Origin of the sequence: Bradyrhizobium sp. 139 (assembly GCF_023074175.1) — a bacterium.
Lineage (GTDB): Bacteria > Pseudomonadota > Alphaproteobacteria > Rhizobiales > Xanthobacteraceae > Bradyrhizobium.
In genome coordinates this window covers 56,135-110,601 of sequence record NZ_JADPKS010000078.1, presented here as the reverse complement: position 1 = coordinate 110,601, position 54,467 = coordinate 56,135, and the positions used below count along the sequence as shown (strand labels likewise).

60 protein-coding genes and 1 pseudogene (2 of these 61 running past the window's edge) are annotated in these 54,467 nt (G+C 63.5%); 31 read left to right on the top strand and 30 right to left on the bottom strand.

Annotated elements, in window-relative coordinates:
• From IVA80_RS19305 to IVA80_RS19290, 4 genes are all read left to right on the top strand, one after another.
• On the top strand, positions 1 to 1,501 hold the 3' portion of the coding sequence (locus IVA80_RS19305; protein WP_247433750.1) for an ABC transporter ATP-binding protein. The gene continues 71 nt to the left of window position 1, outside the view; the window shows 1,501 of its 1,572 coding nt (coding positions 72-1,572); its start codon lies off the left edge, out of view; it ends in the stop codon at positions 1,499 to 1,501.
• Complete coding sequence (locus IVA80_RS19300; RefSeq protein WP_247433657.1) at positions 1,485 to 2,576, top strand: ABC transporter permease; 1,092 nt, start codon at positions 1,485 to 1,487, stop codon at positions 2,574 to 2,576. Before IVA80_RS19305 ends, IVA80_RS19300 begins: the two co-directional genes overlap by 17 nt.
• Positions 2,563 to 3,480: an ABC transporter permease gene (locus IVA80_RS19295; RefSeq protein ID WP_247433654.1), complete on the top strand. Its 918-nt coding sequence runs from the start codon at positions 2,563 to 2,565 to the stop codon at positions 3,478 to 3,480. The genes IVA80_RS19300 and IVA80_RS19295 overlap by 14 nt, the downstream gene beginning before the upstream one ends.
• A gap of 77 nt (positions 3,481 to 3,557) precedes the next feature.
• Positions 3,558 to 4,634, top strand: coding sequence for a BMP family ABC transporter substrate-binding protein (locus IVA80_RS19290; protein WP_247433652.1), 1,077 nt, complete (start codon positions 3,558 to 3,560; stop codon positions 4,632 to 4,634).
• 129 nt (positions 4,635 to 4,763) lie between these two features.
• Here IVA80_RS19290 and IVA80_RS19285 read toward each other — a convergent pair whose 3' ends face one another.
• Complete coding sequence (locus IVA80_RS19285) at positions 4,764 to 6,113, bottom strand: 8-oxoguanine deaminase (protein ID WP_247433649.1); 1,350 nt, start codon at positions 6,111 to 6,113, stop codon at positions 4,764 to 4,766.
• Positions 6,114 to 6,262: 149 nt separating this feature from the next.
• Here IVA80_RS19285 and IVA80_RS19280 point away from each other — a divergent pair, with 149 nt between their 5' ends.
• Together IVA80_RS19280 and IVA80_RS19275 are read left to right on the top strand one after the other, a co-directional pair.
• Positions 6,263 to 7,090 carry an FAD binding domain-containing protein gene (locus IVA80_RS19280; protein ID WP_247433645.1) on the top strand — a complete coding sequence of 276 codons (828 nt, stop codon included), beginning with the start codon at positions 6,263 to 6,265 and terminating at the stop codon, positions 7,088 to 7,090.
• On the top strand, positions 7,087 to 9,813 hold the full coding sequence (locus IVA80_RS19275; protein ID WP_247433642.1) for a molybdopterin-dependent oxidoreductase: 2,727 nt from the start codon (positions 7,087 to 7,089) through the stop codon (positions 9,811 to 9,813). Before IVA80_RS19280 ends, IVA80_RS19275 begins: the two co-directional genes overlap by 4 nt.
• Here the strand turns inward: IVA80_RS19275 and uraD are convergent.
• The 4 genes from uraD to IVA80_RS19255 form a co-directional block, all read right to left on the bottom strand.
• Entirely contained in the window at positions 9,810 to 10,697 is an 888-nt protein-coding gene (uraD, locus tag IVA80_RS19270) for a 2-oxo-4-hydroxy-4-carboxy-5-ureidoimidazoline decarboxylase (RefSeq protein ID WP_247433638.1), read from the bottom strand. The two genes, IVA80_RS19275 and uraD, sit on opposite strands and share 4 nt — an antisense overlap.
• Positions 10,698 to 10,702: 5 nt before the next feature.
• Complete coding sequence (gene puuE, locus IVA80_RS19265; RefSeq protein WP_247433635.1) at positions 10,703 to 11,638, bottom strand: allantoinase PuuE; 936 nt, start codon at positions 11,636 to 11,638, stop codon at positions 10,703 to 10,705.
• The gene (locus tag IVA80_RS19260) at positions 11,639 to 12,052 is read right to left on the bottom strand and encodes a DUF3830 family protein (protein WP_014493672.1); all 414 of its coding nucleotides are present in this window, start codon (positions 12,050 to 12,052) and stop codon (positions 11,639 to 11,641) included.
• Positions 12,053 to 12,142: 90 nt separating this feature from the next.
• Entirely contained in the window at positions 12,143 to 12,430 is a 288-nt protein-coding gene (locus IVA80_RS19255) for a hypothetical protein (protein ID WP_247433633.1), read from the bottom strand.
• Positions 12,431 to 12,673: 243 nt separating this feature from the next.
• Here IVA80_RS19255 and IVA80_RS19250 point away from each other — a divergent pair, with 243 nt between their 5' ends.
• Together IVA80_RS19250 and dapD are read left to right on the top strand one after the other, a co-directional pair.
• Positions 12,674 to 12,889 carry a hypothetical protein gene (locus IVA80_RS19250; protein WP_247433630.1) on the top strand — a complete coding sequence of 72 codons (216 nt, stop codon included), beginning with the start codon at positions 12,674 to 12,676 and terminating at the stop codon, positions 12,887 to 12,889.
• A gap of 1,016 nt (positions 12,890 to 13,905) precedes the next feature.
• The gene (dapD, locus tag IVA80_RS19245) at positions 13,906 to 14,877 is read left to right on the top strand and encodes a 2,3,4,5-tetrahydropyridine-2,6-dicarboxylate N-succinyltransferase (RefSeq protein WP_247433627.1); all 972 of its coding nucleotides are present in this window, start codon (positions 13,906 to 13,908) and stop codon (positions 14,875 to 14,877) included.
• A 152-nt stretch (positions 14,878 to 15,029) separates the two neighbouring features.
• On the opposite strand, the gene IVA80_RS19240 is transcribed toward dapD, so the two are convergent.
• The gene (locus tag IVA80_RS19240) at positions 15,030 to 15,434 is read right to left on the bottom strand and encodes a hypothetical protein (RefSeq protein WP_247433623.1); all 405 of its coding nucleotides are present in this window, start codon (positions 15,432 to 15,434) and stop codon (positions 15,030 to 15,032) included.
• A complete protein-coding gene (locus IVA80_RS19235) occupies positions 15,431 to 15,676 on the bottom strand; it encodes a hypothetical protein (RefSeq protein WP_247433620.1) in 246 nt (81 codons plus the stop codon). Before IVA80_RS19235 ends, IVA80_RS19240 begins: the two co-directional genes overlap by 4 nt.
• 48 nt (positions 15,677 to 15,724) lie before the next feature.
• Between IVA80_RS19235 and IVA80_RS19230 the strand changes: the two genes are divergently transcribed.
• Entirely contained in the window at positions 15,725 to 15,982 is a 258-nt protein-coding gene (locus IVA80_RS19230) for a DUF2798 domain-containing protein (RefSeq protein ID WP_247433617.1), read from the top strand.
• A 7-nt stretch (positions 15,983 to 15,989) separates the two neighbouring features.
• Here the strand turns inward: IVA80_RS19230 and IVA80_RS19225 are convergent, their stop codons facing one another.
• From IVA80_RS19225 to IVA80_RS19215, 3 genes and pseudogenes are all read right to left on the bottom strand, one after another.
• Complete coding sequence (locus IVA80_RS19225; protein ID WP_247433613.1) at positions 15,990 to 17,777, bottom strand: chloride channel protein; 1,788 nt, start codon at positions 17,775 to 17,777, stop codon at positions 15,990 to 15,992.
• Positions 17,778 to 17,785: 8 nt separating this feature from the next.
• Complete coding sequence (locus tag IVA80_RS19220; protein ID WP_247433609.1) at positions 17,786 to 18,433, bottom strand: class II aldolase/adducin family protein; 648 nt, start codon at positions 18,431 to 18,433, stop codon at positions 17,786 to 17,788.
• Positions 18,434 to 18,599: 166 nt separating this feature from the next.
• Positions 18,600 to 18,746 (bottom strand): annotated as a pseudogene (locus IVA80_RS19215) (MarC family protein); the annotation flags it as partial.
• 213 nt (positions 18,747 to 18,959) lie between these two features.
• On the opposite strand from IVA80_RS19215, the gene IVA80_RS19210 reads away from it, so the two are divergent.
• The 5 genes from IVA80_RS19210 to IVA80_RS19190 all read left to right on the top strand — a co-directional run bounded on the left by IVA80_RS19210 (position 18,960) and on the right by IVA80_RS19190 (position 22,951).
• Entirely contained in the window at positions 18,960 to 19,166 is a 207-nt protein-coding gene (locus IVA80_RS19210; protein ID WP_247433606.1) for a hypothetical protein, read from the top strand.
• A 103-nt stretch (positions 19,167 to 19,269) separates the two neighbouring features.
• Entirely contained in the window at positions 19,270 to 19,851 is a 582-nt protein-coding gene (locus IVA80_RS19205; RefSeq protein ID WP_247433603.1) for a ferritin-like domain-containing protein, read from the top strand.
• 153 nt (positions 19,852 to 20,004) lie between these two features.
• Complete coding sequence (locus tag IVA80_RS19200) at positions 20,005 to 20,388, top strand: Hsp20/alpha crystallin family protein (RefSeq protein ID WP_247433599.1); 384 nt, start codon at positions 20,005 to 20,007, stop codon at positions 20,386 to 20,388.
• A gap of 8 nt (positions 20,389 to 20,396) precedes the next feature.
• On the top strand, positions 20,397 to 22,790 hold the full coding sequence (gene lon / locus IVA80_RS19195) for an endopeptidase La (protein ID WP_247433595.1): 2,394 nt from the start codon (positions 20,397 to 20,399) through the stop codon (positions 22,788 to 22,790).
• Positions 22,791 to 22,795: 5 nt separating this feature from the next.
• Positions 22,796 to 22,951: a hypothetical protein gene (locus tag IVA80_RS19190; protein ID WP_247433593.1), complete on the top strand. Its 156-nt coding sequence runs from the start codon at positions 22,796 to 22,798 to the stop codon at positions 22,949 to 22,951.
• A gap of 69 nt (positions 22,952 to 23,020) precedes the next feature.
• Here IVA80_RS19190 and IVA80_RS19185 read toward each other — a convergent pair whose 3' ends face one another.
• From IVA80_RS19185 to IVA80_RS19155, 7 genes are all read right to left on the bottom strand, one after another.
• Positions 23,021 to 23,323, bottom strand: a complete 303-nt coding sequence (locus tag IVA80_RS19185) for an HU family DNA-binding protein (RefSeq protein ID WP_014493658.1) — start codon at positions 23,321 to 23,323, stop codon at positions 23,021 to 23,023.
• Positions 23,324 to 23,603: 280 nt separating this feature from the next.
• Positions 23,604 to 24,836, bottom strand: coding sequence for an acetyl-CoA C-acetyltransferase (locus IVA80_RS19180; protein ID WP_247433590.1), 1,233 nt, complete (start codon positions 24,834 to 24,836; stop codon positions 23,604 to 23,606).
• A 225-nt stretch (positions 24,837 to 25,061) separates the two neighbouring features.
• The gene (locus IVA80_RS19175) at positions 25,062 to 25,367 is read right to left on the bottom strand and encodes a DUF6295 family protein (RefSeq protein ID WP_247433587.1); all 306 of its coding nucleotides are present in this window, start codon (positions 25,365 to 25,367) and stop codon (positions 25,062 to 25,064) included.
• A 2-nt stretch (positions 25,368 to 25,369) separates the two neighbouring features.
• Positions 25,370 to 25,837 carry a dienelactone hydrolase family protein gene (locus tag IVA80_RS38225; protein ID WP_346348004.1) on the bottom strand — a complete coding sequence of 156 codons (468 nt, stop codon included), beginning with the start codon at positions 25,835 to 25,837 and terminating at the stop codon, positions 25,370 to 25,372.
• A 320-nt stretch (positions 25,838 to 26,157) separates the two neighbouring features.
• On the bottom strand, positions 26,158 to 27,015 hold the full coding sequence (locus IVA80_RS19165) for a fumarylacetoacetate hydrolase family protein (protein ID WP_247433584.1): 858 nt from the start codon (positions 27,013 to 27,015) through the stop codon (positions 26,158 to 26,160).
• A gap of 65 nt (positions 27,016 to 27,080) precedes the next feature.
• Positions 27,081 to 28,364, bottom strand: coding sequence for an MFS transporter (locus tag IVA80_RS19160; protein WP_247433582.1), 1,284 nt, complete (start codon positions 28,362 to 28,364; stop codon positions 27,081 to 27,083).
• A 115-nt stretch (positions 28,365 to 28,479) separates the two neighbouring features.
• Entirely contained in the window at positions 28,480 to 28,944 is a 465-nt protein-coding gene (locus IVA80_RS19155) for a cupin domain-containing protein (RefSeq protein WP_247433579.1), read from the bottom strand.
• Between the two features lie 198 nt (positions 28,945 to 29,142).
• On the opposite strand from IVA80_RS19155, the gene IVA80_RS19150 reads away from it, so the two are divergent.
• Positions 29,143 to 29,844 carry an FCD domain-containing protein gene (locus tag IVA80_RS19150; RefSeq protein WP_247433576.1) on the top strand — a complete coding sequence of 234 codons (702 nt, stop codon included), beginning with the start codon at positions 29,143 to 29,145 and terminating at the stop codon, positions 29,842 to 29,844.
• Between the two features lie 284 nt (positions 29,845 to 30,128).
• Here the strand turns inward: IVA80_RS19150 and IVA80_RS19145 are convergent, their stop codons facing one another.
• From IVA80_RS19145 to IVA80_RS19135, 3 genes are all read right to left on the bottom strand, one after another.
• The gene (locus tag IVA80_RS19145; protein ID WP_247433573.1) at positions 30,129 to 31,592 is read right to left on the bottom strand and encodes a GH1 family beta-glucosidase; all 1,464 of its coding nucleotides are present in this window, start codon (positions 31,590 to 31,592) and stop codon (positions 30,129 to 30,131) included.
• Positions 31,593 to 31,675: 83 nt separating this feature from the next.
• Positions 31,676 to 32,080 carry a VOC family protein gene (locus tag IVA80_RS19140; RefSeq protein WP_247433570.1) on the bottom strand — a complete coding sequence of 135 codons (405 nt, stop codon included), beginning with the start codon at positions 32,078 to 32,080 and terminating at the stop codon, positions 31,676 to 31,678.
• A 120-nt stretch (positions 32,081 to 32,200) separates the two neighbouring features.
• Positions 32,201 to 32,377, bottom strand: coding sequence for a hypothetical protein (locus tag IVA80_RS19135; protein WP_247433567.1), 177 nt, complete (start codon positions 32,375 to 32,377; stop codon positions 32,201 to 32,203).
• A gap of 1,634 nt (positions 32,378 to 34,011) precedes the next feature.
• Between IVA80_RS19135 and IVA80_RS19130 the strand changes: the two genes are divergently transcribed.
• From IVA80_RS19130 to IVA80_RS19115, 4 genes are all read left to right on the top strand, one after another.
• Positions 34,012 to 34,089 carry a hypothetical protein gene (locus IVA80_RS19130; protein WP_247433746.1) on the top strand — a complete coding sequence of 26 codons (78 nt, stop codon included), beginning with the start codon at positions 34,012 to 34,014 and terminating at the stop codon, positions 34,087 to 34,089.
• Positions 34,090 to 34,253: 164 nt separating this feature from the next.
• On the top strand, positions 34,254 to 34,565 hold the full coding sequence (locus IVA80_RS19125; RefSeq protein WP_247433564.1) for a hypothetical protein: 312 nt from the start codon (positions 34,254 to 34,256) through the stop codon (positions 34,563 to 34,565).
• Between the two features lie 152 nt (positions 34,566 to 34,717).
• Entirely contained in the window at positions 34,718 to 34,894 is a 177-nt protein-coding gene (locus IVA80_RS19120; RefSeq protein ID WP_247433561.1) for a hypothetical protein, read from the top strand.
• A gap of 38 nt (positions 34,895 to 34,932) precedes the next feature.
• Positions 34,933 to 35,262, top strand: coding sequence for a GcrA family cell cycle regulator (locus IVA80_RS19115; protein WP_247433558.1), 330 nt, complete (start codon positions 34,933 to 34,935; stop codon positions 35,260 to 35,262).
• Positions 35,263 to 35,614: 352 nt separating this feature from the next.
• On the opposite strand, the gene IVA80_RS19110 is transcribed toward IVA80_RS19115, so the two are convergent.
• Together IVA80_RS19110 and IVA80_RS19105 are read right to left on the bottom strand one after the other, a co-directional pair.
• On the bottom strand, positions 35,615 to 36,022 hold the full coding sequence (locus IVA80_RS19110; protein WP_247433555.1) for a hypothetical protein: 408 nt from the start codon (positions 36,020 to 36,022) through the stop codon (positions 35,615 to 35,617).
• Between the two features lie 61 nt (positions 36,023 to 36,083).
• Positions 36,084 to 36,251, bottom strand: coding sequence for a hypothetical protein (locus IVA80_RS19105; protein ID WP_247433552.1), 168 nt, complete (start codon positions 36,249 to 36,251; stop codon positions 36,084 to 36,086).
• 236 nt (positions 36,252 to 36,487) lie between these two features.
• Here IVA80_RS19105 and IVA80_RS19100 point away from each other — a divergent pair, with 236 nt between their 5' ends.
• Entirely contained in the window at positions 36,488 to 37,111 is a 624-nt protein-coding gene (locus IVA80_RS19100; RefSeq protein ID WP_247433742.1) for a class I SAM-dependent methyltransferase, read from the top strand.
• Between the two features lie 10 nt (positions 37,112 to 37,121).
• On the opposite strand, the gene IVA80_RS19095 is transcribed toward IVA80_RS19100, so the two are convergent.
• The 4 genes from IVA80_RS19095 to IVA80_RS19080 all read right to left on the bottom strand — a co-directional run bounded on the left by IVA80_RS19095 (position 37,122) and on the right by IVA80_RS19080 (position 41,886).
• Positions 37,122 to 37,355 carry a hypothetical protein gene (locus tag IVA80_RS19095; protein ID WP_247433549.1) on the bottom strand — a complete coding sequence of 78 codons (234 nt, stop codon included), beginning with the start codon at positions 37,353 to 37,355 and terminating at the stop codon, positions 37,122 to 37,124.
• Complete coding sequence (locus IVA80_RS19090) at positions 37,352 to 37,651, bottom strand: hypothetical protein (RefSeq protein WP_247433545.1); 300 nt, start codon at positions 37,649 to 37,651, stop codon at positions 37,352 to 37,354. Before IVA80_RS19090 ends, IVA80_RS19095 begins: the two co-directional genes overlap by 4 nt.
• A 260-nt stretch (positions 37,652 to 37,911) precedes the next feature.
• Complete coding sequence (locus IVA80_RS19085) at positions 37,912 to 40,377, bottom strand: TonB-dependent receptor (RefSeq protein ID WP_247433543.1); 2,466 nt, start codon at positions 40,375 to 40,377, stop codon at positions 37,912 to 37,914.
• A 150-nt stretch (positions 40,378 to 40,527) separates the two neighbouring features.
• Positions 40,528 to 41,886: a histidine kinase gene (locus tag IVA80_RS19080; RefSeq protein WP_247433540.1), complete on the bottom strand. Its 1,359-nt coding sequence runs from the start codon at positions 41,884 to 41,886 to the stop codon at positions 40,528 to 40,530.
• Between the two features lie 191 nt (positions 41,887 to 42,077).
• Here IVA80_RS19080 and IVA80_RS19075 point away from each other — a divergent pair, with 191 nt between their 5' ends.
• Both IVA80_RS19075 and fghA read left to right on the top strand, forming a co-directional pair.
• A complete protein-coding gene (locus IVA80_RS19075) occupies positions 42,078 to 42,698 on the top strand; it encodes a response regulator transcription factor (protein WP_247433537.1) in 621 nt (206 codons plus the stop codon).
• Positions 42,699 to 42,770: 72 nt separating this feature from the next.
• Positions 42,771 to 43,616, top strand: coding sequence for an S-formylglutathione hydrolase (fghA, locus tag IVA80_RS19070; protein ID WP_247433534.1), 846 nt, complete (start codon positions 42,771 to 42,773; stop codon positions 43,614 to 43,616).
• Positions 43,617 to 43,972: 356 nt separating this feature from the next.
• On the opposite strand, the gene IVA80_RS19065 is transcribed toward fghA, so the two are convergent.
• Positions 43,973 to 44,545: a DUF3280 domain-containing protein gene (locus IVA80_RS19065; RefSeq protein ID WP_247433531.1), complete on the bottom strand. Its 573-nt coding sequence runs from the start codon at positions 44,543 to 44,545 to the stop codon at positions 43,973 to 43,975.
• Positions 44,546 to 44,604: 59 nt separating this feature from the next.
• Between IVA80_RS19065 and IVA80_RS19060 the strand changes: the two genes are divergently transcribed.
• From IVA80_RS19060 to IVA80_RS19035, 6 genes are all read left to right on the top strand, one after another.
• Entirely contained in the window at positions 44,605 to 45,786 is a 1,182-nt protein-coding gene (locus IVA80_RS19060) for an ABC transporter substrate-binding protein (RefSeq protein WP_247433527.1), read from the top strand.
• 22 nt (positions 45,787 to 45,808) lie between these two features.
• Positions 45,809 to 46,777 carry a YVTN family beta-propeller repeat protein gene (locus IVA80_RS19055; RefSeq protein WP_247433524.1) on the top strand — a complete coding sequence of 323 codons (969 nt, stop codon included), beginning with the start codon at positions 45,809 to 45,811 and terminating at the stop codon, positions 46,775 to 46,777.
• Positions 46,774 to 47,580 (top strand): ABC transporter ATP-binding protein, encoded by an 807-nt coding sequence (locus tag IVA80_RS19050; protein ID WP_247433521.1) that lies wholly within the window; start codon positions 46,774 to 46,776, stop codon positions 47,578 to 47,580. Before IVA80_RS19055 ends, IVA80_RS19050 begins: the two co-directional genes overlap by 4 nt.
• Positions 47,577 to 48,422: an ABC transporter permease gene (locus IVA80_RS19045; RefSeq protein WP_247433518.1), complete on the top strand. Its 846-nt coding sequence runs from the start codon at positions 47,577 to 47,579 to the stop codon at positions 48,420 to 48,422. Before IVA80_RS19050 ends, IVA80_RS19045 begins: the two co-directional genes overlap by 4 nt.
• Positions 48,422 to 49,036, top strand: a complete 615-nt coding sequence (locus tag IVA80_RS19040) for a hypothetical protein (RefSeq protein ID WP_247433515.1) — start codon at positions 48,422 to 48,424, stop codon at positions 49,034 to 49,036. The genes IVA80_RS19045 and IVA80_RS19040 overlap by 1 nt, the downstream gene beginning before the upstream one ends.
• A 135-nt stretch (positions 49,037 to 49,171) precedes the next feature.
• Positions 49,172 to 49,471: a copper-binding protein gene (locus IVA80_RS19035; RefSeq protein ID WP_247433512.1), complete on the top strand. Its 300-nt coding sequence runs from the start codon at positions 49,172 to 49,174 to the stop codon at positions 49,469 to 49,471.
• Positions 49,472 to 49,646: 175 nt separating this feature from the next.
• Here the strand turns inward: IVA80_RS19035 and IVA80_RS19030 are convergent, their stop codons facing one another.
• Entirely contained in the window at positions 49,647 to 50,207 is a 561-nt protein-coding gene (locus IVA80_RS19030) for a PQQ-dependent catabolism-associated CXXCW motif protein (RefSeq protein WP_247433508.1), read from the bottom strand.
• Positions 50,204 to 51,085, bottom strand: a complete 882-nt coding sequence (locus IVA80_RS19025; protein WP_247433505.1) for a substrate-binding domain-containing protein — start codon at positions 51,083 to 51,085, stop codon at positions 50,204 to 50,206. Before IVA80_RS19025 ends, IVA80_RS19030 begins: the two co-directional genes overlap by 4 nt.
• Before the next feature lie 129 nt (positions 51,086 to 51,214).
• On the opposite strand from IVA80_RS19025, the gene IVA80_RS19020 reads away from it, so the two are divergent.
• Both IVA80_RS19020 and IVA80_RS19015 read left to right on the top strand, forming a co-directional pair.
• A complete protein-coding gene (locus IVA80_RS19020) occupies positions 51,215 to 52,141 on the top strand; it encodes a quinoprotein relay system zinc metallohydrolase 2 (RefSeq protein WP_247433502.1) in 927 nt (308 codons plus the stop codon).
• A 62-nt stretch (positions 52,142 to 52,203) separates the two neighbouring features.
• Positions 52,204 to 53,022, top strand: coding sequence for a quinoprotein dehydrogenase-associated SoxYZ-like carrier (locus IVA80_RS19015; protein WP_247433499.1), 819 nt, complete (start codon positions 52,204 to 52,206; stop codon positions 53,020 to 53,022).
• Between the two features lie 131 nt (positions 53,023 to 53,153).
• Here IVA80_RS19015 and IVA80_RS19010 read toward each other — a convergent pair whose 3' ends face one another.
• Complete coding sequence (locus IVA80_RS19010) at positions 53,154 to 53,513, bottom strand: hypothetical protein (RefSeq protein WP_247433495.1); 360 nt, start codon at positions 53,511 to 53,513, stop codon at positions 53,154 to 53,156.
• 87 nt (positions 53,514 to 53,600) lie between these two features.
• Between IVA80_RS19010 and IVA80_RS19005 the strand changes: the two genes are divergently transcribed.
• Positions 53,601 to 54,467, top strand: partial view of an ABC transporter substrate-binding protein gene (locus IVA80_RS19005; RefSeq protein ID WP_247433739.1) — the 5' portion only. Its footprint extends 114 nt past the window's final position; the window shows 867 of its 981 coding nt (coding positions 1-867); its start codon is at positions 53,601 to 53,603; its stop codon lies off the right edge, out of view.

The window sequence follows — 54,467 nt, the reverse complement described above, 5'->3', positions numbered from 1 at the left end:
ATGTTATGGGGATTTTCTCGCCAACGATTCTATCGACATCGATATCTGGCCGAAGGAAATCCACGCGCTGCTGGGCGAGAACGGCGCCGGCAAGTCGACGCTGGTCAAGGCGATCTACGGGCTGATCCAGCCCAGCGCCGGCGAGATCCGCTGGCAGGGGAAGCCCATCGTGCTGTCGGGTCCGTCGGAAGCGCGCAGCCGCGGCATCGGCATGGTGTTTCAGCATTTCTCGCTGTTCGACAATCTCACCGTCGCCGAGAACGTCGCGCTCGGCCTCGACGGACGAGAATCCTTCAAGGACATGTCGGCGCGGCTCGAACAGGTTTCGAAGACCTATGGGCTCCCGCTCGATCCTAAACGCGAGGTCTGGCAACTGTCCGTCGGCGAACGGCAGCGCATCGAGATCGTCCGCGCACTGATGCAGGATCCGAAATTCCTGATCCTGGACGAACCCACCGCTGTGTTGACGCCGCAGGAAGCCGACCAACTCTTCACCGTGCTGGAGCGGCTCAAGGCCGAAGGCCGCGCCATCCTCTACATCAGCCACAAGTTAGAGGAGGTGAAGCGCCTCTGCGACACGGCCACGATCCTGCGCGGCGGCAAGCAGGTCGAGACCTGCAATCCCAGGCTCGAGACCGCCGCCTCGCTCGCGCGCATGATGGTCGGCAGCGAGATCAAGCAAGTGAAAGCACCCGCCGGCCGGAAGACCACGGTGCCGCGGCTTGTCGTCAACGACCTTTCACTCGCCCGCGGCGAAGCGCATCGCGTGCGGCTCGAGCACATCTCGTTCGAGCTGAAGGGCGGCGAAATCCTCGGCATCGCCGGCGTCGCCGGCAATGGCCAGGACGAGTTGTTCGCCGCGCTCTCCGGCGAACGCCTGTCGAAGGATCCCGGCACGGTGGTGATCGAAGGCATCGCCGCAGGACACCTCTCGATCACCCGGCGCCGCAAGCTGGGCGCGGCCTTTGTCCCGGAAGAACGGCTCGGCCACGGCACCGCGCCGCGCATGAAGCTGTCGGAGAACGCGCTGCTGACCGGGCATGCCGCCAGCGGCATGGTCCATCACGGCTTCATCGACACCGCGGCAACACTCAAGACCGTGGATCGCGCGACCGAAACGTTCGACGTGCGCAAGGCAAAGCGCGATCCGGAAGCCGCGAGCCTCTCTGGCGGTAATCTGCAGAAATTCATCGTCGGCCGCGAAATCCTGCGCAATCCGGCGGTGCTGGTCGTAAGCCAGCCGACCTGGGGCGTCGATGCCGGCGCCGCTGCCGTCATTCGCCAGGCGCTGCTCGATCTCGCCACGGCCGGCGCCGCGGTGCTGGTGACCAGCCAGGATCTCGATGAACTCGCGGAGATCGCCGACCGCATCGCGGTGATGTTCCACGGCCGGCTGTCGGCACCGCTCGCCACCAGCGAAGCGACGCGCGAGAAGCTCGGCCTTCTGATGGGCGGCAGCAGCCTGGAACCGAAGGAGGCCGCGCATGCAGTTGGTGCTTGAGAAGCGCGCCGAGCGCTCCAACACGATCGCGCTGGTCTCACCGCTGATCGCGATCGGCTTGACCATCGTGACCATGGCCATCCTGTTCGCGATCCTCGGCAAAAATCCGCTGCTCGCGCTGCACGCCTACTTCATCGCACCGCTCACGGACGGCTATTCGCTCCAGGAGATCGCGGTGAAGGCGACGCCGCTGGTGATGATCGCGATCGGCCTGTCGCTCTGCTATCTCGCCAATGCCTGGAACATCGGCGCCGAAGGGCAATTCCTGATCGGTGCGGTCGCCGGAAGCTGGATCGCGGTGAAGACGCAGGGTACCGACGCCGGCGTCTGGGTGCTGCCGGCGATGTTCGTGCTGGCCGCAGCCGCTGGCGCGCTCTATGCGCTGATCCCGGCTATCTGCAAGGTGAAGTTCGGTGCCAGCGAAATCCTGACCAGCCTGATGCTGGTCTATGTCGCCGACCTCTTCCTCGACTATCTCGTGCGCGGCCCCTGGCGCGATCCGCAAGGCTTCAACTTCCCGACCACCGCCGAGTTCGATCCGGTGGCAACGGTACCACTGCTGATCGAAGGCGGGCGACTGCATCTCGGCTCGATCATCGTCCTGCTTGTCGTTGCAGCCGCCGCGATCCTGCTAGGGCGAACTATCAAGGGTTTTGAGATCCGCGTGGTTGGTGCCGCGCCCCGTGCGGCGCGGTTCGGCGGCTTCAATTCCGACCAGTTGATCATCCTCACGTTCGCGGTCTCGGGCGCGCTCGCGGGCCTCGCCGGCATCATCGAGGTCGCGGGCCCGGTCGGGCATCTCCAGCCCGGCATCTCGCCCGGCTACGGTTTTACCGCGATCATCGTCGCCTTCCTCGGCCGGCTGAACCCGCTTGGAATATTGATTGCAGGCCTTTTTCTCGCATTGACCTTTATCGGCGGCGAGCAGGCGCAGATCGCGATGAAGATCCCGTTGGACGTCACCAAGGTTTTCCAGGGCATCCTGCTGTTCTACGTGCTCGCCTGCGATTCCCTCATCCTCTACCGCTTCAAGCTGGTCGTCCCGAACCGACAGGTGGCCCGTGGAACTGGCTGAAGCCATCATCCTGGCGGTGCTCGCCGCCTCCACGCCGCTCCTGATCGCCGCAACCGGCGAGCTCGTGACCGAGCGCTCCGGCGTGCTCAATCTCGGCGTCGAGGGCATGATGATCGTCGGTGCGGCCTGCGGCTTTGCCGGCGCGTGGCTCACTGGCTCGATCTTCATCGGCGCACTGTTCGGCATCGCCGCGGGCACGCTGATGTCGTTGATCTTCGCGTTGATGGCGCTCGGGCTCGCCGTCAACCAGGTTGCAACGGGTCTCGCGCTGACCATCCTCGGCGTCGGCCTGTCCGGCCTGATCGGCGCCGGCTTCGTCGGCGAGCGCATCACGCCGGCCGTGCATCTCACCATTCCCGGCCTCACCGACATCCCCCTGATCGGCCGCGTGCTGTTCGGCGAAGATGCCTTCGTCTATTTCTCCATCGCGCTCATCATCGGCGTCTGGTGGTTCCTGTATCGTTCGCGGGCGGGCTTGATCCTCCGCGCCTGCGGCGACAATCATGTCTCCGCGCATGCGCTCGGCTATCCCGTGCTGCGCATCCGCACCTTCGCCGTGATGTTTGGGGGCGCCTGCGCCGGGCTTGCCGGCGCTTATCTGCCGCTCGCCTATACGCCATTCTTCATTCCCGGCATGACGGCAGGCCGCGGCTGGATCGCGCTGGCGCTGGTCGTGTTCTCATCCTGGCGGCCGGGTCGGCTCGTGGTCGGCGCCTATCTCTTCGGCGCGGTGACGATCCTGCAACTGCACGCGCAGGGTTGGGGCGTCGGCATTCCCTCGCAGTTCATGTCTGCGTTGCCTTATCTCGCGACCGTCACCGTTCTGGTCCTGCTCTCCCGCACGCGCACCGGAGGTTCGACCGCACCGGCCGCGCTCGGCACTGTGTTCGTGCCTGACCGCTGAGTTTGATTTCCGTGGCGTGCGCGATGGGGCGCGCACGCTGCGGATTGTGGCTTTCCCCGACTGTTTGGAGATTGATGATGAGGAAAACACTTCTTGCGCTGGCTGCCGGGCTTTTGCTTTCCGGGAGCGTCAGTGCAGCCTCCGCCGCCGACAAGCTGAAGGTCGGGTTCATCTATCTGGGTCCGATCGGAGACCTGGGGTGGACATATCAGCATGATCTCGCGCGGCAGGCGCTGGTGAAGGAATTGGGCGACAAGATCGAGACCACTTATCTCGAGAACGTGCCTGAAGGCCCCGACGCCGAGCGCGCCATCGAGCAGCTCGTCCGCGCCGGCAACAAGCTGATCTTCACGACTTCGTTCGGCTACATGGATCCGACGCTGAAGGTCGCGAAGAAATATCCGAACGTGCATTTCGAGCACTCCACCGGCTACAAGCGCGACAAGAACATGTCGACCTATTCGGCCAAATGGTATCAGGGCCGCTACATCCAGGGCCTGATCGCGGCCAAGATGTCGAAGTCCGGCGTGCTCGGCTATATCGGCTCGTTCCCGATTCCCGAGGTCGTCTCCGGCATCAACGCGACGATCCTGGCGGCGCAGACCATCAACCCGAACATCAAGGTCAAGATCATCTGGGCCAACACCTGGTTCGACCCGGGCAAGGAAGCCGACGCCGCCAAGGCGCTGATCGACCAGGGCGCCGACGTCATCATGCAGCACACGGATTCACCGGCGGCGATGCAGATCGCCAGCGAACGCGGCAAGCTCGCCTTCGGACAGGATTCCGAGATGATCAAGTTCGGGCCGAAGACCCAGCTGACCTCGATCCTCGACACCTGGGGTCCTTACTACATCGCGCGCGTCAAGGCCGAACTCGACGGAGCCTGGAAATCGGAGGACACTTGGGGCGGCCTCGACAGCCACATGTTCGCGATGGCGCCGTACACCAACATGCCGGACGACGTGAAGAAGATGGCCGAGGATGCCCAGGCTGCGATCACGGCCGGCAAGCTGCATCCGTTCAAGTGCCCGGTCCTTGGGCAGGACGGCAAGGAGGTCGAGTGCAAGGGCGGCGCCAATCTTGCTGACGGCCAGATCCTCGGCATGAATTTCTACGTGAAGGGCATCGACGACAAGCTGCCAGGCAAGTAGCACGCTTCTTGCATTGCCTACATCACCTGCTCCTCCCGGAGGAGGTTCGGAGGGGGTGGCCAGAAGCACCCGGCACTTGTGGTCGCCCCCTCCTTCTACTTTGCCTTGACCTATCTATCCTGGCCTTGACTATCCTGCCTGCATGGCCCGCGCCGCGGAACTGTGACGGCGGATAAGGTCAGGGACGTCCAGTCCCGGGATCGCGCCGTCGATTACCGTCCAGTTGCCCGCCACCATCACCCGGTCGGCCCGATGCGCCCCGCACAGCACCAGCGCGGCCAGCGCATCGCCGTGGCCGGAGAAGCGCAGCTCGTCGAGTTTGAACAGGGCGAGATCGGCGACCTTGCCGACGGCAATCTCGCCGAGTTCCGGCCGGCCGACGCAGGCCGCCGAGCCCTTCGTGGCCCAACGGAGCGCGTCCTTGTGACTCACTTTTGCTACCCCGTAGCGGGCCCGTTGCAGCAGGAATGCGGCCCGTACTTCCTGCATCAAATTCGAACCGTCGTTCGAAGCTGAGCCGTCGACGCCGATGCCGATGCCGACACCGGCCTCCTCCATCTCGCAGACGGGGCAGCAGCCCGAGGCCAGGACCTGGTTGCTGCAGGCGCAATGGCTGATGGTCGTCTTCGCCTTGCCGAGCCGCTTCATCTCGTCCGCGTTGAAGAAGATACCGTGGGCGAGCCAGGTCCGCGCATCGAGCCAGCCGCACTGATCGAGATAGTCGAGCGGACGGCAACCATACATCGCTTGGCAGAACCTGTTCTCGTCCTCGGTCTCCGCAAGATGAGTGTGCAAACGGACGTCGAGCTTGCCGGCGAGATCGGCGGTGGCGCGCATCAAGGACGTCGTCACCGAGAAGGGTGAGCATGGCGCGAGCGCAATCTGCACCATCGCGTCCGCGCCGCGCTGATGATGCTTTGCGACCACGCGCGCGCTGTCGGCGAGGATCGTGTCCTCGTCCTGTACGACGCTGTCAGGCGGCAAGCCGCCGTCGCGCTGCGACAGGTTCATCGAGCCGCGCGTGAGCAGCACCCGGACCCCGAGCCGTCTTGCGACTCCGACCTCGATATCGACGGACTCCTCGAGCCCCGCCGGGAACACGTAGTGGTGATCCGTTGTGGTGGTGCAGCCCGAAAGCAGGAGCTCGGACATCGCCACGGTGACGCCGAGCTCGAGCGATTCCGGGGTCAGCTTCGCCCAGACCGGATAGAGCGCCTGGAGCCAGGGAAACAGCTCGCGGTCCATCGCCGCCGGCAGCGCCCGCGTCAGCGTCTGGTAGAAATGATGATGCGTATTGATCAGGCCCGGCAGCACGACATGCTCGCGGGCGTCGAACACCGCGACGTCCGCCGTCGCGGGCCTGCCGCCGGCCGGCACGAGCTCGACGATCCGACCATCCCTCACTACGATCCCGCGCTCCGCACCGTCGGCGAGGATGGCCAGGGGATCCCTGACCCAGATCGGCTTTGCGTCGCTCATGACCCTGCTTCTCCTCAGATCGCTGATGACAGGCGCCCAATGCCGACGCCGGCCCGAACGCCTTTCTGCTGCGACTTGTTGTTGCGACTTGGCTCCGGTCTTGCAAGACTCTCTTGTACGATTCACCGGGGGGAAGCGTCGGCGCAGCCATGGATTTGAATACCATCACGACAGTGGCCCATCCGCAAACGCGCGCGCAACTGCCCGCTTGGACGGCAGGTGATGCTTGGCTCGCGGGCGGCACCTGGCTGTTCTCGGAGCCGCAGGTCCACCTGAGGCGACTGATCGATCTCACCGACCTGAAATGGCCGGCGCTGACGATTACGGACGGTCATCTCGCCATCGCGGCCACCTGCACCGTTGCGCAGCTCGATGGTTTCGCCTGCCCGCCCGACTGGCTCGCAGCACCGTTGATCGGCCAGTGCTGCCGGGCCTTCCTCGCCTCATTCAAGATCTGGAAGACGGCGACGATCGGCGGCAATCTCTGCATGTCGCTGCCGGCGGGACCGATGATCTCGCTCACATCCGCCCTCGACGGCGTCTGCACCATCTGGAAGGCCGGCGGCGGTGAGCAGAAGATATCCGTCGTCGACTTCGTTACCGGGAATCAGCGCAATCGTCTGACGCCGGGGGATCTGCTCCGGCAGATTGATATCCCGATTGCCGCGCTGACGCGCCGCACGGCGTTTCGCCAGATCTCGCTGGCGCCGATCGGCCGCTCGGCGGCGCTCCTGATCGGCAGCCTGGATAGCGAAGGCACGCTGGCGCTGTCGGTGACTGCATCGACGGTGCGACCGATCCAGCTATTCCTTCCCAAGCCGCCGGACGCGAGCGCGCTTCGCGACGCGATCGCACAGCAAATCCCGGATGAGCTGTACCACGCCGACATTCACGGCAAGCCGCTCTGGCGCAAGCATATGACGCTGCGGCTCGCCGAAGAGATTCGCGGCGAGCTCCTGGGGACGACGCGGTCATGAGCTTCGAAGTCAACGGCAAGACGTTTCCGCAAGAGCCGCGCGCCGGCCAGTGCCTGCGCACGTTCTTGCGCGAGCTCGGTCATTTCGGCGTGAAGAAAGGCTGCGATGCTGGCGATTGCGGTGCCTGCACTGTGCTGCTCGACGGTGAACCCGTGCATAGCTGCCTGATCCCGGCCTTCCGCGCCGAAGGTCGCGCCGTCACCACGATCGAAGGACTTGGCGGTGAAAGCGGCGCGCATCCGATGCAGCAGGCTTTCCTCGACGCGCAAGGCTTTCAATGCGGCTTCTGCACCGCCGGCATGATCCTGACCTGCGCCTCGCTGAACCAGGCGCAGCGCACCGATCTCGGGTCGTCATTGAAGGGCAATATCTGCCGCTGCACCGGCTATCGTTCCATCGAGGACGCGCTGCTCGGCAAGACCAACATCGAGGAGAGCGTCGAGGCCGGCGCCGCCTTCGGCCGCAGCCTGCCGGCACCGGCAGGTCCCGATGTCGTGCGCGGGAAGGCGCGCTACACGTTCGACACGCAAATCGACGGTCTGCTGCATATCAAGCTCCTTCGCTCGCCTCATGCTCATGCAAGGATCACGGCGATCGACAAGTCGGAAGCGCTAGGCGTTCCCGGCGTGCACGTGGTCCTGACACATGAGGATGCACCTTCGATCCTGATCTCGACCGCGCGGCATGAGAAGGACTGGATGGATCCCGAGGACACCCGCATCCTCGACGAGGTCGTCCGCTTCATGGGCCAAAAGGTTGCCGCCGTCGTCGCCGAAAGCGAGGCCGCCGCCGAGGAAGCGTGCCGCCGACTGAAGGTCAGCTACGAGATTCTGCCTGCGCTGATTGATCCTGAGCAGGCGATGGCGCCGGGTGCACCCGTCATTCATCCAGGCCGCACAACCGAAAACCGCGTCGCCGACGCCCAGCGCAACCTGGTTGCGGAAACGCATGGCGAATTCGGCGACGTGGCGGCTGCGCTCGCCGCGTCCGCCGTCACCTTCGAGGGCACCTTCCACAGCCACCGCGTGCAGCATGCGGCGCTGGAGACCCATGGCGGCCTCGCCTGGCTCGATCAGGCCGGCGTGCTCAACGTTCGCACCTCGACGCAGGTGCCATTCCTGACCCGCCGCGCGCTCTCGGATATCTTTGGGTTACCCATGGACAAGGTCCGCGTGCTCTGCGAACGCGTCGGCGGCGGCTTTGGCGGCAAGCAGGAGATGTTCGTCGAGGACATTCTGGCGCTCGCTACGCTCAAGACCGGACGACCGGTCAAGCTGGAGCTGACCCGCGAAGAGCAGTTCATCGCGACCTCGACGCGGCACCCGATGCGGGTCCACATCAAGGCCGGCGCCGATGCCGACGGCAAGCTCACCGCGCTCCAGCTCGAGGTGCTCTCCAACACCGGCGCTTATGGCAATCATGCCGGTCCGGTGATGTTCCACTCGCTGGCCGAGTCCATCAGCGTCTACAACTGTCCGAACAAAAAGGTGGACGGCTTCGCGGTCTACACCAACACGGTGCCGGCAGGCGCATTTCGCGGCTATGGCCTGCCCCAGACACAGATTGCGATCGAAGCTGCGATCGACGAGCTGGCAAGGCAGCTTGGCATCAGCCCCTACGACATGCGCCGGCGCAACGTCGTCAAGCCCGGTGACCCCATGCAATCGCCACCGCCGTCGGAATTTCACGACGTGCTCTACGGCTCCTACGGGCTGGACCAGTGCCTCGACCTCGTCGAGCGTGCGATGCAGGCTGATGGTCCGCAGCCGGATCTGTCGCCGGAGTGGCTGATCGGCGACGGCGTCGCGCTGACCATGATCGATACGGTACCGCCGGCCGGCCATATCGCGGATGCGATGATCGCGCTCAACGACGACGGCGGCTTCGATCTCACCGTCGGCACCGCCGAGTTCGGCAACGGCACCAGCACCGTGCACCGGCAGATCGCGGCGACGACGCTCGCAACCACCGTCGACAGGATCCGCCTGCGCCAGTCCGACACCGCCCACGGCGGCCATGACACCGGCGCCTATGGCAGTGCGGGCACCTTCGTCGCCGGCAAGGCGGCGCATGCCGCAGCGATGCAGCTTGCGATGGAGCTGAAGGCGGCGGCCGCCAGCGCCTGGCTATGCGACGCCGCGAGCTGCACGCTCGAAGGCGAGGCGGTCGTCAGCGGCGTGCGGCGGATGACATTTACGGAACTCGCGAAGTTTGCGCGTGAACGCGGCCGGCCGTTCGCGGCGAGCGGCAATTCCGGCGGCACGCCGCGCTCGGTCGGCTTCAACGTCCAGGGCTTTCGCGTCGCCGTGAACAAGGGCACCGGCGAGCTCAGGATTCTCAGGAGCGTGCAGGCGGCGGATGCCGGCGTCGTCGCCAATCCCATGCAGTGCCGCGGCCAGGTCGAAGGTGGCGTCGCGCAGGCGCTCGGTGCTGCGCTCTACGAGGAGATGGTGATCGACGCGGACGGCCGCGTCACCAACCCGAAATTCCGCGATTATCACCTGCCCTCCTTCGCAGACGTTCCGCGCACGGACGTCTTCTTCGCCGAGACGTTCGACACGATCGGGCCGCTTGGCGCCAAGTCGATGAGCGAGAGCCCCTATAATCCGGTCGCCGCCGCGCTCGGCAACGCGATCGCGGACGCCACCGGCATCCGCTTCACCGCGCCGCCCTTCAAGCCGGACCGGCTGTTTCCGGCGCTGCACGACAAGTTCGGCGACTAACTTCCGCGATAGGTCGAATAGCTCCATGGCGTCACCAGCAGCGGCACGTGGTAGTGGTTTTCCGGCTCGCTGATCGCAAAGCGCAGCGGGATCTCGTCAAGGAACGGCGGGTCTGACAGCGGCACATTGCGTTCCGCGTAATATTTGGCAAGGCTGAATTTGAGCTCGTAGCGGCCGATCGGCAGCGGACGGCCGTCGATCAGCGGCTGGTCGGTGCGGCCGTCGGCATTGGTCACGGCGCGCGCGATCACGCGGCTCTCGCCGAGATTCGCGAGCTCCATGAGCTCGACTGCAATGCCGGGCGCGGGCTTGCCGGCGAGATTGTCCAGCACATGCGTCGACAGCCGGCCGTGCACCTTCAACTTGTCATCGGCAGCGACGAGCTGATCGAGCCGCAGCGCGGAGATGCGGCCGATCTCCTCGATCGCGCGCCGCGTCTCGGACTTGGCAATATTGCGCAACCGCGTCTCGAAATCGCGCAGTACGGAATCCTTGGTGTGACGGCGCACGCAGACGATATAGGGGAAGCCGAACTTGTCGCGATAGGCGCTGTTGACGCGCTCGAACGCGGCGTATTCGGCGTCCGACAGCCGGTCGAGGCCGGCGCTGTTCTGCTCGTCGGTCGACTCCACCGTGAGGCCCGCCGCGCGCTGGGTCTTGTTGGCGAGATCGGGATGCGCCCTGATCAGCGCCAGCTGCACGTCAGGATCGGCACCCTGGATCGCCGCCATCAGCGCGGTGTGCAACTGGTTGATGCCGGTGAATGGCCGCTGCCCGGCAAGTTTCTCCGCAATCCACGGCGAATATTCGACGACATTGGCAAGCGCCGCGACGAAATCGGTCTGCTTTGCGGCATTGAGATCGGCGAGCGAAATCTGCGACATCGTCCTCACCCGATCTCGAACGCATCGGCGGCAAGATGCGCATGCTTTGCGTGCCAGTGCTGCGCGATCTGGAGCCGCGTCGGCACCCAGACGCGCTCGTGCTTGCCGATGTAATCCAGGAAGCGGATCAGCCCCGCCGCGCGGCCTGGTCGGCCGGCGAGTCGACAGTGCAGGCCGACCGACATCATCTTCGGCGCGCTCTCGCCTTCGACATAGAGTACATCGAAGGCATCCTTCAGATAGGTGAAGAACTGCTCGCCTTCCGCAAACCCTTGCGGGTTGATGAAACGCATGTCGTTGGCATCCAACGTATAGGGAATGATGAGCTGCTTGCCGCTCACGCCCTTGACCCAATAGGGCAGATCATCGGCATAGGAGTCGCAGAGATAGAGAAAGCCGCCCTCCTCCATCAACAGACGGTTGGTGTTGATCGAGGAGCGCCCGGTATACCAGCCGAGCGGCCGCGATCCGGTCGCCTCGGTGTGGACGTGGATCGCTTCCGCGATCTCCGCGCGCTCCTGCGCCTCGGTCATGTCCTTGTGCTCGATCCATTTCAGGCTGTGACTCGCGACATCCCAGCCCGCTTCCTTCATCGCCGCAACGATCTCGGGATTCCGCTTCAGCGCAGTGGCAATGCCGAATACGGTGGTCGGCCACTTCCGCTCGTTGAACATCCGCCACAGCCGCCAGAAGCCGGCGCGCGAGCCATACTCGAACATCGACTCGATATTGGCGTGGCGCTGGCCCGGCCAGGGCTGCGCACCGAGCACGTCGGACAGGAATGCTTCCGAGGCGCGGTCGCCGTGCAAAATGTTGTTCTCGCCGCCTTCCTCGAAGTTGACGACGAACTGCACCGCGACCCGCGCGTTGCCGGGCCATTGCGGATGCGGCGGGTTGCGGCCGTAACCGCGGAGATCGCGCGGGTAGCGGGCGTCCGTCACTCAGACTTCCTCGAAGCGGATCGGCAGGGCGCCCTTCCACAGCACGCTCTTGCCGAGCGTCGCCAGATTCTCCAGGCCCGAGGTCAGCGTGATGAAGTGGTTGCCGGCGAGCTGGCCCATCTTGCTCGCGAAGTGCACGCCGCCATAGGCGAGCAGGATCTCGGTCTCGCTGATGCCGCCGGGATAGAGGATGATCTGGCCGGGCGCGGGATAGCTCGTGTGGTTCTCGTAACCGACGCCGAAATCGAGATCGCCGAGGGGCATCCACACGCCCTCGCCGCTCCAGCGCACATGGATGATGTGGCTTTCGAACGGCAGCGCCTTGCGGAACGCAGCGACGGTCTTGGGCGCGAGCTGCTCCTCGAAGCGGGCATCGAAGGTGAAATCACCGGCGCGGATAACGAGTTTGCTCATCTCATCTCTCTGGATCGGGGGCTAAGGCCCCACGGGGAATTTTCAAGCAAAGAGCATTCCATCTGGCTTCGTGCAAGTGGCGAGGCCGCATCACCTGCGGTCGTAGGACCAACCGAAAATGCCGCTGCGCCGCGTCTCCGGCTCAGGCTCGGCGGCCGGCGCTGCCGAAGGAGGCGCCTCCTTCAGTTCCGCGTGCGGCGGTGGCGGAGGCGGCGCCGGCAGGTTCTCGCATTTCATCGAGTAGACCAGCTTGCCGTCCGCGGTGCGCCCGATCGGGGCGCAGGGGTCCGGATGCGCTGCCGAGGTCTTTGGAGCGAGCTTGACCTGCGCGGCCGCCGGCGAGGCGATCAGGAGGAGGACCAGCAGATATTTCGACATCGTTGTCGCCTGAAAACCCAATTTGGCCCATTGAACCGGATTGGAGGAGGCAAGTCCACCGCGGCCACGAGCGCGATTGCCGAATATTTAGCCGAGGCTAGAAAATTTGCTCGCCCCAACGTGATGGTTGCACTGGCGATCGTGAAGCCGACATCGCTGATATTCGGCAGGACGCATCGCCATGTCAGCCGCGACGGAGAACACATGTCTCACAACCGGGACGCCGTCACGGGAGAAACAACCATGCGAAAGACATTTGCCGTTCTCGGCGCCACCCTGATTGCTGCCGCCACCATCCAGACCGCCGCCGCGAGCGATCGCCGCCACAGAAGCAAGGCACGCCCCGCCCCCATCACCCAGTCGGTCCGCGACTCCAACGCGCTCTGGCCGTCGCAGCCAACCACCCCCGACTGGTCGCGCTACGCCAACGGCGCGATGTCGGCACCGGCGGGACGGTGATGCTGGAAGCGTAGAGCGCAATTGCTTCAACACTGGTATTGCGAGTGGCGCTCGTAGGATGGGTAGAGCGAAGCGAAACCCATCATGCTCGCGTCTGCACCGAAGCTCGATGGGTTTCGCAAGGGCTCTACCCATCCTACGGCCTCGCAGACACGCCTTCCCGTTCTCGCGGCGGGTTTCGCCCGAGCTTTGCTTGGTCGATCCGCCCTCTTGTCCAAGAGGGGCGCAGGGAAGGCCGGGTGCCGGCTGGCACCCGCGGTCCGCTGCGCGAAAAACACACGCAGAAAAACCGCACAGCAGCATACAGGTGTAGCCAATCACTCGGCCTTCCCTGCGCGATGGTTGGACGGCTTATGCCGTGCTCTCCCGGGAGCCGAGTTCCTTCTGGCCTCCCTCGCCCCAGCGAAAGTCGCCGACACCGCGCCGGTTGACGCAAATGCCGCATCCGCAAGAGCTTGACCGTAGCAACGACGGCCAGGACCACACGGTTTTGCCGTACGCACGGTTCGCTTGCTCGCCGCAGTTTTCCCGGCCCTGTCGACGGAGCCGGAAACTTACAGACGAGACGAAACCTAGCAGCGCCGCTCGTCGGCACGAAGCCCCGGGTTCACGGAGAGCAATCCGCCCTGCCCACGCCTCTCGCACCCGAACGCTGCCGCGTCCACCGCAAGCCCGGCTCGCGAACGTGACGACCACAAGATCGCCCCTCAAGGATGAGCCGGGATGGGCGACACATACGCCATTTCCGAATTTCGGTAAAGCGGAATATTTTTCTCGAGAAGGGTTGACCCGCGGGCGACACAAGTCAGCAATGAGACGCGTTGCAGGGGAAGCAACAAGGGGCGGTGCAAGACACCGCCCCCTTGACGAGCAGAAGCGGACATCAACCTGCCGACAGTCCCTGATGAATCCGTCGAAAATGACCCAAAGCGGACGTGTCTGAGAGTCCAGAAGTTGCCATGTCCGCGAGAACTCGCGTATGCACTATGTGCAGGACCGTAGTGTGAGAGATTCAAATGACGATAGAACTGAGGGGCGCGAGAGGCGAGGGATTTGCGACGATTGCCGCTGATGGTCGCGTGCTGGATTGCTGGTTTCTCCGGCTACGCCTAATTGTGGAGGGCGGCAAGGCGGCAACGGTACGGTTGACGAGCGACGAGATCAGCAGATCGTTGGGCGAGTCGGCAGACGGATATGCGCGACACGACGACATCCGCAATGTCGACATCGTTTCCATTCAGACAGAAATTGACTCTCTTGCATCTGCGCCAAGCGATGTGCACGACGCATATCTTCGACTCCATCTGCTGAGCCACCGGCTCGTTCAGCCTAATTGCCTGAATCTTGAGGGAATTTTCAGGCTGTTACCTAACGTTGCCTGGACGACACTCGGTCCCTGTGAATGCTCTCGTGTACCGGAAGCGCAAATGGTGGCGCGAAAGCGTGCCCTCGCGTTTGAGGTGACAGGCGTGGATAAGTTTCCGCGCATGACTGATTATGTGACGCCTGCGGACATTAGAATTGCAGATGCGGATCGCGTAAGGCTCGGAGCCTACCTGGCTCCGGTCACAACCGTGATGCATGAAGGCTTCTGCAATTTTAATGCGGGTACGCTCGGTCCCTGCATGGTCGAAGGCCGGATAAGCGCCGGTGTGGTTGTGGGAAGCGGCAGCGACATTGGTGGCGGAGCGTCGATCATGGGCACTCTGTCCGGAGGCGGGAAAGAGAGGATTACAGTTGGCGAGCGCTGCCTGATCGGAGCCAACGCCGGTATCGGCATTTCACTGGGTGACGACTGTGTCGTCGAAGCAGGCTGTTATGTCACGGCAGGCGCGCGCATCCTGCTGGAAGATGGCCGCGTCCTGAAAGCTAAAGAACTCTCGGGCCAGAAGGGCCTTCTTTTTCGTCGCAATTCCCAGAGCGGCGCTCTTGAGGCAACTAGACGTACACCAAATTGGAGCGGCCTCAACTCGCAACTTCACAGCTAGGCTGGTTCACTCGAAGAAGTCGTCGGCGACAATTGTGGCGCGTCAGCGATGTCGCCTTCCGGCCCATCGCGACATCTGCTGCGGTTGCACCAGGGCGGTCGGTGTCGGGTCGAGCCGGACATCGACGAAGATGAAGATTATGAGTACGCGCCCTAGTACGGCTGATAATAACCACGCGGCCCGTAGTAGGGACCGCCGCCGTAATACCCCGGGCCACCGTAGTAAGGACCCGGGCCGTAATAATAGCGGTTCTCGTAATACTCCTGGCGCCGGCTCTCGGCGATCGCGCCTCCGATCAGACCTGCCGCCACGCCCATGAAGGCCAGACCCGCGGCATTCGGACCTCGCCGATAATAGCGGTGGCGGCGAGCGGCGCTGAAATCTGTGACGGCGGAGGAAGCCTGACCTGCCGTGACGGCCTTTGCGGACACCGCCTTGTCCGGCACCGAAGAGGCCGCAGCCGAGGGCGATGCAGAGGCCGCAACCATGGCGAGGCTTGCGAAGGCGGCGAGGACGATGTTGCGGCCGGCTGCGGAAATCATCGGTCCATCACTCATCTCGACCTTCCTCTGTTCTCGCCCAAAGCGACATAAGCAAACCATTCATAACGCGAAAACCACTGAAATGGTTTCATGATCGCGGCAATCTGCCACGCTTTGAACGATTGTAAACCGAACGACCAGATGCAGCTTGAACCGTCGAACCTGAGCGGATAATGAACAACCGCGCCGTTTTTCGGTCGCCGTAAGCGTTTTACGTGAACCAACGCATCAACCGACGCCGTCGGAATCGATGCCATTTCAGGGTTCAACGTGACTGACGCGTCCTTTTCCTCGAGAGAAATCAGATGATTGCGGTTCGCAAACTGCCGGCGCGCTATGCGCCGATCGTGATGCCATTCGTGCTGTCCATCCTCATGACGGCCGTGGTGTCGGTCATTTCGACGCTGCGGAGCCTTGGCGCGACGCCGGCGTTCCTCGCGACCTGGCCCGGCGCCTGGGGGCTATCATGGCTCGTCGCCTTTCCAACACTGCTGATGGTGCTGCCACTGGTCCGCCGGATCGTGGGCTGCGTCGTCGCGGCTCCGCCTCAACCAGGCCGATAGCTCACGGCTAAGACAGCGCGCCAAGCACGCCGCGCGTCGCCTTGTCGATCTCCTCGACATAGCGGCGGCGGGCGAAGGTCTCGGTGAGAAAGCCGACCACCTTGCGGCTGTCGGTGGAATCGACCACCGCCAGCATCTCGGCCTCCGCCTCGTCGAACACCGCCATCGCCGACTTCACGTTCATTTCCGGGATCAGCACGATCTCGGTCAGGCGCGCGAGCTCGATCACCTGGATCTCGTCCGCAATGGTGTCGAGGTCGCTGGAGAACAGGTCCGGCAGCAGGACGAGCCCGACATATTCGTCCGCATTGTTGACGATGACGATTCCGGGCCGCGATCCCAGCGCGAACTCGCCACGGACCGCAGCGATCGTCGTGGTCGACGGCACCTTGCCGACGTCCGAGCGCATCAGCCGCTCGACGGTGAGGTTGCGCAGCCAGCCGACGTCGTTGGCACTGCGGATCGTCTCGCCACGCAGATGCAGGCGCCAGGTCGAGAAGGAATGGCCGAACATGAAGCGGACGCAGATCGAGGTGACGATACAGCCGGCCAGCACCACGGCCGTGACGTCGACATTGCGGGTCATCTCGAGCACGAGGAACGACATGGTCAGAGGACCGCCGACAATGGCGACGCCGAGCGTGGCCATACCCGTCAGCATCGCGACCAGCGGGTCGATCACGAAATTCGGGCTGATCAGCAACAGCACCGCGGCAAAGAATTTTCCGATCAGGCTGCCGACGAACAGCGAGGCGAAGAACAGTCCGCCGCGGAAGCCGGAGGCGAGCGAGATCAGGCAGGCCGTCACCTTCAGGGCGATGATCAGTGCGATCAGACCGATCGTCATGTCGTGAAACAGATCGAGCACCATGGCGCCGTGGCCGGCCGCCAGCACCTGCGGCGTGAGAATCGCAAAGCCGCCGACGATGAGGCCACCGATCACCGGCCGCAGCCAGATCGGTAGCCAGGCGAACAGGCGCTCGAACGTCGAAGACGAACGCATCACCGCGATGCCGACGCCGCTGGTCACGAGCGCGAGCCCGACCAGCGCCAGATATTGCTCGATGCCGACCGAGCTGACCTTCGGTATTTCGAGGGAGTACGGCGCGCCGCCGAGCCATTGCGCGGTCAGGGCACCGGCCAGCGAGGCCGCCAGGATCGGGGCGGCGCTGCCGACCGAATAGACGCCGACGATCAGCTCGCAGGCATAGAAGGCGCCGGTGATCGGCGCGCCGAACGCCGCCGCGATTGCAGCGGCGGCGCCGCAGCCGACGATCAGGCGAAGATCGGTGCGGCGAAGATTGAAGAACTTGCCGAGCAGCGAGGCAATGCCCGAGCCGATCTGGGTATAGCCGGCCTCGAGGCCGACCGAGGCGCCGCAGCCGTTGGAGATCAGCGTCTGGCTCGACACCACCACGCTGTCGCGCATCGACAGATTGCCGCCGCGCAGTGCATTGGCCTCGATCGGGTCGACCGCGTTCGAAATCTTCATGCGCCGCCGCGACCATTCCATGATGCCGAGTGCCAACCCACCGAGTGCGGGCGCGAGCAGCGCCGCCCAAGGGCTGACGCGCGCATTGGCGGACAGGCGAACATCGACGGGAATGCCGTAGATCACCATATGGGCAATCTGCGCGATCTCGGCCATCAGCGTCACGATCGCGCCGACCAGTGTGCCGATCACGAGGGCCAGCGGGATCAGGTAGAACTCGTTGCTGCGCAACAGCGCGCGGAGCCGAACCATGACGCGGTTCGATCCCTTGCGATCGGTGATATGTCTGATCCGCGCGAACACCGCCTGCCCTAACCTTCCGACATGCCGTAGCCGGCCATGCGCTGGCGGACACGTTCGATCTCGTCGCTGGGAAGCAGCGGCGGTTTCCCGATCTGGAGGCAGCCGTGATACTGCCGCGCCAGGGTCTCGACCTCGACGGCGAGCCACATGGCCTTGTCCAGCGTCTTGCCGACCGCGATCATGCCGTGATGGTCGAGCAGGCAGGCGAGCCTTCCCTCCAGCGCCCGCAGCGCATGCTCGGATAGTTCCGCCGTTCCGAAGGTGGCATAGGGTGCGCAGCGGATGCTGTCGCCGCCGGCCGCTGCGATCATGTAGTGCACGGGCGGGATCTCCATGCCCATGATCGCCAGGATGGTGCAATAAGTCGGATGGGCGTGCACGACGGCGTTGACGTCGGGCCGCGACTTCAGGATGTCGCGATGGAAGCGCCATTCGCTGGACGGCTTCTGGCTCGGGGCATGCGCGCCCTCCATAGTCATAAAAACGATCTGGTCGGGCGTCATGGCGTCATAGGGCACGCTGGTCGGCGTGACCAGAAGCCCGTCCGCATGCCGGACGCTGATATTGCCCGAGGTGCCCTGGTTGATGCCGAGCGCGTTCATGCGGCGGCACGCGTCGATGATGGCCTGCCTCTTGTCGAGCTCGTCCGCTGTCATCGATATCTCGATTTCCTGGCGATGGGCGTTTGTTAGACGGGAAGTACGTCAAAGCAATGTGGCAGTGCAAGAAAAAGCGGCCTGGATCAGGCGCTGTCTTGCCGGAGACACCGCAAGGGCACGAAATAGGACCGCAAAATCAACAGATTAACAGATTGTCACAGCCTTATGGCAGGCTCGCCCCGACGGCTGCAATTCCGTTGATGACGAACTGCACCGAATAGGCTGCGAGCAGCATGCCGAGCACGTGTGAGAGCACGGCATTTCCGGTGCGCCCGAGGGTGCGCGCGATCAGGCTCGCGGAGACGAAGCAGCGTGCGGTGAACAGCTCGCCTCAATCGCCGCAGATCGAAATGGCGATCGACCGAGGCCGGCGACCGCACGGCGCGTCGAGACGAAGGGGACTCCGGTGCGGCAGCATCTGGCGTATCTGGTGTGACGCGCCGCGTGCGATGACCGCTAGGAACGACCTTCCGCCAGCCGACTTAGCTGACGATAACCGCAAAGGACATGGTGGAGATCATCTATGAGCGACAGCGGAGTTAGCATGCTGCTGGGGCACGCCTCGACCCAGATGCTTTGGCTCTGGTTCATCGGCGCATTCGTGCTCGGCGGTGTCCTCGTCTACGGCGTGATGAAGGCCGGCCACCTGCGCCGCAGCGAGCGCGAACGCCTCGATCGCGCGACGGAAGCGCGACAGCGCCAGGAAGATCCGTACAAGCGGCCGGGTTAGTCAGCAACCCGTTGCAGATTGGGAACCTTTGGCGTCTCCGAGTCTTGATCGCTCGAGGATAGAGGAAGGCCGGGCCTTCCCGTTCACCTCGACAGGAGGATTTATGGCCAAAAGAGCGAAGAAACGCACAACGAAGAAACGCACAACCAAGAAATCATCGGCGCGCCGCGCGCGTCAGGCACCGAAGATGCTGAGCGACCTGTTCTTGGAAACGCTGAAGGACATCTATTACGCCGAGAACAAGATCATCAAGACCTTGCCTAAAATGGCCAAGGCGGCAAACTCGAAGGAGCTCGCGGCGGCTTTCAACAAGCATCTGCGCGAAACGCAGGGCCAGGTCAAACGATTGGACCAGGTCTTCAAGATGCTGGGCAAGCCCGCGCGCGGCAAGCCTTGCGAAGCGATCAACGGCATTACCGACGAAGGCGCCGAGATCATGAAGGAGTTCAAGAACGCTCCTGCCCTCGACGCCGGCCTGCTCGCGGCGGCGCAGGCGGTCGAGCACTACGAGATCTCCCGCTACGGCACGTTGCGCACCTGGGCCGAGGAGCTCGGCATGCAGGACGCCGCAAGATTGCTCCAGGCGACGCTGGACGAGGAAGAGGCGACCGATCACACCCTGACCGAGCTCGCCACCTCCGTGATCAACCTCGAGGCGGAAGAGGAATACCGCGAAGCAGCCTGAGCCGCATTCCGTCTGATATCGGAACGCCGCGGTCCGGGCCGCGGCGTTTGCCTTTTTCGGATCGCACGATCCGCATGGCACGTCCGCGCCGCCGGGCTGGAATTCTCGGGAACCAGCCCCATATGCAGCCTTTCCCATCGCCGAGCCTGCATCATGCAACCCAAAAATCCCCTCGACTGGATGCTGTCCGAAGCCCTGGACTCGCTGACCCGCGCCGAACGGCTGCGCCAGCAGTTCGGCCGCCAGGAGGCCTGCTGGGAGCCGCCGATCGACGTGCTCGAAACCGAGCATGAGCTCCTGATCCTGATCGCGCTTCCCGGCGTCAACCCCGACAATGTCGAGACGGTAATCCATGACGGCGTGCTCGTAATCTCCGGCCAGCGCACCCTGCCGCCGGAGCTTCGCAACGCCCGCATCCACCGGCTCGAGCTGCCGCAGGGCCGCTTTGAGCGGCGCATCGCGCTTCCCCTTGGCCGCTACGCCATCAGCCGCTTCGTGATGGACGGCTGCGTCGCACTGCGCCTCGCCAAATCCTGAGGTCGATCATGGCCACCGAACAGATGAATACCGCCCAGACCAGTTCCCAAAACAATTCCGACGTGAAGATCCCCGAAGACGCGCTGATCGTCATCCCCGTGCGCGAGATGGTGCTGTTCCCCGGCGCCATCGCGCCGATTGCGATCGCGCGGCCGAAATCGGTCGCCGCCGCGCAGCAGGCGTTACGCGAGCAGCGGCCGATCGGCATCGTCCTGCAGCGCAGCCCCGAGATCGAGGAGCCCGGGCCGGACGATCTCTATCGCGTTGGGACCATCGCCAACATCGTGCGCTACATCACCGCGCCCGACGGCTCGCATCACATCGTCTGCCAGGGCGTGCAGCGCGCGCGCATCATCGACTTCCTGCCGGGCACGCCGTTCCCCGCCGCGCGGATCCAGCAGATTCCGGAGCCGACCACGATCTCCCCCGAGATCGAGGCGCGTGCACTGAACCTGCAGCGCCAGGCCGTCGAGGCGATCGAGCTGCTGCCGCAGGCGCCGCCCGAACTGGCCGCGATGTTCCAGGGCACCACCGCCCCGGGCGCGCTGGCGGATCTGGCGACCTCGTTCATGGACATCAAGCCGCAGGACAAGCAGGAGGTGCTGGAGACCGTCGACCTCGCCCTGCGCGTCGAGAAGGTGTCGAAGCATCTGGCCGAGCGGCTGGAGGTGCTGCGCATCTCCAACGAGATCGGCCAAAAGACCCGCGCCAGCTTCGACGAGCGGCAGCGCGAGGCGATCCTGCGCGAGCAGATGGCGACCATCCAGCGCCAGCTCGGTGAAGGCGACGGCAAGGCGGCCGAGGTCGCCGAGCTGACGACTGCCATCGCCAAGGCCAGCATGCCGCCGGAGGCGGACGCGCACGCCAGGAAGGAGCTGCGCCGCTACGAGCGCATGCCGGAGGCCGCCGGCGAAGCCGGCATGGTCCGCACTTATCTGGACTGGCTGATCGAGCTGCCCTGGGCTTTGCCCGCGGAGAAGCCGATCGACATCAAAGAGGCGCGCCGCATCCTGGATGCCGATCATTTCGGCCTGGAGAAGATCAAGAGCCGGATCATCGAATATCTGGCAGTGCGCAAGCTGGCCCCGCAGGGCAAGGCGCCGATCCTGTGCTTCGTCGGCCCGCCCGGCGTCGGCAAGACCTCGCTCGGCCAGTCCATCGCACGCGCGATGGATCGCCCCTTCGTGCGCGTCAGCCTCGGCGGCGTGCATGACGAAGCCGAGATCCGCGGCCACCGGCGCACCTATATCGGCGCGCTGCCCGGCAACATCATTCAAGGCATCAAGAAGGCCGGCGCCCGGAACTGCGTCATGATGCTGGACGAGATCGACAAGATGGGCCGCGGTGTGCAGGGCGATCCCTCGGCCGCGATGCTGGAGGTGCTCGACCCCGAGCAGAACGGGACGTTCCGCGACAATTACCTGGGCGTGCCCTTCGACCTGTCGCGCGTGGTGTTCATCGCGACCGCCAACATGCTGGACCAGATCCCGGGTCCGCTCCTGGACCGCATGGAGCTGATCAGCCTGGCCGGTTACACCCAGGAGGAGAAGCTGGAGATCGCGCAGCGCTATCTGGTGCGGCGCCAACTCGAGGCCAACGGCCTGACGGCCGAGCAGGCCGAGATCGAGCCGGAGGCGTTGAAGCTGATCGTCAAGGGCTACACCCGGGAGGCCGGCGTGCGTAATCTCGAGCGCGAGATCGGCAAGGTGTTCCGGCACGCCGCGGTGCAGGTCGCCGAAGGCACGGCTGCGAAGGTGGTGGTCACCCCAAAGGACATTGCCACCGTGCTCGGCCAGCCGCGCTTCGAAGGCGAGATCGCGCAGCGCACCAGCATTCCCGGCGTCGCCACTGGCCTTGCCTGGACGCCGGTCGGCGGTGACATCCTGTTCATCGAGGCCTCGCGCGTATCAGGCAAGGGCGGGATGATCCTGACCGGTCAGCTCGGCGACGTCATGCGCGAGAGCGTGCAGGCTGCGATGACGCTGGTGAAGAGCAAAGCCACGCAGCTCGGCATTGATCCGCAGCTGTTCGAGAAGAGCGACATCCACGTTCACGTGCCGGCGGGCGCAACCCCGAAGGACGGGCCGAGCGCGGGCGTTGCGATGTTCACGGCGCTGACGTCACTGCTCACCAATCGCACGGTGCGCAGCGACACGGCGATGACCGGCGAGATTTCGCTGCGCGGTCTGGTGCTGCCGGTCGGCGGCATCAAGGAGAAGGTGGTGGCTGCGGCCGCCGCCGGATTGAAGCGAGTAATGCTGCCGGCGCGCAACAAGCGGGACTACGACGACATTCCGAAGAGCGCGCGGGACAACCTTGAATTCATCTGGCTGGAGCGCGTCGACGAGGCTATCGCGGCAGCGCTCGAGCCGGCCGATGCCAAGGTCGAAGCGGCGGAGTGAAGGCGATGAAGAAACTGCTGAAAAGAGCAAAGCGATCGCGGAAAACGCAGCGCCTGCGCCAGTTGCTTGATCGCGCCACCGACCGGATTCGCGATGCGCTGGCGGCACCGGAGCCGCGGCTTCAGCCGGTCCCGGTGCGAGTGAAGCGCCGCAAGGGCTGATCCCCTCCGAATCAGCCCTCGCGGTCGTCAATCAAAAGGCCCCCTCCTGCGAAGGGGGCCTTTGCGTTGTTAGCCCACAGCGTCCTTGGCGGCCTTGACCGGGCGGGCGCGGACGATCTTCCGGGCCGGCTTGGCCTTGAACATCATCTCTTCACCCGTGAACGGGTTGGTGCCCTTGCGCGCCTTGGTCGCGGGCTTCTTGATGACCACGAACTTGGCGAAGCCCGGCACCAGGAACAGACCGTTCTTCTTGAGCTCCTTGTGACCGACGTCGGTCAGCGTCTCCATGACGCTCTTGACGTCGCGCTTGGAAAGCTCGGTGGCAGTCGCAATCTTTTCGATCAGCTGCGATTTCGACATTTGGGTTGGCATCGTGTCTCCTCTGATTCGTTGCCGGTTGCATCTTAGACTAACCGTTGAAGGCCCAGAGCCTTCTGCACAGTTTTATCGCGATTTTACGGGCTTTTTGGCCCTCTTTGGCAAAAAACCCTGCTTTTCAGCGGCTTCCAGAGCGGAAGGAGCCTCCGGCAGCGGTTTTTGCCTTGTTTCAAAGGCCCGCACGCCGCCTTGCTAAAGCTGATTCGCTGCTTTCGACAAGCGACGACCGGCCTCTTTGTGAAAGGCCGGTCGCGATTCACCCTGGAAAATAAGGCTAGACGCGCTCGATGATGACGGCCGGAGCCATGCCGCCGGCGGCGCACATGGTGACTAGACCGCGCTTGAGGTCACGCCGTTCGAGCTCGTCGAGCACGGTGCCGATCAGGATCGAGCCGGTGGCGCCGATCGGGTGGCCGAGCGCGATCGAGCCGCCATTGACGTTGACCTTGGCCCGGTCGAGCCTGAGGTCACGGATGTACTTTTCCGCCACCACCGCAAAAGCCTCGTTGATCTCGAACAGGTCGATGTCGTCGATGGTCAGCCCCGCCTTCGCCAGCACCTTGCGCGTGGCCGGCACCGGCGCGTTCAGCATCAAGGTCGGCGAGTCCCCCATGTTGGCCATCGCGACGACGCGGGCGCGCGGCTTCAGGCCGTGCGCCCTGGCATAAGCGGACGATGCGAGAAGGATCGCGGCGGCACCGTCGACGACGCCGGAGGAGTTGCCGGCGTGATGCATGAAGTCGATGTTCAGGTCCGGATATTTTTGCAGAATAAGACCGCGATAGGTCGTCCCCTTGTCGTCGAGCGCGTAGTCGGCGATTGCGGGGAATGCGGGCTTCAATGCGCTCAACCCTTCCATCGTGGTCTGCGGCCGCGGATATTCTTCACGATCGAGCGCGAGGCTGCCGTCCTCGCGATGAACCGGCACGAGGCTCTTCTTGAAGTGACCGTTCGCCATCGCAAAGCCTGCGCGCTTCTGGCTTTCGAGACCGAGCGCGTCGACGTCCTGCCGCGTGATGCCCTCGAGGGTTGCGATGGCGTCGGCGCAGACGCCCTGATGCGACTGCGGATGCCGCGCACGCAGGCGCAGATTGCCAGAGTCCATCATCATCGGACCGCCGCCGCGGCGTCCTTCCATCGACATCATCTCGCAGCCGCCGGCGATGACGAGGTCTTCGGTGCCCGACATGATCGAGGCCGCGGCCATCGCGACGCTGGTGATGCCGGAGCCGCAGAAGCGGTCGAGCGTCACGGCGCTGGCGCGCACGTCGTAGCCGGCATCGAGCGCCGACATCCGGCCGAGGTCGCCGCTTTGGGTCGCTACCTGCGCGCTGCAGCCCCAGACGATGTCGTCGACATCGGCGGTGTCGATGCCGGTGCGGTCGGCGAGCGCACGCAGCACGGTCGCACCGAGCTGCTGCGGGTGAATGCCCGAAAGCGCTCCCTTGCCGGCCTTGCCGACGCCCCGCGGGGTCCGGCAGGCATCGATGATGAGTGCATCGGTCATTGGCGTTGTCCTCCTGCCATGAATGTTCAGGGCGTTTTCAATCAGCGGCATAGGGGAGTCAATGCACGCCGGCGCCTGCCCTCCTTACAAAAAATGCGAAAACAACCCCAAGCACAGTAGAAATGAGGGGACGGGATGAGGCGCGGTGGCGCTCGCGAACCGATTGATAGGTCGAGCGAAACGGCGAGAGCCGCGCGAATATCGCGGCGCCTCGCCCGATGCGTGTCAGGCAGCGCGACTCACGCCGGACAACGCGCCTTTGCCCCTCACCTCGGCCTCCTCGAATTCGGCCGCCGCGATAGCGCGATCGAGCGCCGCGCGCAGTTCCACGGCCGTCTCGAGCGTCAGCTCGATGCCGGCCCGGGCGCCGGGCTCAAGGGCGACATTGACGAAATCGAGCGTGATCACATCACCGAGCTGGGCATGGCGTGCATGGTCATAGGCCACGACGCTGTGGGAGATCGGAAACCATTCGTCCCCCCGCTTGGCCATGCCCTCGGCGCGGACGACTTCGACGATCGACGTGCACATTGTCAGCCTCCCTGACCGGCGAGATGCTTGCGCAAGAACGCGAAGACCTTGCTCCAGCCGTCCATGGCCTGTTCCGGGCGGTAGAGCGGCCGGTGCCAGTAGAAGAACCCGTGGCCGGCCCCGTCGTAGCGGTGGAATTCGTGAACCTTGCCGTGCTTCTTCAGATCGGCTTCGTGCATGTTGACCTGCTCCGGGCTTGGTGCCCTGTCATCGTTGCCGAACAGCCCGAGCAGCGGACAGCTTAAATCCTTCGTCATGTCGATCGGCGCGACCGGCGTCTTGTCGTTGAGCTCTTCCTTGCTCATCACGACCCGCCCGCCCCACAGCTCGACGCAGGCGTCGACATCCTGTTTCAGGCACGCATAAATGAAGGCGTGGCGGCCGCCGGAGCAGGAGCCAAAAAGGCCGACCTTGCCGTTCAAGCCCGGTTGCGCGCGCATCCACCGCACGGCCGCCGCGGTGTCGCCCACCATCTGCGCATCGGGATACCGCCCTCAGCCCGGACCTTGGCGGCAACATCGTCGGGATTGCCCTGCCCGGCGCGCTCATAAAGATTGGCGCAGATCGCAAGAAAACCATGATGGGCGAACCGCCGCGTCGTCTCGATGTAGAACTCGCTCCAACCCGGAAGATGATGGATGAGCACCACCCCCGGAAAGGGTCCCGGCCCGGACGGCCTGGCCACGTAGGCCGTAATGGGCGTTCCACCATCTCCATCAAGCGAGATGTTCTCGCACGCCAGGCCTCGGTAGTATGACATCGGTTCACTCCTTGATGGTGCAACCACGGACTATTGGAACGTATTCGTCAACATCCCCAGATGACTGATCGAGATCGACACCGAATCGCTGGCTCGGAGGAACCTTGGTGGATTGAATCCGAGCCCGACGCCTGCCGGCGTGCCGGTCGCGATGATGTCGCCCGGCTTCAAGGTAAGTCCGGCAGAAATCGTCGCAACCAGGGTCGGGATGTCGAAAATCAAATCACTTGTGTTGGCATTCTGGCGCAATTCGCCGTTGACCCAGCACTTTACGTCGAGATTTTCAGGATCGAGTTCGTCACCGGTCGTGATCCATGGCCCCATCGGGCAGAAGGTGTCGAGCGCCTTGCCCAAAAACCACTGCTTGTGATTGCGTTGACGATCACGAGCCGTCACGTCGTTCACGATGGTGTAGCCGAAAATGTGGTCGTAAGCGCGCTCACGCGCGATGTCACGGCCTTCCTTGCCGATGATCACGGCCAGTTCGGCCTCATAATCGACGCTCGACGTCACGTGCGCGTGCAACTGCACGACGTCGTTCGGCCCCACGACGGTGTTTGCGGGCTTGGTAAACACGGCAGGATGACTGTCAATCTCGGCGCCCTTCACTGCACCGGCCTCGTATCCGCTGTTGGAGAATTCGCGGGCATGGTCGCGATAGTTCTTGCCGACACAGAATATGTTGCGGCGCGGCTCCGGGATCGGCGCCAGCAGCTTGACCTCGGCGAGCGGTCGCGCCTTGCCGGTTGTGGCAGCCTTCAGTTCGGCGCTTCGGTCAATGGCGTCGAAGATATCCTTGACGCCGGGAAGCGGCGCGATGGTCGTTTCCGAAGGATCGATACAGCCGATCTGCATGCCGTCGTTTGCAACGTAGCGAGCGAGTTTCATGAGTCTCCTTGCATGGTCGGTCGGGCGGCATGCCACAAGCACGCCGCCCTTTCTTCGGTAGGATGTCAGGCGGTGAGCGACCGGCCCTTCGTCTCAGGCAGCAACAAGGCGGCGAAGATGATCAGCCCATACGCGGCGACCGTGAAGATACCTATGGCCTCGCCGAGCGGCATGCTGGCGCTGATGTAGCCGACCAGCGCGGGAAACAACGCACCGATCGCACGACCGATATTGAAGCAGAAGCCGATACCGGACCCGCGCACACTGGTCGGATAGAGCTCGTTGAAGAAGGCGCCGATGCCGCTGTAGATGCCCGAGGCAAAGAAACCGAGCGGCGCGCCGAGAAACAGCAGCATGGAATCGCCGATCGGCAGGAACATGTACGCGAGCACGGTGACCATCGAGCAGACGGCAAACAGGATGAAATTCCTGCGTCGCCCCAGAATATCGGTGAGATAGGCGCTGATCACGTAGCCAAAGAAGGAGGCCACGATGATGATCGCGAGGTAACCGCCCGTGCTCAGCACCGTGAGGCCGCGCACGGTCTTCAGGTAGGTCGGCAACCAGATCATGATCGCGTAATATCCGCCCTGAGTGCCGATCGTGAGCAGTGAAGCCAGGATCGTGGTTCTCAGGAACGACGGCGCAAAGATCTGGAGAAAGCTCGGGCGCGCCTCGCGCCCGCTGGCGTAACGGCTCTGGGCCTCCACGAACAGCGGCGGTTCGTCGACGAAGCGGCGAATGAAGAACACGAAAATCGCGGGCAGGATGCCGACGGCAAACAGAGCGCGCCAGGCAACGGTTTCCGGCAGGAACGTGAACAGGACGGTGTAGGCGATGACCGCAGCTCCCCATCCGACCGCCCAGCCCGAATGGACGATGCCATTGCCTTTCCCGCGATGCTCGTCCCGGATGATCTCGCCGATCAGCACGGCTCCCGCGGCGTATTCGCCGCCGAATCCGAAACCCTGCAGCGCGCGGAACAGGAAGAGCTGCTCGTAGGAATTCGCAAAGGCGCAGAGGAACGTGAATACCGAGAACCACAAAATGGTTATCTGCAGCATCCTCACCCGGCCGAAGCGGTCGGCGAGAATGCCGACGAGCCAGCCGCCGACCGAGGACGCGAGCAATGTGGCAGTGGCGAGCAGGCCCGCATCACCGCGGCTGATGGACCAGAGCGCGGTGATGGTGACGATGACCAGACTGTAGAGCTGCACATCCATGGCATCGAGAGCCCACCCCGTAAAGCAAGCCCAGAGCGTTCGACGCTCCTTGGCAGAGAGTTCCTGGTACCATCCGAGAACAGCGCCGCCTTGTTCTGTCGTGGTATTGGCTACCTGATCCGACACAAAATTCCTCCCTCGTGCTTTTTTATGACAAGCGGACGAGGTCGCGCCGACATCGGCGCGAGCCCGCATCCCTGCTATTCTCTTGAAAGACGCCGACCGCCGCGCGCCGTGATCGTCAGGCGTGCTGGATGGTCTTGCCCCATTTTAGTCCCCAGTCGTCGCCGACCAGATCCACGACCCTGCCGTCCTTTTCGTAGAACTTGTTGGGGACCTGGAAGACGGCGATCATCAGGCCGCCTTCCGGCGTCCACGCCGAATGACGACTGCCTGCCGGTCGCCAGATGAACTCGCCGGGTCCGCAGGACAGACCCTTCTCCGGTCCGTCCTTGTCGACCAGACGACCTTCGATCACAAACGTCTGCTCAAGCATGACGTGCTCATGATCCGGGAGTTCGGCGCCGGGATCCATTTTCAACAGCACGGTGAGCAACCCGGAAGCCTTGTCGACCATGAGCGTCTTCACATAGCAGCCGGGATAGCGGATCGGCTCCCAGGGCATGTCGTTGGCATGCACGAGGCGCGAAGCGAGCGGCCCGATACCTTCGTGATTTTTGGCGTTGGGGGTGAACGCGGTGGTCATGTTTCCTTCCTTCCGACGATTGTTTTTCATTTTGGCTCGACATTGAACCAATTGAACCATTGTCTTGAGTCTATGCTGTCACGGCGGCGAGCGGACGTCAACGCTCGCTTGAATAAGCTGTAAAGTTGCATTTCTGGGTGGTCCATTATTGGTCCAAATGGTATAGGTTGGCTACACAACAATCATGGGCATGCTGCGATGACCACGGACACTGCACGACGCACGGCGAAACAGACACCGGCAGACCGTCTCCTGTCTTCATTTCAGGAAGCCATCGACGCAGGGCGATGGAAGTCCGGCGAACGCATTCCGACCGAGCGCGCGCTATCGGATCGCTACGGCGTGGCGCGGAACACGATTCGTCGCGCGTTGCAGCAGCTGGAGGACTCGGGCCAGATCGTCCGGCATGTCGGACGCGGGACTTTCGTCGAGCAAAGAAGCCGGCCTCAGCCGGATGATCTGGCGCGCCGGATCGTGAACGCCAGCCCGAGCGAGATCATGGAAGTTCGGCTGATGATCGAACCTCAAGCTGCCGAGTGTGCCGCCGCCCGCGCAAACGGCGCCGACCTCGATGCGATGGCCGAATGCCTGAAAAAGGGCGAAGACGCGCCGACGATCTCGGAATTCGAAATGTGGGACGGCCTGTTCCATCAGACGCTGATCGCCGCCTGTCGCAACCACCTCTTGATCGACATCTACGATGCGATCAACGCGGTTCGCCGCAAAGCCGACTGGGCCGCCTTGAAGGAAAGAGTCCTTTCGCCCGCGCGACGATTGACGACCCAGAAGCAGCATCGCAGCATTCTCGCAGCCATCAGAGCTCGCGATGCCCATCGTGCGGCGCGCGAGATGAAGAGCCACCTGATCGACGTCCGCCGCAGTTTGGTGGGCCCCGATTAGAGGCCGAGCTGTCGCATCTGAAGAAAAACGTGGCTGGAAGCTTGCTTGCGGCCGATCCTTCGAGACGCCTGCCTGCGGCAGGCTTTCAGGATGAAGTCGCGTTTTGCGGCGAGATGTCTGACCCTCATGGTGAGGAGCCCGCCAAAGCGGGCGTCCAGCCGCCCGTTGTCATATGCGATAGCCCTGCCGATTGAGGGGCGCGGGAATATCTTCGCGCAGTTGATCTCGTGGGCTCCAGGGACTTCGCGGTGGATGCCCCGCAGACGTCAACCCACCGTAGAGAGCTACGCCCCCGCCGCATTCTTCGTGATCACGTTGCGGTAAAAGCTTGCGCTGAGTTTCGGCGTGCGGACCTGGGTTTCGAAATTGACGTGATAGAGCCCGAACCGCTTGTTGAGCCCGAACACCCATTCAAAGTTATCCATCAGGCTCCAGAGGAAATAGCCGCGCAGCGGCACGCCTTCGGCCGTGGCGCGCTGGAGCTGGGCGAGATAATTGCGCAGGTACATGATGCGGTCGGTGTCGTAGATCTTGCCGTCGGGGGTGACGACATCGTCGCCGGAGGTACCGTTCTCGCTGATATAGATCGCGTCCGTCTTCCAGATTTTTGCCGCCAGCTTCGGCACCCAGTAGATCGTCTCCGGCGCGACGCGCAGCCAGTCCGAATTCATGTGCGGAAAGGATTTCGGGATCGGCAGCGGCATGAAACCCGCGCCCTGGTCCGAGGGCACCACGTAGTTTTGCGGCGCGTAGATGTTGAGACCGAGGAAGTCGACCGGCGAGGAGATGATCTTCAGCTCGGCGTCGGTGTATTTCGGCGCATTGGCGCCCGCGTATTTCAGGAAGGCGTCGGTATACTGGCCGGTCATGATGACGTTGAGATAGCCGGCATTCATCTCGCGCAGCGCGATCTCGGCCGCACGGACATGCTCGGGCGCGTCGATCGCGGGAACGCAGACGTCGATGTTCTCGGCCGGCCCAACCCTGGTGCCGCGGCGGCCGTGCGCCCGCACCGCCTGCACCGCGAGCCCGTGCGCGAGCGCGCTGTTATGCCTGATCTGGTTGATCTCTCTTTGCGGCAGCGTCAAGCCCGGCGCATCGATGCCGAGACCATAGCCGAAATGGACGAAGCGGCCGCTCTCGTTGAGAGTGAACACGTTCTTGACGCGATCGGTGAGGTGCCCGGCGACATAGCCCGCATAGTCGCCGAAACTCTTGCAAGTCTCGGTCGAGCGCCAGCCGCCAAAACGATCCTGGAGCGATTGCGGCAGGTCCCAATGATACAGCGTCAGCCACGGCTCGATGCCGTTCTTCAGGAGCTCGTCGACGAGGCGATTGTAGAAGTCGAGTCCGTTCGGGTTCGGCTTGCCGTCACCATCGGGAAACACTCGCGGCCAGGCCACGGAGAAGCGATAGGCCTTGCAGCCGAGCTCCCTAATGAGCGCGATGTCCTCCTTGTAGCGGTGATAATGCTCAACGGCGCGGTCGCCATTGGTGCCGTCCTCGATCTTGCCGGGGATGCGCACGAACTTGTCCCAGATCGAGGCCCCCCGCCCGTCCACGTTGACCGCGCCCTCGACCTGATAGGATGAGGTCGCGGTGCCCCAGACAAAGCCCGCCGGAAAGCCATCCATGCCGCGCGGCGCCGCTGCCGGCCTGGCCTCGGCGGTCTCCAGCGGATTTGCGATTCCGGCTGCGGACAATCCCGCCAGCGTGGCAAACTGGCGACGCGAGACCTTGTCCGACATTGATGCTGCCCTGAGATGATTGTTGCAGTGGCACAATGGCGGGTCGCAGGCGGTTTGAAAAGTGCCGGCGGCCAAGCCGCCCGTCAAGTTCGAACCGGTTGCCCGATTCCCAGCAGATTGCCTTCGCTGTCGCGGAACCACGCGCCTCGTTCACCAATCCCTTTGCTGGGGTAATTCCCGGCAATCTCCGCAATCCCATTGACGGTCTTCAGGCCGGGCAGGTCATACTCCTCGAACGCGACTCCCCGCACGCGAAGTTCGCGCACGGTTGCCTCGATATCCTCAACTTCCCAACCCATCTGTGTGTGCGTGCCCGATTGCGTTCCGGCCGAGATGAATATCGCAAACTCACCAGCCGCACAGACGTAGCGGAGCCCGCCCTCGCGCTGTTCGGTCGGCTCGATCCGAAGTTTTTCGGAATAGAACGCCCGCGCCCGATTGAGGTCTCTTGCTGGAAGCCGGGTCGCCACCTTCGCGTTCCCTAGCATGCCGTCTCTCCTTTCCAAGTCTCAAGCTTTTGCAAGCCTCAAGCTCGTTCGCTTCCGCCAAACCATCGGCCGAGCGTCAGCGAAAGGAACTTGGAGCCGTGGTGACCAAGCGAACGTTTTTCACGCAGCGAGCCAATGTCCCTTGTGAATATCGAACTTCACGGCGCCGTCGTCACGCATCCTCAACAGGAGCGATTGGCAGTCGTCCTGATGCTTTATGTTCACGCGCTTCATGATTTCGAAAGTCTTCAGAGGCTTTTCGCGAAGGGCAATTAGAATCTTTTCTCGATCAGTCATTGGGGTTCCTTGTATCGGCATCGGCGACGGTACGCGTTGTACAGATCGTCTGCAACGGGTGCGTTCGCTTGACGAGGTCCGTTCCGGGTCACAAGTGGTCCTCGACCGGGCGCGCACGGCAGGTCGGCTGTGGATCAAAAGCGGCGGTGGACGCCAAGCTGGATCGGCATCCGGTTTGCCTCTGACAACCGACATAACATGCGTTCAAGCGACCTTCGGCCGAGGGCCAATAGGCGACATGCAGTGGGATATTACTCTACGAACGGGCAGGTGCCACGCACGCTCAATAAGCTCCAGAGTACGCGTTACCGATGACGCTATGGCGTCTGATGGCACGTGCGATTGACCGATTACCAGGGCCCCGGCACACACCAGACCCACGGCGACAACCATGCTGCTGATACTGACGTAGCGCCATCGCTTCGTGGGTCAGAACCTTAGCGGCAATGACGACATTGGCCGGCAAGATTATGCTTTCAAGCTAACTGGCGGGAGGGAGATTTCGTGACCGTCCCTTGGGGGCAACGGCTGCTCTCGATGCGGCAGTCAGCCTGTCCCGCTGACGACCAATAAGCGAGGCGAGAAAGAAGCCGCCGGAGATGAGGAGCTTCGCTGGCACGTAGTGGGACCACCGGATGGAATTAGACATCAGGACTTGTCGTGCGCGTACTTCTCCAAAAGCAGCCGATTATATTCATCTCTCACGGCTCTCCGCGAAATATGCTTTTTTCGGTCTTTGGCAATCTTCAGAAGATCAGGATCTGTCGGTGCCCGTGATTTCCGCCTAAATCTCGCAAAGAGCCGGGTAGCAGGCGCCGACGTCCTTCCAAACAGCCGGTCAAACCATCCCATTGTGTCCTCCCGGACAGACCGCGCGGTTATGACACTATCACCATGAATTTGGGGGTCAAAGGGACAGTACCACTGCATCTTTTTGAAAAGCTTGCCACCACATGGCTCGCGCGATGCAGTTCGAATGTCGGTAAAGAGTCACAAGCAGAGTTTGCGGAGACCTTGTGCCGGTTGGTCATATCGGCCAGCACAGGCATAACTTTCTCATTCTTTTTCTGGCATTGCTTTTCTGGCGTTTTCACCCTGGGCATTTTCGGAAGTTTTCATGGTAGCGCGTGAGCATTGCCAGATGGATGCCACCGCCCCTGAGCTCTATGAGCGCTATCTCGTCCCCGCCATCACGTCGATTTGGGCCAAGGATCTGCTCGACCGTACCAGACCGACAAAGGGGGAAAGCGTAGTCGATGTCGCCTGCGGAACCGGCGTCGTGGCGCGGCTGTTGGATGAACGGGGGCCGTCGGGAGGTTGTTGGCATAGACCTCAACACGGACATGATGGCGCTGGTCCGGCAGGTTAGCTCGGGCCAAAGCCGCCCTCCGCCTAATGCAGTTTTGTCCCTTCCCGGCTCCGGGCGGCATCCCCGAGACGTATCGGCGTCGAGACCCTGATGCTAAATTTCCTGGGTCATACCGGACAGGAGGACGACATGCCTGACAGCGTCTACAAGGTCGTTGAACTGTCGGTACCAGCAACGAGTCATGGGAGAAGGCGGCCGCGAATGCGGTTGAGCAGCTGCAAAATCTCTTCGAGACCTTCGCATTGCAGAGGTCGTCAAGATCGATATGCAGCTGGATGACAAGGGAAAAGTCGAGGCCTATCACGCCAAGCTCAACGTATCGTTCAAGTTCGAGGGCTCCTGAGCCTCAGCACCTCGCCCCCACTTGCAGGGCGAGGAGGACTCATTGGAAAAAGCGCGTTGCGCGGTCCGCCCAACCGGACACTGTGGCCCATCTCGGAAATTGGCCCTAGTCCGACTGGGACCGATATGCTTTGATGCGTTGGGGCGTGTGGCGCTGGTGGCCTCATGTACATGGTCATGCGCAAGTACACCAAGGTTCGTTCGGTAGCGGACGCCGCTCGCCGCGCCAAGAGCGGCGTCGGCCAGATCCTAAGGCAATCGCGCGGATTCAGATCTTACTATGTGCTGGATGCCGGCGACGGCGTTGGTATCGCCGTGATGATATTTGACGACCGCGAAAGCGCCAATGCAGTGAACGCCAAGATACTGGCGTTTGTTCAAGCAAGTCTACATGACCTCGATCTTGGAGTTCCCGAAATCACCAGCGGCGAGGTTTTGGTGAACATAGAGCCGAATGAGTACTCGGGCATAAAGTAGCCGAAAACGCCGCCATTTGCGCGGCGGATGCCACCCTTCCTCATGTCGTCATCGACTTGATGTCCCCGTCTGCAGCGATCGCGCCCTGGACATGCGCGTGCCGTCCTTCAGGAATATGCGACTGCGCGTGGTTTTCAAGGAGTAGCAGCAACATGAAGCAACACACCTCCGAAGCATTTTCCACCACAGCGATTTACCGGACAACGCTCGTGCTTATGGGCACCGCGATGCCGCCAAGAGATCCCGATGAAGACGAGGAGGACGAAGACGACGAAGAGGAAGATGACGCTGACGAACCGCCGGTCGTGCGCGAGCCGGACGAAGACTAGACTAGCGTGTTCGGCAGTCAGCGCTATAATATCTTGTCATGGGCTGGGATACGAAAGACATAGCGCTCCTCAATAGGCTCTGGTCCGCAGGACAGAGCGCGGCGCAGATTGCGCGTCGTATCGGGTGCAGTCGTAACGCGGTCTGCGGCATGCTGACCCGTCTGGGCCTGAAGCGCGGCCACAAGCCGCCCACAGCAACGCCTAAGATAAGGCCGCCCCCGAAGCTGAGGCCGACGTCGTCGGCAGCCTGCGCCCGTCCAGTCGCACGGAAAGTGTCGCGGAACACAGCGCGGAGGCAGCAGCCCAAGGAATTCAGCAAGCAGCAGCTCTACTCCATGTTGGCCGAGGCGGTCAGAAACACTGACTAAGAGCTCACCACGAGCGTTGTTGCGTTCCCGCTAGTGCTTGGCCCAGTTCGACGGGTTCGGCCGTCGTATACCTTCCCAAGGCTTCGTCTGCTTCGGGGTCAAATGCAGCGATCGAGGCAAGTGCAGCTCGTCATCCGGTTTACCAGCGACAGCGGACATCACGGCGGCTGATGCGCTCTTCGGCTTAGGGCCAGAAAGCCGCCATCGGCCTTTATCCCTGCAATGACCGCGATGGGCCCAGAAGCTGACGACATTCGAGGCCTCGCTGGGCCGGGCGTGGACGCGCGCAGCCTTGAGCAACCCTTTTGCTTCGCTTCATAGCCGAGATGGTCCGGCTCGCCGGCGCCCGCGATCAGCGCGGGTGCTTCGGCAATTTCGGAAGTTTGTCGGGATTGAACGCCACTGCCTGCTCGGTCCGTTCACGTGCGGGCGGCTGCTGTTGCGTCAGAATCAGTGTCCCCTGGAGGATCATTCCCGGCACCTGCGCTGCCGTCGCCGTGTAAGTCGCGAGCTTGCCGGGGCAGTTCCCCTCGATGTCCAGCGTGAGCTCATCATCGACGCCGAAGACCGTTGCACATCCGTCGGTATGGCGCTTCGTCGACACGGTGGCGGTGAAGCGATCGCCATCGACCTTGCAGGAGCCGTGATACGTCATCAGGCTGTCGCAGCCCCAGACTTGTCCGTCTGCGACATGGACGATCCCGGTACCCTGGTCGAGCGGCGTCTTGTGCCACGCCGCATAGGTGCCGTCCTTCAGCATGGGAGCAGCCTCCCCTGGTGTCCCCCTCCCAACAATGCGCATGATTAGCGCTAAGAAACCGTTAATCGCACGGCCCGTGCCAATCCGGTCGGTTCCTTCGCAACTCGGCTTCAAGGTCCTCGATGATGCTGTGAAGCAGGCAGGCGGCAAGCGGATCGGTGACTTCGCGCTCCAAATGCCTGTATCGCGCGATCTGAAATTCCTGCTCTCTCAATTGTTGCTCGGTCATCAGACGGGCCCTCCGGCAAACCGACGCAGACACGGCTGAAGAGTTTCGTTAAAGTTTTTGGATCATTTGCTATGGTTTCTGACTGGTAAAATGCAGCGCGGGCCAAGCCTCGCCCGCGCGCGCCCGCGAAGCCGCCTGACGAGATCGCCGTCCGGGTCCAGGGCGAGAACACGGATGCGTTGAGTGATGCTCGTGGTCGAGGATCGCGGAAATCAGCACGGAAAGGATCAGGCGTCGTGACGAGTTCAGGTCGTGCGGCCCATTGGCAGGCTGTATACGAAAGCAAAGGCGAACGCGAGGTCAGCTGGTTCCAGGAGAGCCCGTCACCATCGATCGAGTTGATCGCGCTCACCGGCGCAGGACCAACGTCGGCGATTGTTGATATCGGCGGCGGGACATCCCGACTGGTCGATGCCCTGCTGTCCGCCGGATATACGGGTGTCACCGTGCTCGATCTATCCAACGCAGCCCTCGCCGCGTCGCGGGCGCGGCTCGGCGCCGCCAGCGACGGCGTGGACTGGATCGTGGCGGACGTGACGGCGTGGCAGCCAAAGCGGACATACGATGTCTGGCATGACCGCGCGGCGTTTCATTTTCTCAGCGCGCCTGAAGAACAAGCGGCTTATGTCGGATGTATCAGACGAGCCGTGAAGATCGGCGGCCATGTCATCATTGGCACATTTGCGGTCGATGGTCCGGAGAAATGCAGCGGCCTGCCGGTGACGCGTCACAGCGCCGACAGTATCGCCGCGCTGCTCGGCGCCGGCTTCAAATTGACGGATCATCGCCGTCATCAGCATGCGACGCCGTGGCAATCGGTGCAGAATTTTCAGTTCAGCAGCTTTATCAGGATGTCATAGGTCCTCGATGTCACGGCACGTCGCCGCTGCCGCGAGTTCCGCCGATGCTGTGCGGCTTGTTGAGGAAGAACTCCCGATTGCCGAGAGCCGCTTCCGCATACTGATCGATCGCGACCTGGATGGCCTCAATGTGCATGCGGCACCAGCCTTCGTGACAAGACAGGCGCCGCACATGATCGAGAGCTTTCAGGAATTCCGGTGGCGCCTGCATGTCGGAGAAGTAGATCGGCCTCTCTCCCTTCATGCCTGTGCCACTTCTCGCGGCGGGACAAGACGACGCCTCTCGACGCGGAGGCGCGGCGGCGTCGGTTGCCGGCGGGGGACGAAGAGGCTGGCGACGACGATCGGGTCGGTGTCACCGAGAGCGGCCCGCTCCTGGACAAGCCCGCTCATCACCGTGCGCATCTTCATGACATCCCCGGCGACGAAGGTGCAGTCTTCGTCCCTGTTGATTTGCTCATGCATGATGGCCTCAGCCTCACGCATGCTGACCCGTAATGCTCTGATGACTCTGCGGATTCCATTGATGCGATTGTCCATGGCTGGCTCCCTCGGCTGGACGACCAGCATAAGAACAAAACGTGAACAATGAGTCAATCGGCCAGAGGTAGAACGGAGCCGTGGCGACACGCCACTCAGGGCGGCGGCAAAAGCCCAGCCTCCTCGTCACCCACCAGCCCGGACTTACTGCAGCCTTGGGCTTACTGAAGCCTTGGGCTTGCTGAAGTCTTGGGCTTGCTGAAGTCTTGGGCTTGCTGAAGTCTTGGGCTTACTGAAGTCTTGGGCTTACTGAGCCAAGATCAGAACGTCACCCGCATTCCCGCATAGAACGCCCTTGGCCTTGCCGGGCTGAGCGAGCGCGGATCGGTGAACTCGGCGCCGCCATTGGTGAAGTTCGGCAGGGCTTCGCGATCGAAGAACTGTCCGTAGCTCGCGTAGCGCCTGTCGAAAATATTGTCGACCCTGCCGTAGAGCTGGATGTTCTTCGTGACCTGGTACGAGGTGTGGAGATTGAAGACCGTATAGGACGGCAGCTTCGCATATTGGTTGGACTCGTCGCCGACCGGATATTGGCTGGAAACGAACAGCGCGTTACCGCCGACCTTCCAGACGTCGGTCACGGCATAGTCGATGCCGATCTTGACGCGGTGGCGCGGGATGGCGGGAAGCTGGTTGCCGGGCGAGACCTGGATGTTGCCGTCGGCATCGGCGAACGGACTGTTGGAGCCGATGGTCAATGCGTCCAGAAAGCGCGCATCGACGAAGGCGTAGCTCGCCTGGAATTGGAACGTCGGCGACTTGATGTTGACCTCGGCCTCGAACCCCTGCCGCCTGGTACGGCCGACATTGGAAAAATAGCCAAAGCCGGTCCGGCCGGGAACGGGGATCGCGACGATGTCGTCATGATTGGTGGCGCGGAAGCCGCCGATCTTCCAGCCGAGCGAGCCGATGTTCAGCTCCCGGGTGCCGCGCAGGCCCGCTTCCACGGTCTTGGACACCACCTGCTTCAACGGCGGATCGGAGACGAGAAACGCGGCGATGAGACAGGGACGGGCAGGATCGGAGCAGCCGAGCTCGAGCGGCGTCGGCACGCGGTTGGCCTCGGAATAGCCGGCATAGGCGGTCAGCTCGGGTGTGATCTTGTAGGTGCCGCCGATCACCGGGTTGAAGCGGGTGAAGGTGTGATCGCCGTTGAGCGCGGTGCCGAGCTGATCCTCCAGGGTAATACGTGCCACATTGAATCGGCCGCCGCCCGTGATGGCAAAGGCATCCGTGACGTTGAACGTGTCCATTGCGTACAGGCCGTTATATTGATTGACGGTCCGCAGCGAGACAGGACCGGCAATGGGGTCTGGTGTGCCGGTCGCACCCAGGAATACGCCGCTGCCGCTGACCACATAGTTTTCTCCGATCGAGCCGATCTCGGCGGTGGCGTTGTAGCGCGTGACACCGGCGTCATAGGTTGCGCCCATCACGAAACGGTTGTCGTGCCCGAACAGTTGATCGGTGTTGGTGGCCTGCCCTGATACGCCGAAGCTGGTCGAGCGTATCGTGCTCCGGTCGATCTCGCCGAGGATGGTCCCCGAAGGATACGGATTGACAAGCTGCGCGCCGTTCGTGCCGTTCGCCGGCGTCGTGTCGTCGCCGAAGCACAGCAGCCCTGCAATGGCGCACTCCTGCACGTCGGTCGGATTGCCGTCGACGAGCTTCTGCTCGTACCTGCGCACATGGGCGGTGCCTTCGAGCGTCCAGGTCGGCGTCGCATCGACCTTTCCGGTCAGGTTGAGATAGCCGACGCGGTTGGAGGTGGTCTGCGGCGTCGTGTAGGTCGCGCCCCAATATTTGTCGAGCAGCTCGGCCGGAACGGTGGCGCTGGCGCCGAAATCGTTCTTGGCGATGCCCATGTTGGCGTGGAATTCGCTGTCGCCGGCCTTGTAGCCGACGTCGCCGTAGAAGCGCCGCACGTCCGATTGGGAGAAATTGCGGAAGCCGTTGTCGTGCAGGCCTTCGAGCGCGGCATAGACGCCGTAGTTCTTGTCGACCTGCTTGCCCCATTGCGCCGAGCCCTGGATGCGGCCGAACGAGCCGCCCATCATGTCGATCTCGGCGCCCTGATAGGTGAAGCCGTCCTTCATTTGCAAATTGATCGCGCCGCCCAGCGCGTTGAGGCCGAAGGCGGGATTATTGGTCACCAGCGTCACCGACCTGATAGCCGCGGTCGGGATCAGGTCCCAGTTGACGGCGTCCGAGAAGGCCTCGTTGATGCGGACGCCGTTCTGGTACACCGCAAGGCCCTGCGGCGTGCCGGTTACGGGCGAGGCGACAAAGCCGCGGAATTCGACATCCGGCTGAAACGGATTGCCGGTGACTTCGGTGATGTTGATTCCGGCGATGTTGTCGCGCAGCGCGTCGGTGACGTTCAGCGAACCGGTGCGCTTGATCTGGCTGGCATCGACGGCGTTGATCGCTGAAGGGACCTTGTCGACCTCGATACCTCGGCCGGTGCCCGGCGAGGTCGGGTAGACGTAAAGGCGTGTCCTCGGGCTGGCGGAGGACGGCGCCCCGACGCGCGCGACCGGTCGCGGTGGCGCAACTCGCCTCACGGTCGCCGGCGGCGGCGCCGTCACTTCGACCGGCGGCAGGTTCTGGACGTTGGTCTGCTCGTCCTGCGCGGCCCCGGCATGAGTCGCCAAGACCAACCCAGACAGCAGCCCCGTCGACGCCGAGGCCATCAACAAGCTTCGTTTGTTTCTCGGCTTGCCCATCCCTGCCTCCCCATCCGTGACCCCCGGCTGTTTTGATGTCCGCCGTTTGGTCGCAACGAGTGTAATCGGCGGCCGTTCGCGCGCCAGCCATAAAAGGTCGGGCAATCTCCGCTCCCGTTTTCCCGATCAAATCGGGAGTTTTTCCCGCGATCAGGCCGCCGCCGTCGGAACCAGCGCCTCGACGGTCAAGCCGCCATCGCCGGAGACGACATTGAGCGTGCCGCCCAGCGCCAGAACCCGCTCGCGCATGCCGACGAGGCCGAAGCCGAGCTGCTGGCCCGGCGCCATGCCGCGGCCATTGTCGCTGACCCGCACCCGGGCGCAGCCGCGGCCGTCGCGCTCCGCCGGCTCTGCGGCTTCGATGACGACATTCACCGAGGTCGCGCCGGCATGGCGGAACACGTTGGTGAGCGCCTCCTGCACGATGCGGTAAATAGTGAGGTCGGCGGTCTCGCCGGTCGGTCCGAGCGCCGGCGAGATCGCGGTCTTGATCGCGACATCGGGATGCGACTCCCGCCACAGCCGCGACAGCGATTCCAGCGCCTGGCGCAAGCCGAGTTCGGCGAGGCCCACGGGCCGCAGGCGCTCCAGCACGCGGCGATTGAACTGCTGGAGCGCGTTGATCTGCTCCATCATGGCGCTGCCATGCTTTCGCACGGCGTCCGCACTCGGGGCACGTCCATCCGCCTGCTTCGCCAGCGCGCTTGCATGCGCGCGCAGCGAGAACAGATAGGGCCCGAACTCGTCATGGAGCTCACGTGCAATCTCCTTGCGCTCGACATCCTGAAGCGACACCGCGCGCTCGGCGAGGCGCCGCTTGTCCTCGACCGCCTCGCCGAGCGTCGCCGCAAGATGGTTGAGCTTGGTGCAGATCGCGGCCAGCTCGGGCGCGCCGCCCGGCGTGACGCGCGCCTGATAGCGTCCGCCCTCGAGGTCGGCCATCACATCCGCCAGGGACTGGAGCGGCGCCAGCGCCCGGCCGACCACATTCATCATCACCAGGAATAGCGCGAGCGCGATCACCGACCCGACCTCGAGCTGGGTCACGATGGCGTCCCAGATCTCGGCGATCTCGTCATCGGGATGAGAGGTGATCAGGAGCGAACCCGGCTTGCCATGGAGCGAGACCGGCACGCTCACGGCGGTCTGCTCGGGATGAACCAAGCTGACGAACCAGGCCGGCGCCCCCCGCGTGTCGTCGTCGGCACCAGGCCGGAGCGGCGTCAGCGGGTTCCCGCCGGCGTCCCGAAGCGCGATACTGACATGGCGCAGGCGGCTGAGATCGCGCGCGATCCGGTTCAGCCTGGCATCGGGATCGGGCGCCTCGTTCAGATCCGCCACAATCATCTCGATGAATTCGCGCGCCAGCCGGATCACGCTCTGGTCCTCGGCCTGCACGCGCGGGCCGGCTTCCGCGACCTGACGGCCGATATTGACGGCGAGCCCCAGCGCCAAGAGCAGCGCCAGCAGCAGGTTGATGCGCGCGCGCAAGGATAGATTTTGCCACATTGGTGTTGCCCGTGCCCCACGAAGGTTTGTCCGCGCCGGTCCGATGACGTTGACAGACCCGAAGCGCCCGATATCTAATCGAAAGCGTACAGCAATCCCGGCCGGGTTGCATGAGGCGACATCAGACGCACGGTCTTGCTTGGTCGGCATCATGCGGCGCAAACAAGGCGGTGCTGTCGCGAGGAACGCCTATGCGCATTCTGATCGTCGACGATCATCCCATTGTCGCCTCCGGCTGCCGTGCCGTGCTGGCAGATGAGGGCGAGATCGAGATCCTGGAGGCCGCCGACGCCGAGGACGGCGAATGCGTCTTCATCGTCGAGCGCCCCGACCTCTCGATCATCGACATCAACCTGCCGACCGTCTCCGGCTTCGAGCTCGCGCGCCGCATCCTCGAACGCGCACCGGACGCCCGCATCATCATGTTCAGCATGAACGACGACCCTGCTTTCGCCGCGCGCGCAATCGAGTGCGGCGCCAAGGGCTACGTCTCCAAGACCGGCGACCCCGACGACCTCGTCGAGGCGATCCGCGCGGTCGGAAGCGGCGGCACTTATCTGCCGAGCGCGATCGCGCGCAGCATCGCCTTCGCGGGACCCGCGCTGGCGCAAAGCCCGCTGTCGAAGCTGAACGCGCGCGAGATGGAAATCCTGCGGCTGCTCAGCGCCGGAAAGAGCCTGTCCGAGATCGCCTGGCTGGTGCAATCCTCCTACAAGACGGTGGCCAACACCTCCTCGATCATGCGCCAGAAGCTTGGCGTGAAGACCTCGGTGGAGCTGGTTCGGCTGGCGATCGACAGCGGCGTGGCCTGACGCACACCCCACGAATTCGGTCACACAAGCGTTGCAATCCTGATGTGGTTAGATGCCACGGAGCATAACGGCATGACGATCCAGACTGTCTCGACCAACACATCCCATGGCGGCGTGCAGGGCGTGTATCGCCACGCGAGCCAGGCGACCGGAACCGACATGGTGTTCTCGGTCTATGTTCCCCCGCATGCCGATGGCGCGAAGCTGCCCGTGGTCTGGTATCTGTCCGGCCTCACCTGCACGCATGCCAACGTCACCGAAAAGGGCGAATTCCGCCGCGCCTGCGCCGAGCTCGGCCTGATCTTCGTCGCGCCCGACACCAGCCCGCGCGGGCCCGACGTGCCGGGCGATGCCAACAATGCCTATGATTTCGGCCTAGGGGCCGGCTTCTATGTCGACGCGACGCAAGAGCCGTTTGCGCGCAACTATCGCATGTGGAGCTATATCACCGACGAGCTGCCCAAACTCGTGGCTGAGAACTTTCCCGCCGACGCCAAGCGGCAATCGGTGATGGGCCATTCGATGGGCGGCCACGGCGCGCTAACGGTCGCGCTGCGCAATCCACACCGTTTTCGCGCGGCCAGTGCGTTTGCTCCGATCGTGGCGCCCTCGCTTGTGCCCTGGGGCATCAAGGCGCTGACCGGCTATCTCGGTCCGAACAAGGACACCTGGCGTGGCCACGACACCGTGGCGCTGATCGAGGACGGCGCGAAGTTTTCAGGCTTTCTCGTCGACGTCGGCGAGGCCGACAATTTCTTGAAGGAGCAGCTTCGGCCCGAGCTGCTGGAAGCCGCCTGCACCAAGGCCAGCATCCACCTGACGCTGCGGCGGCAGGCGGGCTACGACCACAGCTATTATTTCATCTCGACCTTCATGGGCGACCATCTGCACTGGCACGCGGAGAGATTGAAGGGGTGAGCTTTCTTCCTTCTCCCCTTGCGGGAGAAGGTGGCGCGAAGCGCCGGATGAGGGGTATGTCTCCGCAATCTCGAATGAGAGTCGGACTCGCGGAGAGAGACCCCTCACCCGTCTCGCCGCTACGCGGCGAGCCACCCTCTCCCACAAGGGGCTAAGGCGTGCACACATCTTTCGGCCGTTGGTCAGCATCAATAGAAAGCGCAAGTCTTTTCAATGATAGCTGACCGACCGCTCTTTGGGCGGTTCCGAAACCTGGGGTCATCTAAGTCCCTGTATTAGATTCCGTTTTTGAGATGTGTGCATGCCTTAGCCCACAAGGGGCGAGGGTGCAGCGGCACAAGGGGAGAGAGCCGCCCCTACTCCGGCTTGCCGTAATTCGGCGCCAGCAGGCGGTTGCGGATCAGATAGCTCATCGTGCGCGACCACGACTCGTCCGTGTTGCCGCGCATGTCGGCACTGGCGGCGGTGATCATGTTGCCGGTCTTCACGTCGCGCAAATAGATGTTGAGATTGATGATCAGATTCGAGACCTTCTGTACCATGCCGGTGATCTCCAAGTCGGCACCGAGCTGCCCGGCAAGCTGGAGATCGCAGCCGCCGCAGGCCTGCAGGTTGGCGTGACGGGCGGCATCCCTGACCGGCGCGATGTCGAGCAGCTGGAACCTGCCCGACTCCGCAAGTGCCTTGCGGAGCTGCTCGCTGATGCGCTCGAGCCGCGCTTCTTCAAGCCTGGAGCCGTAGAACTCGCCGGGCAGGCTGGTGTCGATCAGCTCGAAATCGAACACCGCCAGCTTCGGCGGATCGGCGAGCGCGACCGAACCCGTCAACAGCAAAGCTGCGAAACATATCAGCACTCGCATCATCGTGATTCCAGGCCTCGCGCGTGCGGGGACGAAATGCGGGGTTGCAAGCCGGGCCAAATCGGTCATGCTTTAGCAGAGACAATTCTCCATCGGCGGTCAAGCCGGGGAGAACGCGTGGAGGAAACATGATCCGATGGTTGGTCGGCCTGATCGGCTTCGGTCTTGCAGCGACGAGTGCGCTCGCGGCCGACCAGGTCCAGATCGGCGTCGGCTATCTTGGAATCGCCGGCACCAGATCGACGCTGTCGCTGGTCGAGCAGCCCGCGGAGAATGACGGCGTCGCCGGCGCGCGCCTCGCCATCGAGGACAACAACACCACTGGAAAATTCCTCAACCAGCGTTTCACGCTGGAGGAGCGCCGCATCAAGGAAGGCGAAGATCCGGTTCAGGCTGCGACTGCGCTTGCCGAGAGAAACGGCTTCATCATCGCCGATCTGCCGGCGGACGCGCTGCTGAAAATCTCGGATGCCTTGCGCGACCGCGGCACGCTGCTGTTCAACGCCGGCGCAATCGACGAGCGCCTGCGCGAGGCCGATTGCCGCGCCAACGTCATCCACACGGCGCCGACGCGCGCGATGCTGGCGGACGCGCTCGGCCAATACCTGGTATGGAAGCAGTGGAAGCGCTGGCTGCTCGTGGTCGGCTCGCATGACGAAGACAAGTTGTTCGCCGATGCGCTGAGGCGCACGGCGACGCGGTTCGGCGCCAAGATCGTGCAGGAGCGCAGCTTCGAAGACAAAGGCGGCGCGCGCCGCACTGACTCGGGCGTGACGCTGATCCAGCGCCAGATGCCGGTGTTCACACAACAGGCACCGGCCTATGACGTGCTCCTCGCGGCCGACGAGAGCGAGGTGTTCGGCGCCTATCTGCCCTATCGCACCTGGGATCCGCGGCCTGTCGCGGGCTCTGCCGGCCTCGTGCCGCGGAGCTGGGACGCCGCGCAGGACCAGTGGGGCGCGATCCAGATGCAGAACCGCTTCATCAAGCTGAATTCGCGGCGCATGACCGCACTCGACATGCAGGCCTGGACGGCGGTGCGCATGATCGGCGAAGCGACCTCGCGCACCAATTCCGGCGATGTCAAGAAGGTCTCCGATTTCATCAAAGGTCCGGATTTCTCAGTCGCCGCCTTCAAAGGCACGCGGCTGACGCTGCGCGACTGGAACCTGCAATTGCGCCAGCCGATCCTCCTGGTCGACGGCCGCATGGTGGTCTCGGTGTCGCCGCAGGAAGGATTTCTGCACCAGGTCTCGGAGCTCGACACGCTTGGATACGATCGCCCGGAGAGCAAATGCAAGCTGAAGTGAGGACGTTAAAGTGAGGACTTGGATGTCGCGCATGTGGCGTGTTGGGCTTCTCTGCGGACTGGCGCTCGTGGCGGCGCCGGCGCATGCGTTCATCGCCTATGTCTCGAATGAGAAGAGCAACACGGTCTCGGTGATCGACACCGACAGCTGGACCGTGACCAAGACCATCAAGGTCGGCCAGCGCCCGCGCGGCATCGATTTCACGCGCGACGGCAAGTTCGTGATGGTCGCGGTCGGCGACGACGACACCATTCAGGTCATCGACGCCAGGACGCAAGCCATTGTGGACAGCCTGCCCTCCGGGCCCGACCCGGAATTGTTCGCGCAGGATGCCGCCGGAAACGTCCTCTATGTCGCCAACGAGAACGACAACACGGTGACCGTGATCGACCTCGAGAAGCGCGCCCGCCTCGGCGACATCCAGGTCGGGGTCGAGCCGGAGGGCATGACCATCAGCCCCGACGGCAAGATGCTGATCAACACGTCCGAGACGACCAACATGGCGCATTTCATCGACACCACCTCGCGCCAGATCGTCGCCAATGTGCTGGTCGACGCGCGGCCGCGCTTTGCCGAATTCAAGCATGATAGTTCAGAGCTGTGGGTGTCCTCGGAGATCGGCGGCACGGTCTCGGTGATCGATCCCGGAAAGCACGAGGTGATCGGCAAGATCACGTTCGAGATTCCGGGGTTGCGGAAAGAGGCGATCCAGCCCGTCGGCATCGGCATGACCCGGGACGACAAGACCGCTTTCGTCGCGCTCGGCCCCGCCAACCGCGTCGCCGTGGTCGATACCGCGACGCGCAAGGTGACGAAATATCTGCTGGTCGGGCAGCGAGTCTGGCACATGGCGTTCACGCCGGATGAGAAATATCTGCTCACCACCAACGGCGTGTCGAACGACGTTTCCGTCATCGACGTCGCCGCGCAAAAGGTGATCAAGACCATTCAGGTGGGCGAACTGCCCTGGGGCATCGCGATCGCGCCATGACCAGCCCTGCCCCCATCGCCGAACCACGCGAGACACCACGGCCCGATCCGGCCGCGGCGCCGGCGCTGTCGATCGACGGCGTCAGCCACGCCTATGGCCCGCGCCGGGCGCTGATCGACGTCTCGTTCAATGTGCAGCCGGCGAGCTTTACCGCGCTGCTCGGGCTCAATGGTGCGGGCAAGAGCACGCTGTTCTCGCTGATCACGCGCCTGTTCGGCATTCAGTCCGGCCGTGTCGGCATTTTCGGCCACGACATCAGCAAAAACCCCGGCGAGGCGCTGCGGCTGCTCGGCGTCGTGTTCCAGCCGCGCACGCTCGATCTCGATCTGTCGCTGACGCAGAACCTGCTTTATCATGCCGCGCTGCACGGCATCAGTCGCCGCGAGGCCGCCGCGCGCAGCGCCGAGCTGCTCGGCCGCATCGGCCTTTCGGAGCGTGCCGGCAGCAAGGTGCGCGATCTCTCGGGCGGACAGATGCGGCGGCTCGAGATCGCGCGCGCGCTGCTGCACCGGCCGCGGCTTCTCTTGCTGGACGAGCCGACAGTCGGCCTCGACGTCAAGGCACGCGCCGACATCATCAGCCATGTCCGCCAGCTCGTGACCGAGCAAGGCATCGGCGTGCTCTGGGCCACGCACCTGTTCGACGAGATCATGGCCGGCGATGACCTCGTGGTGCTGCATCAGGGCAAGGTGCTGGCGCAGGGGCCGATGAGCCGCGTCATCTCCGAGGCCGGCGCGCTGGATGTCAACACCGCCTTCATGCGCCTGACGGGTGCGCAAGTGATGCCGGGAGGCGGCGCATGAGCAGCATCACCGCGCGCGATGCGCCACGCGGCTTCTCGGCCGGCGAATACATGACCTGCCTCAGCGGCATCGTCTGGCGCGAGGGCCTGCGCTTCCTGCATCAGCGCGAGCGTTTCGTCTCCGCGCTGGTGCGGCCGCTGGTGTGGCTGTTCATCTTCGCCGCCGGCTTTCGACAGGTGCTCGGCATCTCCATCATCCCGCCTTATGAGACCTACATCCTCTACGAGGTCTTCATCGCGCCCGGGCTGATGGCGATGATCCAGCTCTTCAACGGCATGCAGTCCTCGCTGTCGATGGTTTATGATCGCGAGATGGGCAACATGCGCACGCTGCTGGTGAGCCCGCTGCCGCGCGGCTTCCTGCTGTTCTGCAAGCTGCTCGCGGGCACCGCGGTGTCGCTGCTCCAGGTCTATGCGTTCCTGCTGATCGCCTGGTTCTGGGACATCACCCCTCCTCCGATCGGATATCTCACCGTGCTGCCGGCGCTGATCCTGTCCGGACTGATGCTGGGCTCGCTCGGCATGCTGATCTCATCCGGCATCAAGCAGCTCGAAAGCTTTGCCGGCGTCATGAACTTCGTGATCTTTCCGATGTTCTTCGCCTCCTCCGCGCTCTACCCGCTCTGGCGGGTGCAGGAGGGCAGCCCGTATCTCTACTATGTCTGCGAGGCCAATCCGTTCACCCATGCGGTCGAGCTGATACGTTTTGCGCTCTACGGGCAAATCAACTGGGTCTCGCTGGCGGTGGTGACGGGCTGTACAATCGTCTTCATGATCGGCGCGATTCTGGCCTATGATCCCTCGCGCGGGCTGGCGCGACGGGGCCCTGCGGGAGGCGAATGATGAGATCAGGGATCATGATCATGGCCGCTCTGGCGCTCGCGGTTGCGGGCACGGCCGCGCGCGCGGTCGATCCGCGCTATCCCGACTGGCCCTGCACGCAGGCAAAAGTGCCGGAGATCTCGCTTGCCGCCGTGTGGGCCGGCCCGGCGCTCGACGACGCCGAGACCAAGTGGAAGGACGACACCAAGGTCAGCGCGCTGGTCTCAAAACTGTCCGCGCGCAAGACGCCGCTGGAGGAGGCCGAGAAATTGGTGAAAGAATTTCTGGCGGCCTCCGCCCCTGACAAGACCGCGAACGCAAAACTCCTGTTCGCCGGCCTGTTCGACACGCTCAATGCGCAGCGCTCCCAGGTCATGAACGGTCTCGAACGCGTCAGCCGCAAGCAACGCGAGGCCGCCGACAAGATTCGCGAGGAGACCCTCGCGCTCCAGGCGATCCAGGGCGCGACGCCGCGCGACGAGGCCAAGGTCGAGGCGCTCAGCAACGAGTTGATCTGGAAGACCCGCATCTTCGAGGACCGCCATAAGGTGGTGCGGTTCGTCTGCGAAGTTCCGACCGCGATCGACCAGCGCCTGTTCGCTGTGGGACGCGTGATCCAGCAGGAAATGGAATAGCGCCGGTTTGGCGGCAACTCGCGGCGGGTTCCAGCCATCCCGGCGCAACTGTTAACCTTCGCCGCGCTATCTGCCGGAACCAAATCGCTCTAGGATGGCTTGTCGAAGTGAACTCCAAGACGCCGGGAGGCCACGATGGGAACAACAAAATTCATCCTCGCAGGCGCTGCAGCCATCGCCATGCTCGCATCCACTGCTTTTGCTGATGACATGACCGGAATGGTCACGAGAATCGACCGGCTCAACAACACCATCTCGATCCAGCAGACGCAGAAGGGCACGGTCGGTGGCAGCGCAGGCGGCGCCGGCGCGCTTCAGCAGTACAAGTCCAAGGACGCCGCGATGCTCGATGCCGTCCATGCCGGCGACAGGGTGACGTACTCGGCGACCGACAATAACGGTACGGGCACGCTGACCAAGCTGCAGAAGCAGTAGGCGCGGTCTTCGCTTCTGGTGGGGGGAGCTTCCGCGAATCCGTCCAGTCGACGTCCGCGAAGCATCGCCCACATCGTGCGAGCGCAGCGAAGCAATCCGGAGTCCCTCCGCGGAACGATTCTGGATTGCTTGTGCCGCTGTGCTCGCAATGACGGGGAGGAGGCACCTGCGCTCATCATTGCTGCTCAGGGCGCGGTTGCGGCTGCGTCTCCTCGGTCGGAAGTTTCGCGCGCTCCCAGCCGTCGGTGCCGTCGGGGTACCAGGCGACGTTGGCGTAACCGTAAGCCAATGCGCGCCTGGCGGCGTTCCACGACATCCAGCAGTCGGCCAGACAATAGATCACGAGCAACGCGGTCTTGTCGCCCCGCGACGCGTGCGCGAGGCCGCGCTGGAAATAGTCGTCCATGGCGGGCGGCAACGTTCCGTAGCCGGTGTCAGGCAGCCAGATGCTGCCCGGAATATTTTTCCGCGGCATATCGCGCCAGACGGTGCCTTCGGGAAGGTTCTTCGGCTTCGGCGCGCGTGGCAGCACGTCGATGAACGCGCCGCTCTTCGCACGCCAGATCTCTTCGGCCTCGGCAGTCGTCAGCACGCGCGCTCCGGCGAGCGTCGCCGGCACCGGCGCGCGGTAATTGTCGGCGCGATATCCCTCGGGCTCGAACGGCTCCTGCTGCTGCGCCATTGCCGGCGCCGCCAGCATGGCGGCGAGCAGCGCAGCGGCAAGCTGCCGCCTCATGGCGTCTTCTTGGCCGTCTCCGCTCCGAGCGGCCGGTCGCTCTCGTCGAGCAGCGGTACGCCGAAGTCGAGCAGGATCTTGTTGATCTCGCCCTGGTTCTCCTGGATCAGCTTGTTGAGCTGCCGCTTCCAGTTCTGGTCGGCGGGACGCACGCCCATGCCGATGCGATAGACCAGCTTCGGCCCGGTGGTTTCCTTCACCAGCGGCGTGACGTGCAGCGACCCGGCCTTCTTCGCATAGAACCCGGCCATCGGCCCCCATAGCACGCCGGCATCGATCTTGCCGGCGGCGAGGTCGTCGATCATGGCCTGCGCCGAATTGTCGAAGCGCGTATCGATCATCAGCGGATAGGGCTTTGCATCGCCCATCAGACCGGCCAGCGCCATGTTGGTCGCCGGCGGCGTGCCGGCGACGATGCCGACATGCTTGCCCTTCAGGCGCGCGTCTTCGAGCGTATCGACGTCATCGAGCCCGCCGCCGGTCTTGGCGACCAGCGCATAGGCCGTGCGGTAATAAGGATTGGTGCCCTGCACGAGGTCGTCGCCTTGCGGAAATCCCATGATGACGTCACAGCGATGCGCACCCAACGTCATGCGCACGAAGCCGGTGGCCTGCGGGAAGAAGACGTAGTCGAGCTTCTTCTGGAGCTTGTCCGCGAGCAGCTCGGCGAGCTTGTTCTCGAACCCCTCGCCCTTCTCGTTGGAGAACGGCAGATTGCGCGGGTCGGCGCAGACGCGCAGCACTTTTGGGTCGACCAGTTCGAACGAGAGGTCGCCGGTCTCGCTCGTCTGCGCGATGGCGACGTCGCCGAACGCGCAAGATGCAACCAGGACCCACAGTGAAAACAACCAGCGACGATGTCGCCCGGCCTTCGTCATCGCGCTTCCTCCTCGGTTTGTTTGAATGCTAAGCCATGCAACGCATGACGCGCCATATTTTGCCAAACTTTGTGCGGGCGTTGCTGTGTTGCAGTGCAACGCAGCAAACTGTTTGAACTGAGGCGGAAAGTGTCTCGCATTGCTCTCGTGATCACAGCCTTGTCCCTGCTGGGGATGGCGACGGTACCATGCGCCGGGGCGGCCGAATTGCCTGTGAGCGAAGTCGCGCCGGGAATCTTCGTACACTCCGGGACCATCGCGCTGATGACCCGCGAGAACGAAGGGGACATCGCCAATGTCGGCTTCATCGTCGGCGACGATGCGGTGGCCGTGATCGACAGCGGCGGCAGCCTCCGTGAGGGCGAGGCGCTGCTCGCGGCGGTGCGGGCTCGCACATCCAAGCCGATCCGCTACCTCATCAACACCCATGGCCATCCCGACCATGTCTTCGGCAATGCGGCCTTTGTCGCAGCGGGAACCAGCTTCGTCGGCCACAGCAAGCTGCCGCAGGCACTGGCGACGCGCGGGCCTTACTATCTCGACAATTTTCGCCGCATCATGGGTAGCGAATTGATTGATCCCGTAAAGATCGTGCCGCCTACCCTGCTCGTTTCGGACACAATGACGCTCGATCTCGGGTCGCGCCGTCTGATCTTGCGGGCCTGGCCGGCCGGGCACAGCGACAACGATCTGACCGTGTTCGACGAGACGAGCAAGACGCTGTTCGCCGGCGACCTCGTGTTTCTCCGCCACATTCCGGTCATGGACGGCAGCATTCGCGGCTGGCTCGGCATCTTGGAGGAACTTGAGAGAACTCCGGCGCAACGCGTCGTTCCCGGTCACGGTCCCGTGAGCGACTGGCCTGCAGCACTGGCCGATGAGCGGCGTTATCTGATGGCAATGCTGGCCGACGTGCGGGCGTCGAACAAGAAGGGCGAGCCGATTCGGACTGCCGCCGACAAGGCGGCAGCATTGGAGCGGTCGCACTGGCAGCTGTTCGACGACTACAACGCCCGCAACGCAACTGCAGCATTTTCTGAAATTGAATGGGAGTAGCGGACGCGCTAGGCTTGCTTAGTTAAGCTGACCCAGGGATCACTGCGCGCGGGATCACGACTATGACGGGATGCACACGCCGCCTGACCTTGCTCGCCGCCCTGTTCGGCATCGCCTTTGCCGCGCCGGTGCCGGCTGAAGAGGCCGACGACCCGTGGCCCGGTCTGGTGCAGGACATCTTCAGCAACCGCCCGATGAACGAAGGCAGCAACGTCATCGGGATCGAGATGCCCTATCGCGCCGAGGACGCGGCGATTGTTCCCGTGACTTTGCGCAGCAAGCTGTCGCCCGGCGATGCCCGCCGCATTCGTTCGATCACGCTGGTGATTGACCGCAACCCGGCGCCGATGGCCGCAAAGTTCGAGCTTGGCCCGGACGCCAATGTCACGGAAATCTCCACACGGGTGCGCGTCAATAATTATACCGACGTCCATGCGGTGGCTGAACTCAGCGACGGCCAGCTCTACGTCTCCAAGACCTATGTGAAGGCGTCCGGCGGCTGCTCGGCGCCGGCGGGGAAGAATGCCGAGGAAGCCAGCAAGCGGCTCGGCCAGATGCGCTACCGGCAATTCGCGCGCGAGGATGTGCCGGCGAGCCGAATCCGCGAGGCGCAGATCATGATCGGCCATCCCAACAATTCCGGCCTGCAAATGGACCAGGTCACGCAGCTCTATATTCCCGCCTTCTTCGTCAACCAGCTGAAACTGACGCAGGACGATAGTCCCGTGCTGTCCATGGAAGGCGGCATCTCGATCTCGGAAGATCCCAATCTGCGCTTCACCTACGTCTCCAACGGCGCCAAGCGTTTTCGCGCGGAAGCCAAGGACACGGATGGACATGTGTTTCGCAACGAGTGGGATGTGGAGAAGCCGGGGACGTGAGGGCGATTTGCCTCTCGCTCGTCATGGCCGGGCTTGTCCCGGTCATCCACGATCTTGGTGACGCACGCTAGAACGTGGATGTCCGGGACAAGCCCGGGCACGACGACCAGGGTAGGTGCGCCACGAAGCGGTCAGAAGCACCTCACCTCGGCTTCCGCCTGAGCACGCCTGAGATCATTCACCGCGGAATTCGCCTGCTCCGAGGTCCGAAACTGAACACCGAGATTGCCGCGCACCTGGGACATGCTGAGCGCGGTCTCGGCAGTGACGTAGCGCTCGTAGCTCACGATCGAGGCGACCACGTCGATCGAGCATGAGCACTGCTCGATCGATTGCCGGCTCTCGCCATTGGCCTTCATGCAGCCATAGACGTATTCGGCACGCGCCGAGGTCGGATAATCGTTGGCCTCCTCGGCGCGCGCGGCGTACACGGTCGCCGCCAGCACCGCCGCTACGGCGACAATCGGTCGTAGCTGTCCCGCCAGATTCATGAGCATCCTCCCGCTGGTTGCGACGGAAGCTATGCTATGCCTATTGTCCTGAAAAGAACTCCCTTCGAAGAAACGGCTCACAAGGTGATGAGAGTGTTGGGACGAACATTGGCGCTCGCGATGATGCTGGCGCTGACGCTGGCCACAAGCGGCCGCGCCGCGGATCGTATCCGCCTTGCGGTGCAGAAGACCGGAACATTCTCCTGGGAACTGGCCACGATCCGCAGCGCCGGTCTCGATAAGGAGGCCGACCTGTCGCTCGAGGTGACCGAACTCGCGAGTCCCGAAGCCGGCAAGATCGCGCTCCGTGCCGGCAATGCCGATATCATGCTGTCCGACTGGCTGTGGGTGTCGCGCGAGCGTGCGCTCGGCGCCAAGCTCACCTTCTATCCCTATTCCAGCGCGCTCGGCGCGGTGATGGTCCCAGCCACCTCGCCGATCAAGACCCTCGCCGATCTCAAGGGGCGAAAGCTCGCCGTCGGCGGCGGTCCCATCGACAAGAGCTGGCTGCTGCTCCAGGCGCGGATGAAGCAGGACGGCATCGACCTGAAGTCGGACGCGACCATCGTCTATGGCGCCCCGCCCCTGATCGCCGCCAAGGCGCTCGACGGCGAGATGGATGCGAGCCTCAACTTCTGGAATTTCTGTGCGCAGCTCGAGGCCAAGGGCTTTCGCCGCCTCGCCGGCATCGAGGACATTTTGCCGAAGTTAGGGGCCAAGGGCGCGGTGTCCGCGGTCGGTTATGTCTTTGACGAGAGCTGGGCCGCAAGCCACCGCGATGCGGTGGCGCGCTTCATCGCAATGACCCGCAAGGCCAAGCAGTTGCTGGTCACTTCGGACGCCGCCTGGGACAAAATCGCGCCGCTCACCGGCACGACCGACGCCACCATGCTCAAGACCTATCGCGAGCGCTATCGCGACGGCATTCCGCGCCGGAGCATCGATGACGAAGAA

Bases quoted from the DNA above. Each gene is read 5' to 3' on its own strand.
- IVA80_RS19300 (WP_247433657.1), top strand. From the start codon at position 1,485: ATGCAGTTGGTGCTTGAGAAGCGCGCCGAGCGCTCCAACACGATCGCG.
- IVA80_RS19290 (WP_247433652.1), top strand. From the start codon at position 3,558: ATGAGGAAAACACTTCTTGCGCTGGCTGCCGGGCTTTTGCTTTCCGGG.
- IVA80_RS19285 (WP_247433649.1), bottom strand. From the start codon at position 6,113: ATGAGCGACGCAAAGCCGATCTGGGTCAGGGATCCCCTGGCCATCCTC.
- IVA80_RS19280 (WP_247433645.1), top strand. From the start codon at position 6,263: ATGGATTTGAATACCATCACGACAGTGGCCCATCCGCAAACGCGCGCG.
- IVA80_RS19275 (WP_247433642.1), top strand. From the start codon at position 7,087: ATGAGCTTCGAAGTCAACGGCAAGACGTTTCCGCAAGAGCCGCGCGCC.
- uraD (WP_247433638.1), bottom strand. From the start codon at position 10,697: ATGTCGCAGATTTCGCTCGCCGATCTCAATGCCGCAAAGCAGACCGAT.
- IVA80_RS19260 (WP_014493672.1), bottom strand. From the start codon at position 12,052: ATGAGCAAACTCGTTATCCGCGCCGGTGATTTCACCTTCGATGCCCGC.
- IVA80_RS19255 (WP_247433633.1), bottom strand. From the start codon at position 12,430: ATGTCGAAATATCTGCTGGTCCTCCTCCTGATCGCCTCGCCGGCGGCC.
- IVA80_RS19250 (WP_247433630.1), top strand. From the start codon at position 12,674: ATGCGAAAGACATTTGCCGTTCTCGGCGCCACCCTGATTGCTGCCGCC.
- dapD (WP_247433627.1), top strand. From the start codon at position 13,906: ATGACGATAGAACTGAGGGGCGCGAGAGGCGAGGGATTTGCGACGATT.
- IVA80_RS19240 (WP_247433623.1), bottom strand. From the start codon at position 15,434: ATGAGTGATGGACCGATGATTTCCGCAGCCGGCCGCAACATCGTCCTC.
- IVA80_RS19235 (WP_247433620.1), bottom strand. From the start codon at position 15,676: ATGGCATCGATTCCGACGGCGTCGGTTGATGCGTTGGTTCACGTAAAA.
- IVA80_RS19230 (WP_247433617.1), top strand. From the start codon at position 15,725: ATGATTGCGGTTCGCAAACTGCCGGCGCGCTATGCGCCGATCGTGATG.
- IVA80_RS19220 (WP_247433609.1), bottom strand. From the start codon at position 18,433: ATGACAGCGGACGAGCTCGACAAGAGGCAGGCCATCATCGACGCGTGC.
- IVA80_RS19210 (WP_247433606.1), top strand. From the start codon at position 18,960: ATGAGCGACAGCGGAGTTAGCATGCTGCTGGGGCACGCCTCGACCCAG.
- IVA80_RS19205 (WP_247433603.1), top strand. From the start codon at position 19,270: ATGGCCAAAAGAGCGAAGAAACGCACAACGAAGAAACGCACAACCAAG.
- IVA80_RS19200 (WP_247433599.1), top strand. From the start codon at position 20,005: ATGCAACCCAAAAATCCCCTCGACTGGATGCTGTCCGAAGCCCTGGAC.
- lon (WP_247433595.1), top strand. From the start codon at position 20,397: ATGGCCACCGAACAGATGAATACCGCCCAGACCAGTTCCCAAAACAAT.
- IVA80_RS19190 (WP_247433593.1), top strand. From the start codon at position 22,796: ATGAAGAAACTGCTGAAAAGAGCAAAGCGATCGCGGAAAACGCAGCGC.
- IVA80_RS19185 (WP_014493658.1), bottom strand. From the start codon at position 23,323: ATGCCAACCCAAATGTCGAAATCGCAGCTGATCGAAAAGATTGCGACT.
- IVA80_RS19180 (WP_247433590.1), bottom strand. From the start codon at position 24,836: ATGACCGATGCACTCATCATCGATGCCTGCCGGACCCCGCGGGGCGTC.
- IVA80_RS19175 (WP_247433587.1), bottom strand. From the start codon at position 25,367: ATGTGCACGTCGATCGTCGAAGTCGTCCGCGCCGAGGGCATGGCCAAG.
- IVA80_RS19165 (WP_247433584.1), bottom strand. From the start codon at position 27,015: ATGAAACTCGCTCGCTACGTTGCAAACGACGGCATGCAGATCGGCTGT.
- IVA80_RS19155 (WP_247433579.1), bottom strand. From the start codon at position 28,944: ATGACCACCGCGTTCACCCCCAACGCCAAAAATCACGAAGGTATCGGG.
- IVA80_RS19150 (WP_247433576.1), top strand. From the start codon at position 29,143: ATGACCACGGACACTGCACGACGCACGGCGAAACAGACACCGGCAGAC.
- IVA80_RS19145 (WP_247433573.1), bottom strand. From the start codon at position 31,592: ATGTCGGACAAGGTCTCGCGTCGCCAGTTTGCCACGCTGGCGGGATTG.
- IVA80_RS19140 (WP_247433570.1), bottom strand. From the start codon at position 32,080: ATGCTAGGGAACGCGAAGGTGGCGACCCGGCTTCCAGCAAGAGACCTC.
- IVA80_RS19135 (WP_247433567.1), bottom strand. From the start codon at position 32,377: ATGACTGATCGAGAAAAGATTCTAATTGCCCTTCGCGAAAAGCCTCTG.
- IVA80_RS19130 (WP_247433746.1), top strand. From the start codon at position 34,012: ATGCAGCTGGATGACAAGGGAAAAGTCGAGGCCTATCACGCCAAGCTC.
- IVA80_RS19125 (WP_247433564.1), top strand. From the start codon at position 34,254: ATGTACATGGTCATGCGCAAGTACACCAAGGTTCGTTCGGTAGCGGAC.
- IVA80_RS19120 (WP_247433561.1), top strand. From the start codon at position 34,718: ATGAAGCAACACACCTCCGAAGCATTTTCCACCACAGCGATTTACCGG.
- IVA80_RS19115 (WP_247433558.1), top strand. From the start codon at position 34,933: ATGGGCTGGGATACGAAAGACATAGCGCTCCTCAATAGGCTCTGGTCC.
- IVA80_RS19110 (WP_247433555.1), bottom strand. From the start codon at position 36,022: ATGCTGAAGGACGGCACCTATGCGGCGTGGCACAAGACGCCGCTCGAC.
- IVA80_RS19105 (WP_247433552.1), bottom strand. From the start codon at position 36,251: ATGACCGAGCAACAATTGAGAGAGCAGGAATTTCAGATCGCGCGATAC.
- IVA80_RS19095 (WP_247433549.1), bottom strand. From the start codon at position 37,355: ATGAAGGGAGAGAGGCCGATCTACTTCTCCGACATGCAGGCGCCACCG.
- IVA80_RS19090 (WP_247433545.1), bottom strand. From the start codon at position 37,651: ATGGACAATCGCATCAATGGAATCCGCAGAGTCATCAGAGCATTACGG.
- IVA80_RS19085 (WP_247433543.1), bottom strand. From the start codon at position 40,377: ATGGGCAAGCCGAGAAACAAACGAAGCTTGTTGATGGCCTCGGCGTCG.
- IVA80_RS19080 (WP_247433540.1), bottom strand. From the start codon at position 41,886: ATGTGGCAAAATCTATCCTTGCGCGCGCGCATCAACCTGCTGCTGGCG.
- IVA80_RS19075 (WP_247433537.1), top strand. From the start codon at position 42,078: ATGCGCATTCTGATCGTCGACGATCATCCCATTGTCGCCTCCGGCTGC.
- fghA (WP_247433534.1), top strand. From the start codon at position 42,771: ATGACGATCCAGACTGTCTCGACCAACACATCCCATGGCGGCGTGCAG.
- IVA80_RS19065 (WP_247433531.1), bottom strand. From the start codon at position 44,545: ATGACCGATTTGGCCCGGCTTGCAACCCCGCATTTCGTCCCCGCACGC.
- IVA80_RS19060 (WP_247433527.1), top strand. From the start codon at position 44,605: ATGATCCGATGGTTGGTCGGCCTGATCGGCTTCGGTCTTGCAGCGACG.
- IVA80_RS19055 (WP_247433524.1), top strand. From the start codon at position 45,809: ATGTCGCGCATGTGGCGTGTTGGGCTTCTCTGCGGACTGGCGCTCGTG.
- IVA80_RS19050 (WP_247433521.1), top strand. From the start codon at position 46,774: ATGACCAGCCCTGCCCCCATCGCCGAACCACGCGAGACACCACGGCCC.
- IVA80_RS19045 (WP_247433518.1), top strand. From the start codon at position 47,577: ATGAGCAGCATCACCGCGCGCGATGCGCCACGCGGCTTCTCGGCCGGC.
- IVA80_RS19040 (WP_247433515.1), top strand. From the start codon at position 48,422: ATGAGATCAGGGATCATGATCATGGCCGCTCTGGCGCTCGCGGTTGCG.
- IVA80_RS19035 (WP_247433512.1), top strand. From the start codon at position 49,172: ATGGGAACAACAAAATTCATCCTCGCAGGCGCTGCAGCCATCGCCATG.
- IVA80_RS19030 (WP_247433508.1), bottom strand. From the start codon at position 50,207: ATGAGGCGGCAGCTTGCCGCTGCGCTGCTCGCCGCCATGCTGGCGGCG.
- IVA80_RS19025 (WP_247433505.1), bottom strand. From the start codon at position 51,085: ATGACGAAGGCCGGGCGACATCGTCGCTGGTTGTTTTCACTGTGGGTC.
- IVA80_RS19015 (WP_247433499.1), top strand. From the start codon at position 52,204: ATGACGGGATGCACACGCCGCCTGACCTTGCTCGCCGCCCTGTTCGGC.
- IVA80_RS19010 (WP_247433495.1), bottom strand. From the start codon at position 53,513: ATGAATCTGGCGGGACAGCTACGACCGATTGTCGCCGTAGCGGCGGTG.